The organism is Streptomyces tamarix (assembly GCF_032423885.1).
GTDB lineage: Bacteria > Actinomycetota > Actinomycetes > Streptomycetales > Streptomycetaceae > Streptomyces > Streptomyces tamarix.
The window spans coordinates 57,672-115,342 of record NZ_JAWCTQ010000013.1; the positions used below are offsets into that span (position 1 = coordinate 57,672).

Consider the following 57,671-nt stretch of genomic DNA (forward strand, 5'->3'; position numbering starts at 1 on the left):
TCCGGCATACGGGTTGTTCGGCGACGGGTACCAGGGGGTGACGACGGCCAGGTCGGAGGGGGCCACGGCGCGCCCGGCGCCGTGCGGCTCCAGCACCAGCGTGACACCGGGCCGGCGGCGCTTCACGATCCACGCGACGGGGAGCGCCTGGGCGTCGCCCGCGACGACGGTGTCCGCCTGGGCGAACGGGCCCGACTTGGCGGCGGCCAGCTTCTTGGCGGGACCCCAGGCCGTGCCGTCCTTGTCCGGGGTGAGGCTGACGACCTCGACGCCGTCCAGCCCGCCCAGCTCCTCCAGCGCCTCGCGCCACACGGGAGCGTCCAGCACGACCAGGGAGACCCGGGACCCCGAGGAGGCGAGCTCCTTCACCTGCTCGCGTGTCGCCCGTACTCGGTATGTGCCAAGCGCGAGATAGAGCACGTGGCTGTTCATCTGGATCCCTTCGCCCTTTCACCTGCACGCCGCGCACCCGTGCGGCGGAAGAGTCCCCACGGGGTTCGGTACGGAGATACAGCGCGGCGGCACCACCCTACCGAAGGCGGTACCCCCTCCCGGCACGCGGCCGGGGCCGCCGTCAGCCCTCGTCTTCGACGAGGACGCCGTCCTTCTCCCGGTACCGGGCACCGGTCTGCGGGCACTCCCACGCGCCCTCCTCGCCGGCCCGCTCGACCAGCCGGACGCCGGCCCTGCCGACCCAGCCGATCTGCCGCGCCGGGACCCCCACGACCAGCGCGAAGTCCGGCACGTCCCGCGTGACGACGGCACCCGCGGCGACCATCGCCCAGCGGCCGACGCGCACCGGCGCGACACACACGGAACGGGCACCCAGCGACGCGCCCTCGCCGACCTTGACGCCGACGGCCTCCCAGTCGCCGCCGCGCTTCAGCTTGCCCTCGGGGTCGACGGAGCGCGGGTTGTGGTCGTTGGTGAGCACGACGGCGGGGCCGACGAACACGCCGTCGCCCAGCTCGGCGGGCTCGTAGACGAGCGCGTAGTTCTGCAGCTTGACGTTGTCGCCGATCCTGACGCCCGTACCGACGTACGCGCCGCGCCCGATCACGCAGCCTTCCCCGAGCCGGGCGTTCTCACGGATCTGCGCGAGTTCCCAGACACTGCTCCCGGCCCCGATCTCGGCGGTCTCGTCGACCTGGGCGGTGGGCTGGACCCTGTAGTTCACTCTGCTGTCTCTTTCGGGGGACGGCGGAAGTCTTCGTCGCCAGAGCATACGCGGAGGGCCTTCCCGCCCCGCGCGCGGCGGGGTCAGGGGGAGTGCGGCCAGACGAGCATCAGGTACACGCCGTAGGCGGTGGACACACCGGCGGCCGTGCCGAGCAGCGTGTACATGGTGGACGGCCGCGCCGCCGCGAGGGCGCGCGCCGCGGGTATGAGCAGGGGGAACGCGGGCAGCAGGAAACGGGCCTTGGAGTGGAAGTACCCGGCGCCGCCCACGGCGATGAGCAGCAGCATCCCGGCGTAGACCAGCAGGACGGCGGGCTGCCGCTGCTGGACGCAGATGACGAACATCACCACGGCGGCCACGACGGTGGCGGCGCCGACCGCGGTGTTGAGGTTGAGCGGCAGCTTCAGGAAGACGTCCGCGAGGCGGTGCAGGGTGAAGACGCCGCCGTCGAAGGTGCTGCCCCACTTCTCCTGCACCTCGAAGTAGCCGCGCCAGTCGCCCGCGCGGTAGCCGACCCACCCGAACCAGGCGAACCACCCGAGCGGCGCGACGGCGACGGCGGTCAGCAGCGGCCCCGTACGGTCGGGGCGTTCCCCGTCCCCGGCGGAGGCGGAGGCGGAGCGGCGGCGGGAGGCGAACAGGGCCCACAGCGCGGCGAGGACGACCGCGGCGACGACGGCGGACCCGGAAGGCCGGGTGAGCCCGGCGAGCGACGCCAGCACCCCGGCGGAGACCCAGCGGTGGCGGAGGGCGGCGTACAGCGACCAGGCGCACAGGGCGGTGAAGAGGGGTTCGGTGTACGCCATGGACTCCACCATGGCGTGCGGGGCCACGCCCCACAGCACGGTGGCGACGACGGCCGCGCGACGGCCGGCCACGCGCTCCACGACAGCGTGGACGCCCCAGGCCGCGAGCAGCGCGGCGACGACGGCTATGCCCCAGGCCACGTGGGCGGCGGGCAGCGGCAGCAGCGCCGAGCCGCCGCGTATCAGCGCCGGGTAGAGCGGGAAGAACGCGTACTTGCACAAGGGGCCCTGGACGGTGCAGGAGTCCGTCATGGGCGCCGCGTAGCCGTGCTCCGCTATGTGGGTGTAGTACACGGCGTCGTACCTGCCGGTCAGCAGCAGGCCGAGGTCCGGGTCGTCGTCCCCGGCGCGCAGCGCCACGGCCGCCACGCCGAGGCAGCGTACGACCGCGTAGGCGAGAAGCGCCGGCCAGGCCCGGGCGGCGGCGGCCCGCAGCCGGCGCGGAAACGATTCGGTCGCCGGGGCGCGGCGCCTGCGGTGCGCCCGGCCGGTGTGCGGCGGGGGAGTCCGGGGCGGCTCGGTCTGCGCTGAGGGCATGGACGGCTTCTCCGCGTTCTGGCACTGGGAAGGCGGGCGCCGGCCGGCCTGGGGCCGTGCCCCGCCGGGGGTGGACGGTGGCGGCGCTCAGCACCGCGGGACGAGCCGGCCGAGACGGTGCCCGATGCCCCACGCGGTGACCCGCCACAGGGCCTCGACCACGATGGCGCGGCTCATCTTGCTGTCGCCGTGCTCGCGTTCGACGAACGTGATCGGCACCTCGGCGACCCGGAACCCGGCCCTCACGGTGCGCCACGCCAGGTCGACCTGGAAGCAGTACCCCTGCGACGCGACCCGCTCCATGCCGAGCCCTTCCAGCGTCCGCCGCCGGAACGCCCGGTAGCCGCCGGTGACGTCCTTGATCGGCACGCCGAGGAGGACGCGGGAGTACAGGCTGCCGCCGCGCGAGAGGAACTCGCGCGACCTGGGCCAGTTCACGACCTTGCCGCCGGGCACCCACCGCGAGCCGAGCACGAGGTCGGCGCCGTCGAGGGCGGCGAGCAGCCGGGGCAGTTCCTCGGGCTGGTGGGAACCGTCGGCGTCCATCTCGACGAGCACGTCGTAACCCCGCTCGATGCCCCACGCGAACCCCGCGAGGTAGGCGGCGCCGAGCCCCTCCTTGCCGGCCCGGTGCAGCACGTGCACGTGGTCGTCGGAGTCGGCGAGCTCGTCGGCGATCTTCCCGGTCCCGTCGGGGCTGTTGTCGTCGGCGACGAGGACGTGGGCCCCGGGTACGGAGGCCCGCACGCGGGAGATGATCGCCGCGACGTTGTCGGCCTCGTTGTAGGTCGGAATGATCACCAGGACCGCTTCCGAGTCCGTGTCCCGCCGCTCGTTGATGTTCACTGCACCTTCACCTCGGGGTCCCGCCGGCGGGTCGGACGGCCGCGCGGTTCCCCAGAGCATACGGCGTCGTGCCCCCGTCCAGTGGGGCCAGGTCGGGTTGTCCCGGTCGTGGTGAAGTGCAGGGATCTGTGAACTCGCTGTGATGAATCCGTAACTGTGAGGCGGGGTTCCTGTCGAGAAATCACCTTGCGTGCCTGATCCCTCACCGTGAAGATCTCGATGTTGACGTACGTGTATTCGATTAGGGGAATACACGCCCGGCACGGGAAGGCCCTGGCGGCGTCTGGCCGCAGGGGTCCTGACAGCGGCGTGTCTCGCACTGGGACTGGGGGCGGGGGCCGGGCAGCCGGCCGTCGCCGCCGAGACCTGTGCCGGAGGCGTGAGCAGTGACTTCAACGGGGACGGCGTGCGGGACAAGGTCTTCGCGGACCCGCAGGCCACGGTGGCGGGAATGGAGAAGGCCGGACAGCTCCACGTCCTCCTGGGCGACGGGAAGGGCACGGTCCAGGTCCACCAGTCCATGCCGAACGTCTCGGACGGCGCCGAACCGGGAGACCAGTTCGGCTTCTCCTTCGCCGTGTACGACGCGAACCAGGACGGCTGCAGCGACCTGGCGGTCGGCATCCCGTACGAGGACGTCGGCACGGCCGCCGACGCCGGCCTCGTCCACCTGATCTTCGGCTCGACGCTGGGCATCGGACAGGGCACGCCCGACAAGGGCTTCCGGCACGGCGCGGCCCTCGGCGAGACCTCCGAGGCCGAGGACTGGGTGGGGTACGCCGTCGCCACCACGCAGTCGGCCACCGGCATCCCGTACCTGATCATCGGCGCGCCCGGTGAGGACGTCTCCGGCAAGACCGACAGCGGCCTGGTCTCCGCCGTGTACGGCACCGCCTACACCGCCGTCTCGTTCGACCAGGACAGCCCGGGGGTGTGGGAGGACCGGGAGGCGTACGACCAGTTCGGCTCGGCCATCGTCGCGAGCGGCGACTACTTCGTCGTCGGCGTGCCCGGCGAGTCGGTCGACACCGACCTGTCGGCCGGGGTCGTCATGGCGTTCCGGGCCTCCATCAACACCGACGGCATCCCCGCGCCGAGCTTCGGCATGGGGCAGCTGCGGGCGGCCGGTTCGGAGAAGTCCGCGGAGACCGGCGACCGCTACGGCACGTCGATGGCCTTCCTGCCGTATCGGCTCTCTCCGACAGACTTCAAGAACCAGTTCCTGCTGGCAGTCGGCGTCCCCGGCGAGGACCTCGCCGACGTGATGGACGCGGGTGCCGTGCAGACGTACAGGATCTCGGGGACCGGCGAGGTCACCGAACTGAACTGGATCGACCAGAACACCGCCGACGTCGAGGGCGAGGCCGAGCCCGGCGACTTCTTCGGGCAGGCACTGACGGCCCTCGATATCGGCGGATCCGTCAGCACGGAGACCAACACGCGTCTCGCGGTGGGCGTTCCCGGCGAGGAGTCCACCGAGGAGCACCTCGACAAGGGCGGCGTCCACATCCTCCCCTTCCTCGGCGCCCCCGGCGCGAGCGACCGCTGGATCGAGCCGGGCGCCGGTATCCCGTCCCCGCCCGCCTCTCGGCAGCTCGTCGGCACCAGCCTCGGCACATCCGGCACCGTCCTGCTCGTCGGCATGCCCTACGGCCCGGCCGGGGAGCACGCCGTCCACGGCTTCCCGGGGGGCAGGACGTCCGACGCGGCGCAGATCTCGACCTGGAAGCCCGGCCAAGGCGGCATCCCCGCGGGCGACGGCGCGTTCGGCGCGGTGGTCCGGTGACCCCGCCCCGCACCCCGAGGAACGGCACCACCGACAAGGGAAGGAAGAACGTGTCCACGCGGATACGCCGCAGCGGCCTGCTGCGCGGCGCGGCGGTGGCCGCGACGGCGAGCGCCGTCCTCGCCGCCGGCCTCACCGGGCTCACCGAGCCCGACGGGACCGCCAACACCGGGACGGCCGCCGCCGCGCGGCCCGCGTCCGGACCGGCCGCCACCGAGGAGGCGGCCAAGGAGGCCGCGCGGGAGAGCGGGAAGCGCGTCGAGGTGCTCGGCCTGCGCGGCGAGCGCCGCGACGTCTTCGCCGAACCGGACGGCACCTTCACGGCACGCGAGTACACCGAACCCGTGCGCACGGTCCGGGACGGCGCGTGGGTCGGCATCGACGCCACCCTCGTCAGGCGCGCGGACGGCACCGTCGTACCGAAGGCGACCACCGTCGACCTGGCCTTCTCGTCCGGCGAGGCGGGCAAGCCGTTCGCGACGCTCCGCCGGGCGGGCCGCGAGTTCGCCCTGACCTGGCCGTACGGCAAGCTCCCCGCGCCGGTGCTGGAAGGCGACACGGCCACGTACGCCGACGCCCTGCCGGGGGTCGACCTGACCGTGCGCGCCGAGACCGACGGCTTCGCCCACCTCCTCGTCGTCAAGACGCCCGAGGCGGCGGCGGATCCCCGGCTCGCCCGGATCGACCTGGGCCTCAGGACCAAGGGCCTGAAGCTCACCAAGGACGCCTCCGGCGCGCTGAAGGCCGAGGACGCCGCCGTCGGCGGCACCGTCTTCCAGGCGGGCAGGCCGTCCATGTGGGACTCGGCGTCCGTCGAGGAGGCCGCCGCGAAGCCGCAGGGGGCCAAGGCCGTGGCCCGCGCCCTCACCGCCGACGGCGCCCCGGCGCCCGCACCCGCGCTGGAGGGCCCCGGCGGGGGCGGCCGCACGGCACCGCTCGGGATCGAGATCGGCAAGGGCAGGCTCGGGCTGGTCCCCGACCGCGCGCTCCTCACCGGCCCGGACACGGTCTTCCCGGTCGTCATCGACCCCATCCAGCGCACCACCTCGCGCAGCGCCTGGACCGGCGTCATGTCGGGCATGCCGACCGAACAGGACTGGAAGTACAGCGACAGCGCCGGCGTGGGCCGCTGCCCGACCGACTACAACCCCGTCTCCTGCAACGGCGTCGGCGTGCGGCGCGTGATGTTCACCGTGCCGATGTCCTTCTACAAGGGCAAGCAGATCCTCGGAGCGACGTTCTCGGCCCGCGTGGCGCACATCTACCAGGCCCAGCCGACCGCCGTGCCCATCCAGCTCCACCGGATCGGCGGCGCGAACCACACGATCACCTCGTCCAGCAACTGGTCCAACACCAGCACCCAGTGGACCGACCACCTGCAGACCGTCAGCAAGGCGATCTCGCCCACCAGCTGCTCCAGCCAGGCCAACCTGCACTTCGAGAGCGGCTCCACCGGCGGGCTGACCAACCAGGTCAGGACGGCCGCGAACGGCGGCTGGTCCTCGATGTCGCTCGGCCTGCGCGCCGAGGACGAGGGCACCTTCTCCCAGTGGAAGCGCGTCTGCGGCAACGCCTACCTGTCGGTCAGCTACAACACCCTGCCGTCGCAGATCACCGCCGCGATGATGTCCAGCAACCCCGGCGGCGGCTGCAAGACCGGAACGGCACGGCCGTACGCGGAGGAACCCCCGAAGCTCTACACCGAGGCCCGCGACCCCGACCACGCCAACGGCCTGACCGACAAGGTCAAGGTCCAGTTCAAGGTCGAGTGGGTGGACGGCGCGGGCGCCGCCCAGTCCTACACCGCCGACACCGCCTACCTGGCACCCGTGGCGGGGACGAAGTTCTGGCACCAGGTCAAGTCGACCATCCCGCAGAACAGGACGATCTCCTGGAGCGTCCGCGCCTTCGACGGCGACGGCTGGGGCCCCTGGTCGGCGGCCAAGTGCGAGTTCGTCTACGACGCCACCCTGCCCGGCAAGCCGAACGTGCTGTCCGAGCAGTACCCGGCCGGCACCGTCTACCACGACGGCGTCGGGACCTACGGCACCTTCACCTTCTCGCCGAACCGGAACGACTCCATCCCGGACACCGACGTGGTGAAGTACCGCTACGCCTTCGACTCCACCGCGTCCCCCGCCACCACCGTCGCCGCCTCCGCGCCCGGCGGCCCGGCCTCGGTCCGGTGGATGCCGACGCGCCCCGGCCCGCACTGGCTGGAGGTCGTCGCCGTCGACAAGGCCGAGAACCCCGGCACCGTGCACCGCTACGAGTTCAACGTCAGCGAGGGCAGGGCCGCCGCCGCCCAGTGGAGCCTCGCCGACGCGGCCGGCAGCACCGAGGCCCACGACGAGCAGGAGAAGTTCTCCGCGTCGGCGGGCGGCGGCGTGACCTTCGGCGTCGAGGGCCCGGGCGGCAAGGTGGACTCCGCCGCCCGTCTCGACGGCAGTGCAGACGCCTACCTGGACGCGGGCCAGACCGTCCTCGACACCGCCGGCGGCTTCAGCGTCAGCGCCTGGGTGCGCCCGACCGACCTCAGCCGCGACATGACGGTCGTCAGCCAGGACGGCACGGGCGAGCCCGGTTTCACGCTCGGCTACAACGCCGTCGCCAAGACGTGGGCGTTCTCCGTCCCGCGCACCGACGTGCAGACCATCGGCGAATGGCGGGCGGCCGCCACCGGCCTCGCGGTCGTGAAGGACCAGTGGGTCCTGCTGACCGGCGTCTACGACGCCCAGCAGGCGCAGTTGCAGCTGTACGTCAACCAGACGCTCAAGGGCTCCTCGCCCCGCCTCTCCCCGTGGAGGGCGTACGGCCCCCTGCAGATCGGCCGCTCCACGGCGAAGACCGGCTACCGGGACAACTTCGCCGGCGACCTCGCCGAGGTCCGCGTCTTCGACCGCGTCCTGCCGGCCGCGCAGGTGGCCGAGCTGATGACGGTCAAGCCGGCGCGGAAGGGCTACTGGCAGCTGGACACGGCCACGGACGGCGCGTCCCCGGAGACGGGCGGCGGCAGCCCGCTCCAGCTGAACGGCGACGCGCACGTGTACCGTCCGGCGGACCCGGTCTTCGACGAGGCGGCCCTCGTCGGCGACGGGCACCTGGTCCTCGACGGCGACGGCGACTACGCCGCGACGGCGACTCCGCCGGTCACCGGCGGGAGGAGTTTCACGGTGACCGCCCGGGCACAGCTCACGTCGATCGACTCCACGGCCGCGCAGACCGTGCTCTCGCTGCCCGGCGCCCACGCCAACCGCGTGGCGGTGCGGTACCGCCCCGGCACCGAAACCGAGCCTCCCGTCTGGGAACTGGCCGTGGCGAGATCCGACGCGGCCACGGCGGAGGTCCACGTCTTCAAGGACGCCGAGCACATCCCGGACAACGAAGGAGCGGGCCAGCATCTGGCCGTCGTCTACGACGCCTTCGCCAACGAGATCCGGCTGTACGTCAACGGCCAGCTGACCGGCGCCGCGGACCGCGCGGACGACACGCTGTGGCCGGCGACCCGCGGTCTCCAGGTGGGACGCTCCCTGGTCGGCGACAGCGAGTACTTCGCCGGCTCCATCGACGAGGTGCGCGTGTACGACGGCGCTGCCGACACGACGGCGATCCAGAAGATGGCCCTCCTGGCGCCGCTGACCGACATCTGATCCACAGCGGGTGCGCCGGCCTCGCCGTCGCGGCGGCGCACCCGCACCACCTGCTCCACACCATTCCGAATCCGACCCCCGGAGCCTTCTGATGCCCCTACGTGGCCACCTGTTGCGCCACCGATTGCCGAGACGCACGGTCGCCGCGACCGTCCTCGGACTGTCCCTGGCCCTCACCGCCTCCACCGTCCAGTCCGTCGCCCACGCCGAGGACAAGGGCCGGGGCAGGCCCGGCGTCCAGGACTTCGGCGACCCGGTCGAGGGCACCGACGCCAAGGCCGCGCCCCGCCCGTCCGACGCGACCCGCAAGGCCGCGGTCGGCCGGCTCGACCAGGCGTCCTGGCCGAAGCAGGGCAGCGCGGACATACCCGTGTCGGCACCCGGCGCGAAGAAGCCCGCGACGGCAGCGCCCGGCGGCCTCCCCGTCTCCGTCACGGCCCCGGGAACCCCGGGGGCCAAGACCGCCAAGGCGGCACCCTCCGCCAAGGCGGCCACCGCCCCCGGCAAGGTCAACGTCGAGGTCCTCGACCCGGCACGTGCCGCCGAACTCGGTGTGGGAACCGCCTTCCGGGTGGAGCGCGCCGACGGCGGCGACAAGGCCGCCGAGGTCCGCGTCACCGTGGGCTACTCGGCCTTCGCCGAGGGCTACGGCGGCAGCTACGGCTCCCGCCTCCACCTCGTCCAACTCCCGGCCTGCGCCGCGTACGCCCGGCCCGGCTCCGCGAAGTGCCCCGAAGCCCCCAAGCCGCTGGCGACGGTGAACGACGCGAAGAACCGCACCCTGGCCGCCGACGTGACGGCCGTGCCCGGCGACACGGGCCCGTCGACCATGGCGGTCGAGAGCGCCCCGCTCGTCGCCGTCGCGTCCGGCCCGTCCTCCGCGCAGGGCACGTACAAGGCCACGGCCCTCTCCCCGTCCGCCAGCTGGAACGTCTCCCCCTCGTCGGGCGGCTTCTCGTGGAACTACCCGCTGCGTACGGTCCCGACCCCCGGCGGGCAGGTCCCGAGCCTGGGCCTCGGCTACTCGTCCCAGTCCGCCGACGGCCGCACGTCGGCGACGAACAACCAGGGCTCCTGGATCGGTGAGGGCTTCTCGTACGACCCCGGCTACATCGAGCGCCGCTACAAGCCCTGCTCGGACGACGGCCACGCCGGCTCCGGCGAGCAGTGCTGGGCGTTCGACAACGCCACCATCCTCCTCAACGGCAGCGCCACCGAACTGGTCAAGGACGACAAGTCCGGCAAGTGGCACCTCGCCTCGGACGACGGCTCCAAGGTCGAGAAGCTGACGAACACCGTCAACGGCGACAACGACCACGAGTACTGGCGCGTCACCACGACGGACGGCACCGAGTACTACTTCGGCCTGAACCGCCTGCCCGGCTGGACCGCGGGCAACGAGGAGACCGGCTCGACCTGGACGGTCCCGGTCTTCGGCGACGACGCGGGCGAGCCCTGCTACAACGCCACCTTCGCCAGCGCCCACTGCAACCAGGCGTGGCGCTGGAACCTGGACTACGTCAAGGACACCCACGGCAACGTGATGTCCTACTACTACCAGCCCGAGACGAACCACTACGCCCTGGGCGGCAAGACCGACGTCAACGGCACCCCGTATCACCGCGGTGGCTACCTCAAGCGCATCGACTACGGCCAGCGCGACGGCCAGGTGTACGCGGCGAAGGCCCCGGCCCGCGTGGTCTTCACGACCGCCGAGCGCTGCCTGCCGACCGCCGACTTCGACTGCGCCGAGTCCAAGCGCACGAAGGCGAACGCGGCCCGCTGGCCGGATGTCCCCGTCGACCAGGAGTGCAAGCCCAACACGAAGTGCACCGTCGGACAGACGTTCTGGACGACCAAGCGCCTCACGGGCGTCACCACCCAGATGCGCAAGGACGCCACGACGTACCAGGACGTCGACGCCTGGACGTTCACCCACCTCTTCACCGACAACGGCGACGACTCCAAGACGCTGTGGCTGTCGAAGATCGACCACGAGGGCCGGGCCGGCACGACGCCGGTCAAGCTGCCCTCCGTGGAACTCGCCGGTGAGCAACTGGCCAACCGGGTCGACGCGGTCGGCGACAACATCGCGCCGTTCCACCGCTTCCGCCTCGCCACGGTCCTCAGCGAGACCGGCGCCCAGCTCGACGTCAACTACGCCCCGGCGGAGTGCGCCGCGGGCGCCCTGCCCGCACCGGGCTCGTCGACGAAGCGCTGCTACCCGGTGAAGTGGTCCCCGCCCGGCACGATCGAGCCGACCACGGACTGGTTCCACAAGTACGTGGTCGCCGAGATCATCGAGACCGACCGCACCGGCGGCGGCGACAGCCTCGTCACCCGCTACGACTACTCCAAGGGCAAGGGCGCCTGGCGCAAGGCCAAGCCCGACGGCATCACCGACGCGAAGTTCCTGACGTGGGGCGGCTGGCAGGGCTACGACAAGGTCACCGTCACCAGCGGCACCGCCGAACAGCAGAAGACCCGCATCGACTACACGTACATGCAGGGCATGGACGGCGACAAGGACGCCTCCGGCGGCACCCGGACCGTGAAGGTGGCCGACTCCACGGGCACCGAGTACACGGACTCCGAGGAGTTCACCGGCCACCAGTTGGAGGCCGCCACCTACGACCAGGGCAAGATCGTCGCGAAGACCATCAGCCAGCCCTGGAGGTACCACACCGCCACCCGGACCCAGCCGTGGGACACGACGCACGCCTCCCTCGTCCGGCCCCGGGTGATCCGCGGCTTCACCCTGCTGTCGAACGGCACCTGGCGCGAGACCAAGGGCACCACGACGTACGAGACGTCGAACGCCACCGGTCGCGTCACGCAGGTCGAGGAACTCGGTGACGTGTCGACGCCCCGTGACGACACCTGCACCAGGACCTGGTACGCGGACAACGCGGACGAGAACATCCTGTCCCTGCCCTCGCGCAGCGAGTCCGTCGCCGTCGACTGCGCCACCACCCCGGACCGGAGCAAGCAGGTCCTCGCGGACGAGCGCACCTCCTACGACGGCCTCGCCTTCGGCGCCGCACCCGTGAAGGGGGACGCCACCAGGACCGAGCGCCTCGCCTCGCACGACGGCACCACCGGCACCTACCAGGTGACCGGTACGACGACGTACGACGCGTTCGGCCGCCCGCTCACCCAGACCGACGCCTCCGGGGCGAAGAGCACCACGGCATACACCGAAGTGAACGGCCTCATCTCCCGGACGAAGCTCACCAACGCCCTCGGCCACGTCACCTCCACCGACCACGCCCCCGCGTGGGGGGCGTCGACCGGTCAGACCGACCCGAACGGCAACCGCACGCAGCTCGCCTACGACGCCCTCGGACGCCTCACCTCCGTGTGGCTGCCCGACCGTCTGGCGCAGCAGTCGCCGAGCATCAGGTACTCCTACAACGTCCGCCGGGACAAGGTCGTCGCGATCAAGACGGAGAAGGTCGAGAACGACGGTTCGTACGGCGCCGAGTACACGCTCTACGACAGCCTGCTGCGCCCGAGGCAGATGCAGACCGAGGGCCCGGACGGCACCCGCATGGTCGCCGACACCTTCTACGACGGTGTCGGCAAGGTGAAGAAGACCAACGCCACGTACAACGCGGCAGGCGTCCCGTCGGACGAACTGCTCCTCGTCCACAACGGCGAGGTGGGCGCCCAGACCCTCACGGAGTACGACGGGCTGGGCCGCCAGACGGCGCAGATCTTCGCGGTCTCCGGCGTGGAGCAGTGGCGCACGACCACGAGGCACACGGGCGAGCGCACGGACGTCGACCCGCCGAAGGGCGGTGTGGGCACCACCACGATCACGGACGCCCTCGGCCGCACCTCGGAGATCCGGCACTACCGGGGCGACGCCCCCAACGAGCTCCTGGGCTACGAGGCGACGAAGTACACGTACACGCCCAAGAGCCTCCTGGAGACCGTCACCGACAGCAAGGGCAACGTCTGGCGCTACGAGTACGACCAGCTGGGGCGCAAGACCAAGAGCGTCGACCCCGACGCCGGCACCTCGACGACGCGGTACGACGAGCTCGACCGCCCGGTCACGGTGACCGACGCCCGCGGCAAGCAGACGTCCACGGTCTACGACAAGCTCGGCCGCGTTACCTCGACCTGGCAGGGCGCACCGGACACCGGCACCCGGCTGTCGGAGACCCGGTACGACAAGGCGGGATGGCTGGGCCAGGCATGGGCCACCCTCACCTACACCTCCGAGACCGAGTACTTCGCCTCGGTCGTGCAGGAGATGGACCGGTTCTACCAGCCGCTCAAGACGATGCACGTCGTGCCGGCCTCGCAGGGCGATCTCGCCGGCAACTACCTCTACACCTCCAGCTACAACGCGGACGGCACCCTGCAGGGCAGCACCCTGCCCGCGGCGGGCGACCTGCCCGAAGAAGCGCTGGTGTACCGGTACGACGCGCTGCAGCGCCCGACGGGCATGTCGGGTTACGTCACCAACGCGGTCTACTCCCAGCAGAGCCATCTGCAGCAGCTCGAACTGTTCACGGGGTCCGGAAAGAAGGTCTGGAACACCTTCGCCTACGAGAAGGGAACCGACCGCCTCACGCGCTCCCTGGTGGATGTGTACGGCGCACCCGCGCGCGCCAAGGAGTCGACCTACTCCTACGACCAGGTGGGCAACGTCCTGTCGATAGCGGACACGGCGAACACCGGCACGCCGGACGTCCAGTGCTTCCGCTACGACAACCGGCAGAGGCTGGCTGCCGCGTGGACCCCGTCGTCCACGGCGGCGGACGCCTCCGGCTCGGGCACCGTCGGCTCCACCGCCCCGGTCGGCGGCGTCGGCCCGGCGGCGTGCCAGGCGGCCCCCGGTGCCGGTCCGCTCGGCGGCCCCGCCCCGTACTGGAAGTCGTACGTCACCGACGCCATCGGCAACCGCACCTCGGAGACCGTGCACGACACGTCCCTGGACGCGTCGAAGAACATCACCCGCACCTACACCTACGGCGCGGCGGGAACGGCCGGGGACGGTCCGCACCAGCTGACCGAGGTCGTCGAGAACACGCCGACGGGCGACCGCCGGTCGACGTACGAGTACGACGCCGCAGGCAACACCACCAAGCGGGTCATCGGCGGCGACGCCCAGGTCCTCGAGTGGAACGACCAGGGCAAGCTCGCCAAGGCCACGGAGGCAGGCGGCAGCGAGACGACGTACCTGTACGACGCGGGCGGCAACCGCATCCAGCGCAAGGACCCGACCGGCACCACCGTCTACCTGCCCGGCATGGAGCTGAAGCTCTCGGCCGACGGCACGAAGAAGGAAGCCACCCGGTACTACACCTTCGCCGGCCAGACGGTCGCGGTCCGCACCAACGACAACAAGGTCTCCTTCATCGCCTCGGACCACCACGGCACGGGCGAGGTGGCGATCGACTCGGCGACCGGAGCGGTCTCCCAGCGCCGCTTCGACCCGTACGGCGTCGAGCGCGGCGAGGCCACGGGCGCGTGGCCGGGTGAGAAGGGCTACGTCGGCGGCACGATCGACAAGTCCACCGGCCTGACCCACCTGGGCGCCCGCGAGTACGACCCGGTGATCGGCAAGTTCATCTCGGTCGACCCGATCATCGACTACCTGCAGCCGCAGCAGATGAACGGCTACGCCTACGCCAACAACAGCCCGGTCACCTACTCCGACCCGAGCGGCCTGATCGTCGCCGAGTGCTGGCTGGGCCAGATCCACTGCGAGGGCGGACGCCCCACCAGCAAAACCGATCCGGTCAGCAGCGCCTCACAGGACGTCACGGAAGCGAACGACATAGTCGCGGGCGCCGAGGAGCAGAAGTCCAACGCGACACAGCGCATCAAGCGCGTCGCCAAGGCACTGGTCCAGATCGTCAAGGACGAACTCGGCATCAACGCCGCCTTCGACTGCGTCTCCAGCGGCGACATGGCCGCATGCGGTGAAACCCTGCTCAACATCGCGGGGAGCTTCGCCGGAGGCATCGCCGGGAAACTCCTGGCGAAGTACATGATGCCCTGGAACGTGAAGAAGGGGTGGGCGCTCGGGAAGAGAGTCGTCGGCCTGGTCGGCGACCTCATCGACGGCGTCAAGGACTACTTCAAGGCCAGCGAGTCTCTGGACGGTGCCAGGAAGGTCCTGGCAAAGGCACAGGACAAACTGGCGGCGGCCAGAAAGAAGGCGGCGGAGGCGCGTGGAAAAGCAGGTGAATCCTGCGAAATAAACCACAGCTTCCTGCCGGGCACCCTGGTTCTCCTCGACGACGGCACGACCAAGCCGATCGAGGAGGTAGAGCCTGGCGACAAGCTCACCGTGACGGACCCCGAGACCGGGGAGACCACGGTCCGCGAGGTCGCCGGCACGATCGTCACCGAGGACGACAAGCACTTCGTCGACCTGACGATCGAGGGCGATTCCGGTACACCCGAGGCGCTGATCTCCACCACGACGCACCCCTTCTGGGTGGAGTCCGAGAACCGGTGGATCGACGCGGGCGACCTCAAGCCCGGCATGGAACTGCGCACGGCCGACGGCGACGTGGCCCAGGTGGAGGGCGTCCGCCAGTTCGACGAGCGCCAGCGCACCCACGACCTGACGCTCACGGAAATCCACACGTACTATGTGCTGGCGGGGGCCACCCCGGTCCTCGTGCACAACTGCAACCTGAGTGACTATGCCGACAGTGTCCGCAACGAACCTGGGGTGAAGTTTGCCTCCGAGTACACATCGCCTTCAGGTGCGAAGTACTACGGCCGCAATAAGCACGGCCAGCAGGCAGAAGGGTCGTTGGCGGATGCACTCGAACGGGCAGGTCACCATGGAGGATGCGCGGAGGTGCACTGTCTAATTCAGGCGCAGGCGGCGGAGGGGCCCGAGGCCATCAGGGGCGGAACCATGCAAACGGTAAGGACACGGAATAACTCCATGCCGACATCGAATACGGATGGACATGGTGAACCGGCTCACCCGTGCGGCCGTTGTGGCAGACTGCTGGAAGACCTGGAGATCAACTGATGTCCCTGATTCGCTTCGACTCGCTCAGCGAGAATCTTCTTGGGGCGCTTGTTGCGTCCGGATGGAGCTCAGGCAGGAAGGTTGACGCAGGTCAATGGGTGGAGTCGCTGGAGAGTGAAGGGTACCGGTCTCATCCATTGGCAGAGGAAATCCTCGCGGCGGTGGGAGGGCTCTCAATCGAGCCGGTCAATCGAGTTGGCCCGAACTTCAGTAATGACGAGCCTTACGCATTCGATCCCATCGCCGCTGGATCAGGGCAGCGTGATCTAGCAACAGAGGTGGAGAGTGTTCTCGGTGGAGATTATTTCCCCATCGGCGAATGGCTCAGTTATTCAAGCGTGTTCGTCGAAGCCGGGGGGAGGGTGGTTGCTGCTGGCATGGGTTGGATTTGGGAGCTTGGTTCCACCTTTGAAAACTCCCTGGAGTTGGCAGTCTGCGCGAATCGCCCACTGATCTGTCTGTACTCCGATCCGGGACTCGATCCTTGGCCGAGGCCTGATTCTCGTTAGTGAATTTCGGCCGTGTAGGGCTTCGTCTAACGGGGCTTCTGGCCGGGTTGACGGCAACGGCGGCGGACACCTGGGTGTCCGCCGCCGTTGCCGTACGTATGTCAGGGGCGGTCGAGGGCGAGGCCGAGGAGGTCGATGGCATCGCGCTGGAGACGTAGTCGGACGTGGGCGTAGATGGTGGCGGTGACGCCGATGTGGGCGTGGCCGAGGAGTTCCTTGATCACGACGGGTTCGACGCCCTGTTCCAGTAGCAGGGTCGCGGTCGAGTGCCTGGGGTCGTGGAAGCGGATGCGGCGGAGGAGCGCGGTGAAGACTCGGGCGAGGTTGGTCGGGTCGATCGCTCCGCCCTGCGCGCTGGTGGACACGTGCCCGCTGTGCTGCCATGCCGCGCCCGCGGCCTCACGCTCGCGCTTCTGCTGCCTGTGGCGGAGCTTCTGCGACTGGACGCAGCGGGTGGGGAGGGCGTGCGCCGCTCGGCGGCCCGCGTCTTGGTGGACGGCGTAGTGGGCCCGCCTGCGCTGGTGCTGCGCTGCACGGTTCGGCGGATGGCGGCGGTGCCCACGCCGAGGTCGAGGCCTTCCCGGCGCAGGCCGAGGAGGAGTTCTCCTCGGGGAGTCCAGGTGGAGGGAGGGCCAGCACAGCGTGTGCGACCGGTGCCTCCGCCCGCCCGCCCGCATCCCGCCCGCCGGGCGCGGCCCGGTTTGACCGGTCCGGCGGGGGGACCTAGTCTTGACCGTCGGCGTGTTTCCATGCGCGCCAGCTCCTGAGCACCTTCCCTCCCGGCCGAGGTCGGGGGAGGCCGTTCCGACCATCCGGTCCAGTCGCGGGCCCCGCCCGTGCGGGCGGCTGGCGTCAGGGGTTTCCGTTTCGAGCGAGGAGAGATCCGTGTACGCCATCGTGCGCAGCGGTGGCCGCCAGCACAAGGTTGCTGTCGGCGACATCGTTGAGGTTGACAAGATTTCCACTGCCAAGGTTGGCGACACGGTCGAGCTCTCGACCCTGCTCGTTGTCGACGGCGACTCCGTGACCAGCGACCCGTGGGTCCTGGCCGGGATCAAGGTCCAGGCCGAGGTCGTGGACCACCACAAGGGCGCCAAGATCGACATCCTGCGCTACAAGAACAAGACCGGCTACCGCCGTCGTCAGGGCCACCGCCAGCAGTACACGGCGATCAAGGTCACTGAGATCCCCACGGCTGCGAAGTAAGGGACTGAGGAGACATGGCACACAAGAAGGGCGCATCGTCCACCCGGAACGGTCGCGACTCCAACGCTCAGCGGCTCGGCGTGAAGCGCTTCGGCGGTCAGGTCGTCAACGCCGGTGAGATCCTGGTCCGCCAGCGCGGCACCCACTTCCACCCGGGCGCGGGCGTCGGCCGCGGCGGCGACGACACGCTGTTCGCGCTGCAGGCCGGTTCGGTGCAGTTCGGCACCTTCCGCGGTCGCAAGGTCGTGAACATCGTTCCGGTCGCCTGATCGGACGCTTCGCGAGGGCGGGCCTCTCCTCCCGTACGGTGTACGCCGTGCGGGAAGAGGGTCCGCCTTTCGCTTGTTACAGCTGTCGTAGCTGAGACACCTCGTACGTTTTCCTTTCTGCACCGCTGGAGGCACCCCACCATGACCACCTTCGTGGACCGCGTCGAGCTGCACGTCGCCGCGGGTAACGGAGGCCACGGCTGTGCCTCCGTCCACCGGGAGAAGTTCAAGCCGCTCGGCGGCCCCGACGGGGGCAACGGCGGGCGCGGCGGCGATGTGATCCTCGTCGTCGACCAGTCCGTGACCACGCTCCTCGACTACCACCACTCGCCGCACCGCAAGGCCACCAACGGCAAGCCCGGCGAGGGTGGCAACCGCTCCGGCAAGGACGGCCAGGACCTGGTCCTGCCGGTGCCGGACGGCACGGTCGTCCTCGACAAGAGGGGCGAGGTCCTCGCGGACCTGGTCGGGCACGGCACCCGGTACGTGGCGGCGCAGGGCGGTCGCGGCGGCCTGGGCAACGCCGCGCTGGCCTCGGCCCGCCGCAAGGCGCCCGGCTTCGCGCTGCTGGGCGAGCCCGGAGACGTACAGGACATCGTCCTGGAGCTGAAGACCGTCGCCGACGTGGCGCTGGTGGGGTACCCGAGCGCGGGCAAGTCCTCGCTGATCTCCGTGCTGTCCGCGGCGAAGCCGAAGATCGCGGACTACCCGTTCACCACCCTCGTGCCGAACCTCGGCGTCGTCACCGCCGGCTCCACCGTCTACACGATCGCCGACGTGCCCGGCCTCATCCCCGGCGCCAGCCAGGGCAAGGGCCTCGGCCTGGAGTTCCTGCGCCACGTCGAGCGGTGCAGCGTGCTCGTGCACGTCCTGGACACGGCGACGCTGGAGTCGCAGCGCGACCCGCTGTCCGACCTGGACGTCATCGAGGAGGAGCTGCGCCAGTACGGCGGGCTCGACGACCGGCCCCGCGTCGTCGTCCTCAACAAGACCGACATCCCGGACGGCAAGGACCTCGCCGACATGGTCCGCCCCGACCTGGAGGCCCGCGGCTACCGCGTCTTCGAGGTGTCGGCCGTCGCCCACCAGGGGCTGAAGGAGCTGTCGTACGCGCTGGCGGAGATCGTGGCCCGGGCGCGCGCCGCGAAGCCGAAGGAGGAGGCGACCCGGATCGTCATCCGCCCGAAGGCCGTCGACGACACCGGCTTCACCGTCACCCAGGAGGAGGACGGGCTGTACCGGGTGCGCGGCGAGAAGCCGGAGCGCTGGGTCCGCCAGACCGACTTCAACAACGACGAGGCCGTCGGCTACCTCGCCGACCGCCTCAACCGCCTCGGTGTCGAGGAGGAGCTGATGAAGGCCGGGGCCCGCGCGGGCGACGGCGTGGCCATCGGCCCCGAGGAGGACGCGGTCGTCTTCGACTGGGAGCCCACCATGATGGCGGGCGCCGAGATGCTCGGCCGCCGCGGCGAGGACCACCGCATGGAGGCCCCGCGCCCCGCCGCCCAGCGCCGCAGGGACCGCCAGGCGGAGCGGGACGAGGCGGAGCGCGCCTACGACGAGTTCGACCCCTTCTGAAAGCACCTGCCCCTGACGGCTCGTCAGGGGTGAGTTCCCGTCCCGGACTTCGGCGGGGCCGCTGTACGGCGGCCCCGCCGAAGTCGTGCGCCCCGCGCCGCGCACCCCGCCCGCCGTGCCCCGCCCCCGGGGGCGGAGAATGGTTTCCGGTCCGCACAACCTTTCGCATTCGGCCACCGTCCAGCTGTCCGGGCGACCGCGCGGCGGGCCTTCACGCACAGACATGGGGCACCGGTGAAGATCTCTTTCCTCATCCACACCGTCTACGGCATCGGCGGCACCATCCGCACCACGCTCAACCTCGCCGAGGAGCTCGCGGACCGGCACGAGGTCGAGATCGTCTCCGTCTTCCGCCACCGTGACACCCCCCTGTTCACGATCGACCCGCGCGTCACCGTCGTCCCCCTGGTCGACACCCGCCCGAAGTCCCCGACCTGCGAGAAGGAGCACCCCGACCTGCTGGCGCCGGCCGAGTGCTTCCCCCGCGCCGAAGCGCGCTACAAGGAGTACGGCAGGCTCACCGACGAACGGGTCCGCGCCCACTACGCGCGCTCCGACGCCGACGTGGTGATCGGCACCCGCCCCGGTCTGGTCGCGTACGTCGCGCGGTTCGCGCCGGACGGCGCCGTGCTCATCGGCCAGGAGCACATGACGTACCACCACCACAAGCCCGCCCTGCGCGAGGAGATGAGGCCGCACCTGGAGGCCCTCGACGCCTTCGTGACCGTCTCCGAGGGCGACGCGGCGGTGTGGCGGGAGCACATGGACCTGCCCGGCACCCGTGTGCTGTGCATACCGAACAGCGTCCCCGAACCCGTGGTCGCCCCCTCCGACCGGTCCGGCACGACCGTCGTCGCCGCCGGGCGGCTCTCCGCGGAGAAGCAGTACGACGTACTGATCCGGGCGTTCGCGAAGGTCGTCGCCGTACGTCCGGAGTGGACGCTGCGCATCTGCGGCTGGGGGACCGAACGGGAGAGGCTGCGGCGGCACATCGACGCCCTCGGCCTCCACAACCACGTCTTCCTCATGGGCCCGCGCTCGCCCATCGAGCCCGAGTGGGTCAAGGGCGCCATCGCCGCGTCCACCTCGCGGCACGAGTCGTTCGGCATGACCCTCGTCGAGTCGATGCGCTGCGGCGTCCCCATGGTCAGCACGGACTGCGACCACGGCCCCCGCGAGATCATCGAGGACGGCGAGGACGGCCTGCTCGTGCCGGTCGGGGACGCCGGTGCCGTGGCCGCCGCGCTGCTGCGGCTGATCGACGACGAGGCGCTGCGCCACCGGATGGGCGAGGCGGCCCTGCGCAACGCGCGCCGCTTCGACCCGTCGGCCGTCGCCGGGCGGTACGCGGACCTCTTCGCGGAGCTGGGCGCCGGCGCCCGGTCCGTCGATGGTGCCCATGTCGGCGCCCGGTCCGCCGACGGCGCTAGGTCCGCCGACGATGCCCATGCCGGCGCCGGGCCCGGCGGCGCCCGCACCGGTGTCCGGTCCGGCGGCGCCGTACGCGCGTCGGGGGACACCGCGCCCGGCGGGTGGGCCGGGGACGGCTTCGAGCCCGTCGCGGACTGCGTCGCCGAGCAGGACGGCTCGCTCACCGTCACCCTCGTGTCCCCGCCCGGCGCGGCCGCCCGGTACGAGGGCCTGCGCCTCGTCGCCGTACCGCAGGGCCGCGGGACGGCGGAGCGCGCGTACCCGTTCCGGCCCGGCGGCACCCTCACCCTCCCCGCCGGCGAGGACCTCCCGGAGGACAACTGGGTGTGCCACGCCGAGCAGCCCGCCACCGGACTGCGCGCCCCGCTCACCGCGCGCGCCGTCGACCAGCGCGGCTCGCTGCGCCCCGCCGACCGGATCGGCCCCGGCGACGGGGTGCGCCACCTCGTCCCGTACCGGCGCCCGCCGCACCACTCGCTGGAGCTGCGCTCCTGGGTGCGGGCGGTGCACGCGGAGGCGGGCGACGTCGAGCTCACCGACGACCACGCCACCGTCACCGGCCGGCTCATCGGCCCCGTCGACGAGCCGACCGCACCGCCCGAGCTGGTGCTGCGCCGTTACGACAGCCACGAGGAGGTCACCCTCGCCGGCACCTGGCTGCCCGGCCGCCGCTTCCGCGTCACCCTGCCGTGGGAGGAGCTGGCCGGACGGCGCCGCCGCGAGCAGGACACCTGGGCGCTGTGGCTGCGCCACACCCCCGGCCGGCCGCCCGTGAAGATCGCCCGGCTGCTCGACGACGTGGTCGCCAAGGCGGACGTCTTCGCCTACCGGCCCGTGCGGCGGCACAAACGGCGACCGCTGCTGCTGGTGCGGCGGGCGGTGCGCACGGTGCGGAGGCAGCCGCAGTTGATGACGGACCTCACGCTCCGCTACGACGGGCACAACGCCCTGTACGTCCGGGTCACCGGTGCGTGACCCAACGGCCTCGCCACGGAGCCGACGAGCAAGACGAGCAAGACGAGCAAGACGAGCAAGACGAGCAAGACGAGCAAGACGAGGAAGGAGGTGAGGGCGTGGTCGCGGAGTCCGCGGAGCCCGCACGCCGTGGACGCGGTGGGGACACGGCACCTCCCGGACCGGCGGATCGTGTGCGGTCCGTCACGACCGCGCCCCCTTCCGGCCCCGCCGACAGGACCGGCCACCCGGTGAACCACCGGTGTCCGGCAAGGTTCCACCCCCTTCGTCCCACCTTGCGAGACGGTCACGGAGGGTGCGACCATCAGCCCGTTCCCCGAGCCATAGCAAGGTAGGTCGTCCCTGTGTCTGCGCCTCCGTCCGCGCCTCGTGAAGCCAAGACCCGCACCACCGCCGTCGTCCTGGCGGGGGGCACCGGCCAGCGGGTAGGGCTCGCGATCCCGAAGCAGCTCCTGAAGATCGCGGGCAAGGCGGTCATCGAGCACACGCTCACGATCTTCGAGCGGGCCGACTGCGTCGACGACGTGATCGTGCTGATGGCGCCGGGGTTCGTGGCCGACGTCGAGAAGATCGTCGCCAAGGCGGGGCTGACCAAGGTCACGCGGATCATCGAGGGCGGTGCCACGCGCAACGAGACCACCGAGCGCGCCATCCGCGCCCTCGGCGAGGGACTCGCGGACGGCGAGGACCCCAACGTCCTCTTCCACGACGCCGTGCGCCCGCTGCTGTCACAGCGCGTGATCAAGGACTGTGTCGCCGCCCTCGACCGCTACCAGGCCGTGGACGTCGCCATCCCGTCCGCCGACACGATCATCGTGACCCGCACGCACGGGGAGGACGGCGAGTTCATCACGGACGTGCCGGACCGCTCCCGGCTGCGCCGCGGCCAGACCCCGCAGGCGTTCAAGCTGTCCACGATCCGCAGGGCGTACGAGATCGCGGCCGGCGACCCGAACTTCCAGGCCACCGACGACTGCTCGGTCGTGCTCAAGTACCTGCCGGACGTGCCGATCCACGTCGTGCCCGGCGACGAGTACAACATGAAGGTGACCCAGCCCGTCGACGTCTTCATCGCCGACAAGCTGTTCCAGCTCGCCTCCACCGCCGCCCCCGCCCAGGCCGACGAGGACGCGTACCGCGCGCTCCTCTCCGGCCGGACGCTCGTCGTCTTCGGCGGCTCGTACGGCATCGGCGCCGACATCGCCGCCCTCGCCGAGCGGTACGGCGCCCGCGTCTACGCGCTCGGCCGCTCGACGACCGGCACGCACGTCGAGAACCCGCAGCACGTCGAGGACGCGCTGGCCACGGCGTACGGCGAGACGGGCCGCGTCGACTACGTCATCAACACGGCCGGAGTCCTGCGCATCGGCAAGCTCGCGGAAACCGACAACGCCACCATTCAGGAAGCCCTGAACGTCAATTACCTGGCACCTGTGCAGATTGCGCGTGCATCGTACAAGTACCTGGTGGAGACCAAGGGGCAACTTCTCCTCTACACCTCCTCCAGCTATACCCGAGGCCGCGCCGAGTACAGCCTCTATTCGTCGACCAAGGCGGCCATGGTGAATCTCACCCAGGCCCTCGCCGACGAATGGGCGGCCGATGGAATCCGCGTGAATTGCGTCAACCCGGAGCGCACCGCCACCCCGATGCGGACCAAGGCGTTCGGCCAGGAGCCCGCCGGGTCGCTGCTCTCCTCCGAGGCCGTCGCCCGCACCTCCCTGGACGTCCTCCTCTCCGAACTGACCGGCCACGTCATCGACGTACGGCAGCAGGACCCGACCCGCGCGGCGGGCGAGGCGTCCGGCTTCGAGCAGGCCCTGGCGGCCGTCCTGGACCGCCAGGAAGATGTGTAATACTCGCAGGACGTGAATTTCCGGGCCCCTGCATCAGCGAGAGATTCGCGAATGCGGGGGCCCGCTCAGTGAAGTCGTACCTTCACGGATACAAAAGCCTTGTAAAACAACCGGCATCCCCGTCTGGAGCAGGTTCTACGTGATTTCGACCGTCATTCGACTGGCCCGGGTGGGCAGTGGGTCGGAGCTGGCCGCGGCAGTCCTCCTGGGACTCGGATATCCGTGCGTCATGCTCGCCGCGCTGATCCCGGACATCTGGCTGTTCGCGGGAGCCGGCGCCGTCACCTACGTCGCCGACTGGTACCTGCACCAGAAGAAGAGCTATCTGGTCGACCGCCTCAACAGCGTCCGCGCCGGGCTGCCGATCCGCTTCCTGCTGCGCCAGCTCCTGCTGGTCCTGCTCCTCGCCCGCGAGGGCCTCGCGGAACAGCCGGTGTTCTACGCCACGGTCGCCTGCTTCCTCCTCTTCTACGGGCTCCAGGCCCCGCACGGCGCTCTCACCACGCTCATCAGGCTCCGCCGCACCATGCCGGTGGTCACCCGCAACGTCGACCTGCACGGCGTGCGCATCCCGGACGCCCCGCCGCGCGCCCTGCTGCACCGCGCCGGCGAGAAGATGCTGCACCTCGACCTCCCCGCCGTCGTCGGCGTCGTCGTCGCCGTCGTCACCGGCCGGCACGCCTTCGCGTACGCGGGCGCGGCCGCCACCCTGGGCCTCGGCGTGCTCTCCGTCCTGCTGCTCGTCCCGTACGTGCGCCGCAAGCGCCGCGTCCCGGGCGCCGGCGCCGTCCTCAGGGCCGTCGACACCTGGCTGCGCGAGTACCAGCCGACCGTCGCGCTGTACTTCTCCGGCTCCGACGAGGCGGCCTACCAGGTCAACATGTGGCTGGACACCATGGAGGGGGTCGACGGCCGGCCGATCGTCGTCATGCGTGAGCCGGAACTCGTCCCGAAGCTGAGCGACACGGCCGTACCCGTCCTGTGCATCCCGGGCGGCCAGCACACGATGGCCCGCGACTGGTCGACGCTCCGCGTCACGCTGTACCCGGCCAACGTCGGCAAGAACATCCACATGCTGCGCGTGCCGACCTCGAAGCACGCCTTCATCGGGCACGGCGACAGCGACAAGCTCGCCAGCGTCAACCCGTTCTCCAAGGTGTACGACGAGGTGTGGACCGCCGGCCCGGCCGGCCGCGACCGGTACGCCCTCGCCGACGTCGGCGTCCGCGACGAGGACATCGTCGAGGTCGGCCGCCCCCAGCTCGCCCCCATCGAGCGCTGGACGGGCACGCCGAAGAACCCCGTCCCGACCATTCTGTACGCCCCCACCTGGGAGGGCTGGGACGGCGACCCCGGCAACACCTCGCTGCTCCGCGCCGGCGAGAACATCGTCAGGCGGTTGCTGGACGCGCCGGACCCGGTTCGCGTCGTCTACAAGCCGCACCCCTTCACCGGTCTCGTCGACAAGAAGGCCAAGGCCGTCGACGAGCGGATCCGCGCGATGATCGCCGAGGCCGCCGCGCGGCGCGCCGCCGACCCGCGCTGGGCGCGCGAGGCCGCCGCGGCGCAGGCCGGGCAGGCCGCCGCCCGCGCCGAACTGGCCCGGATCGAGGCCCGTCTCGCCGCCCTCTCCGGTCCGGGCCGCAAGGGCACCGACGAGGCCGAGACGTCCCGGGTCTCCCTCGCCGACCCGCACCGCCTCGCCGAGGTCAAGCGGCTGCGCGCCGAGTGGAACGACGCCTACTGGCGCTCGTTCGGCTGGTGGGAGCACCGCGTCGTCACCGGCACCCGGCCCCACCTGTACGACTGCTTCAACGAGTCGGACGGCATGGTCTCCGACATCTCCAGCGTCGTCTCCGACTACATCGCCAGCGGCAAGCCGTACGCGGTGACGGACTCCGCCGAGCTCGGCGCCGACGAGTTCCGCCGGCAGAACACCGCCGTACGGGCCGCGGTCGTCCTCTCCAACAGCGCCGTCGAACTCGACGAGCTGCTCGCCGCCGTGGCGGACCCGGCCGCCGATCGGATGGCGGAGGAGCGGCGCGCCCTGAAGCGGTACCTGCTCGGCCCCGACGAGCCCACCTCCACGGAGCGCTTCAACGCCGCGGTGCGCGCGCTGGCCGCCGAGGCGGAGGCGCGCAACGCGCGCGTCGCGCAGCGGCTCGCCGGGCGGACCATCGGCGAGCTGGACCGCGAGGACGGCGCGGCCCCTCCGGGCGTCGGGGACGACAGCCCGGAGGCCGTGGCGGAGGGGAAGGGCGCCGCCGCGCCGACGGCGGTCGGCTGACCCCGCGACGCACGCGCCCGAGGGCCCGGCCCGGCGTGGCGCCGCACGGCCCGTACGGGACCTCTCGGGGACGCGTGCGGGCCGTCCGCCGCATCCGGGTTCGGGGGCGGCGGACCGTGTCCGGAAACCTGTCCATCGGGTGGAACACGCGCGCGCCGACCCGTCCGCCTGGCATAGATTCGCCACGTGACAACGGCTAGGCAGCACGTGACGGAAGCCCGCAGGATCGTCGTCAAGGTCGGCTCGTCCTCCCTGACCACCGCCGCGGGCGGCCTCGACGCGGACCGCGTCGACGCGCTCGTCGACGTACTCGCCAAGGTCCGCGGAGAGGGCGAGCGGGAGATCGTCCTCGTGTCGTCCGGCGCCATCGCCGCCGGCCTCGCGCCGCTCGGCCTCGACCGGCGCCCCAGGGACCTCGCCCGGCAGCAGGCCGCCGCCAGCGTCGGCCAGGGCCTCCTCGTGGCGCGCTACACCGCCTCCTTCGCCCGCTACGGCGTACGCGTCGGCCAGATCCTGCTCACCGGCGACGACACGAGCCGCCGCGCCCACTACCGCAACGCGTACCGGACGCTGGAGCAGCTCCTCGCGATGGGCGCCCTGCCGGTCGTCAACGAGAACGACACGGTCGCCACGGACGAGATCCGCTTCGGCGACAACGACCGGCTCGCCGCGCTCGTCGCCCACCTCGTCCGCGCCGACCTGCTGGTGCTGCTGTCGGACGTCGACGGCCTGTACGACGGCGACCCGAGCCGGCCCGGCACGTCCCGGATCGAGGAGGTCCGCGGCCCGGAGGACCTGGCGGGCATCGAGATCGGCTCCGCCGGGAAGGCCGGCGTCGGCACGGGCGGCATGGTCACCAAGGTCGAGGCGGCCCGGATCGCGGCGGCGGCCGGGATCCCCGTGGTCCTCACGTCGGCCAGCCGCGCCGCCGACGCCCTCGCCGGCCGGGACACCGGCACATACTTCCACCGCACCGGGCGCCGCTCCGCCGGACGGCTGCTGTGGCTCGCGCATGCCTCCGCCCCGCAGGGCGCCCTGACTCTCGACGAGGGGGCCGTACGGGCCGTCGTGCACGGGAAGAAGTCGCTGCTGCCCGCCGGGATCGCCGCCGTGGAGGGCGAGTTCGGCGCCGGGGACCCCGTCGAGCTGCGCGACACGGAGGGCCGTCCGGTCGCACGCGGCCTCGTCAACTTCGACGCCAAGGAGATCCCCCAGCTCCTGGGGCGCTCCACCAAGGAGCTGGCGAGGGAGCTCGGACCGGCGTACGAGCGGGAAGTCGTACACAGGGACGATCTGGTCGTCCTGCACCCCTGGAACGGCTGAAACTCGGGTCAACCCCCGGGCACCTTCACCAAAACCGCCCCACGTCCCGCTCGGGACTGGTCAACTTTGTCTGGGGGGTAAGCGGGGTGACAGCACGACAACGCATCAACAGGAGGCCGCCGGTGAGACGAGCGCGCCCAGGGGCTGTGCCCCGCGGGACGACCGAACGTGCCTTGACCAGTGTCGAGGCCGGGGCCGATTTCGACGACGCCGCGTTCCGGTCCGGGACCGGTGCGGGCGCCACTGCGGGGACGGGCACGGGGAAGGGCCCGGGGGCGGCCGACCGCACCCCGGACCGGCCGGTGTCCAAGCTGTGGCACATCACGCTCAGCGTGTCGGGCCGGGAAGCCCCGCTGCAGGAGGTCCGGCGGGCGCTCGAACAGCTCGCCCACGACCATCCGTTCCTGCTGACCAGCAGATACGCCAACGATCACGCCGAGATCCGGTACTGGGAGGAGGCCCGCGACCTGCACGACGCGGCCGCCGTCGCCCTGCGTCTGTGGGGCGAGCACCGGCAGAGCGCCAAGCTGCCGCCGTGGGAGATCGTCGGCCTGGAGGTCATCGACCGGGAGACGTACCACCAGCGCATCGCCGAGGGGTACGGGCCGCCGCCCGCCGCTCCCGTCGGCGTGCACCCGTACTGATCCGGCCACACTCCGGTCGGGCCGGTCCCGGCAGGAGCGGCCCGGGCGGGGCCCGCGTGGGGCCTGCGCGGTGTCCCGGGAGGGACGTGTTTCGGCCAGGCGCTCCGGTCGGCCGCCCCGGCGGGGTGGCTGGGAGTGCCGCCCCGGCGGAGTGGCTGGGCGTCGCCTCGGGGAGGTGTCCCGGCGGGTGTCTCGGCGGGGTGTCTCGCGGAGCGGGACGGAGTGGGACAAACGAGGGACGCCCACGGGAGAGCGCATTACCCTGCGGGCATGACCTCGCAATCCGCCTCCCCGTCCATGAACCCGTACGACGACATGTCGCCGGTGGCGCAGGCCGGCTACCGGGCCCGTGCGGCCGCCGCCGAGATCGCACCACTGCCGCGCGCGGCGAAGGACGACGCGCTGCTGGCCATGGCCGACGCCCTCGAAGTCCGCACGGCCGAGATCGTCCAGGCGAACGCCGAGGACGTGGCCCGGGCCCGGGAGGCCGGCACCAGCGAGTCCGTCGTCGACCGGCTGACCCTCACCCCCGAGCGGGTGCGGGCCATCGCCGCCGACGTCCGGCACGTCGCCGCGCTGCCCGACCCGGTCGGCGAGGTCGTGCGCGGCTCGACCCTCCCCAACGGCCTGGACCTGCGGCAGGTGCGCGTCCCGCTCGGCGTGGTCGGCATCGTCTACGAGGCCCGGCCCAACGTCACCGTCGACGCCGCCGCCCTCTGCCTGAAGGCGGGCAACGCCGTCCTGCTGCGCGGCTCGTCCTCGGCGTACGCGTCCAACACCGCCCTGGTCCGGGTCCTGCGCGACGCCGTCGGCGGCGCGGGCCTCCCGGCGGACGCCGTACAGCTCGTGCCGGGCGAGTCGCGGGACTCGGCGCGCGAGCTGATGCGGGCGCGCGGCCTCGTCGACGTCCTCATCCCGCGCGGCGGCGCGTCGCTGATCCGCACGGTCGTCGAGGAGTCCACCGTCCCCGTCATCGAGACGGGCACCGGCAACTGTCACGTGTACGTCGACGCCCAGGCGGACCTCGACATGGCCGTCGACATCCTGATCAACTCCAAGGCGCACCGCGTCAGCGTGTGCAACGCCGCCGAGACCCTCCTCGTCCACCAGGACATCGCCCCGAGTTTCCTGCCGCGCGCCCTGGACGCCCTCGCCGAGGCGGGCGTCACCGTCCATGGCGACGAGCGGGTCCTGTCATACGCGGAGGGTTCCAAGGCCACCGTCGTCCCGGCCACCCCGGAGGACTGGGAGACCGAGTACCTGTCGTACGACATCGCCGTGGCCGTCGTCGACTCGCTGGACGCCGCCGTCGCCCACATCCGCCTGTGGACCTCCGGGCACACCGAGGCGATCGTCACCACGTCGCAGGCGGCCGCCCGCCGCTTCACCCAGTTGGTGGACTCCACGACGGTCGCCGTGAACGCCTCGACGCGGTTCACGGACGGCGGCCAGTTCGGCTTCGGCGCCGAGATCGGCATCTCCACGCAGAAGCTCCACGCCCGCGGCCCGATGGGCCTGCCGGAGCTCACGTCGACGAAGTACATCGTCACCGGCGACGGCCACATCCGGTAACCGCCGCCGCCCGGCCCCCGCGTCGCGGCAGGAGGAGGTTGTGCACTCTCCCTGCCGAACGGCACCGTCCCGGTCTACTCTGAGACACGTGCCGGACGACGTGGGGGGCAGGCCGTTCCCGGACGGCTGGGAGCCCGACGACGACCGCGGAGGCGCCGACGAGGAATTCGCCTCCGTGGTGTTCGACGAGGACTTCGTACGAGCAGCCGAGGTCCACGAGCCGACCGCCGTCGAGCGTCTGCTCGCCGCGGCCCAGGCCCGGGCCGACGCGGACGCTGCCGGGGCACGCGGTGGCCCGCCGCCCGACGACGACCCCTACGGACCGGGCGCCCCCGCCCCGCGGGACGGCCACGACGACGACCCGTACGACCCGTACGGCTCCCACGACCCGTACGGGCCCTACGGCGGCGCCCTCCGCCCGTACCGCCCCGGCACGCACTGGTACCGCCCCGTCGCCTGGCTCGTCGCCCTCCTGATGGGCCTCGGCATGGTCGCCCTCGCCTTCACCGCCGTGTACCGCAGCTCCTCCGGTGAGCGCGACGAGCAGATCCCCGCCCCGGCCAGCAGCGACGTCGGCCCGGACAGCGCCCCGCCCACCGCCGGCCGCTCCGCCCCACCGGTCCCGGCCACCCCCGGCGCCCCCTGACTCCGGCGGACCCCACCACCGCGCCCCACGCCGGTTCCCGACCCGTGGCGACCCGCCCGACTCGACGTCCGGCAGGGCGTTTACCCCGCCCCTCGCCGACCCACCCTGAAGGTATGGCAGGGAGTGTCGACCCGCCCGACGGGACGCCCGACGGCACACCGGAAGGGCTCCCCGGCAGGGGCGAGGACGAGTACCGGCCCGTCGTCTTCGACGAGTCCTTCATCCGCGCTGCCCGCCTCCAGGAACTGTCCGCCCGAGAACGCATGGGCAACGACATTCCCGCCGTCCGCGACCGCCCCGGCGCCGACCACGACGGCCCCGGCCCGGACCGGGACGCGGAGTACGAGTACGCCTACGACCTCGACCGCCGCCACCACTGGCGCACCCCCCGCCGACGCACCCGCAGGCGGCGCAGCGGCCACGGGCGCACGACGGGCGCGCGCGTGGGATCCCTCATCCTCGTGCTGCTCGTCGCGGCGGTCTTCGCCGCCGCCACCCACCTCGGATCCCGTTACCCGTACCAGCCGCCTCCCGGGCCGCGCGCCGAGCCCCTGCGCGTCACCCTCGTCGCCCTGACCCCCACCGGCCCCGTGCCGGGCGGACGCCCCGGCGACCTGTACGCTCGCAGCCCCGCCGCGCAGTACCGCCCCGGCGCCGCCGGTATCGCCCTGCCGCCCGCGCGGCGCACCACGCACTTCTCGGCCGGCCAGGTCATGACCGCCCTCACCGTCACCAAGGACTTCCTCATCCGGTCCTCCCTCGCCCCCGACGTCCTCACCGGCGGCACCACCCGCTCCGTGCGGCTGCTCCTTGACCCGGACCAGCACGCCCAGTTCGACCGGAGCGTCGACTCCCCGGCCGCGGACGGACGCCACGCCACCGGCGGCTGGCTGATCCGGTTCGACCCGGCCCGGGTGGCCCTCGCCGACCCCGGCGTCCGGGTCCACGGCACCTTCCACGTGACCGAGGCGTCCGCCGACGTCCTGGAGATCACGTCGGACCACACCTTCACCTACGCGCTGCGCCCCGCGGGCCCCGCCGCCGGACCCGACGACGCCTCGCTGTTCGCCGTCCGTCGCGAACTGCGCTTCCGCCTCGACCGCGACGACCTGCGCATGCACCGCGCCGAACTGGTCACCAGCCACCTCCAGGCCGGCCCCATGGACTGCTCCGCCGACCTGTCCGGCGCCCTGCGGCCACTCCTCGCCGGTCACCGCCCCACGACGGCCACCCCACCGGCCGCCGACCCCTACGCCTCCGTCCCGGCCGCGGCCACCCGCCTCTGCGCCGCCCTGTCACCCGACAGCCGGCCCTCCCCGCCCTGACCCCAGCACCGAGCGGGCTCACCGCGGGCCGCCCGCCCCGGCACTCCACCGCCGGGGCGGGCGCGGCACGCGGGGACCGGGTGGAACGGCGCCCCACCGCACCGTGAGACGGACGGGACGGACCCGCGGAACCGGCCCCCGGGCGCCGCCGCACGGGAAGGGATCAGGCCGTGCCCGGACCGTCGCCCCGGTCGCCGTCGCCGGTGTCCGAGCGGCTCCCCGTGGCGCCGGTGAACTTCTCGAAGAGCCTGCCGCCCAGGTCGCCGGCGCCACCGGCTATGTCACCGACCAGCTTCATCAGCGGATCCTTGCTCCCGCGCACCGTGTCCGCGTAGTGGCTCGCGGACTCGCGGAAGGAGTCCGTGACCGACGTGTCCCCGTCCTCCGACCGGCGCGGGTAGTGGCCGTCCATGAGCCGCTGGTAGTCGCGGCTCTCCGACCACTTCTTCAGCTCGGCCGCCCGCACCGTCGTGAACGGGTGGGAACGCGGCAGCACGTTCAGGATCTTCAGTACCGAGTCGCGCAGGTCACCGCCCGCCTCGTACTCCTCCGCCTGCGCGAGGAACGCGTCCACGTTCATCTCGTGCAGATGGTGTCCGCCCGCCAGCTTCATCAGGCCGCGCATCGACGCCTGGAGGTCCTGGCCGACCAGCAGGCCGGCCCGGTCCGCCGACAGCTCCGACTTGCGGAACCACTCCCGCAGCGCCGTGACGATCGCCATGACCGCCACGTTGCCGAGCGGGATCCACGCCACCTTCAGCGCCAGGTTGGTGAGGAACAGCAGCACCGTCCGGTACACGGAGTGCCCCGAGAGGGCATGGCCCACCTCGTGGCCGACGACGGCGCGCATCTCCTCCTCGTCCAGCAGCTCCACCAGGCCCGTGGTGACCACGATGATCGGCTCGTCCAGGCCGATGCACATCGCGTTGGGCTTCGGGTCCTGCGTGACGTACATCGGCGGGACCTTCTCCAGGTCGAGGATGTAGCAGGCGTCCCGCAGCATGTCGTGGAGATGGGCGAACTGCGCGTCGCCCACCCGCACGGAGTCCGAGAGGTACAGCAGCCTCAGGCTGCGCTCGGGCAGCAGCCCGCTCAGTGCCTTGAACACGGTGTCGAAGCCGCTGAGCCGGCGCAGGGCGACGAGCGCGGAACGGTCCGCGGGATGCTCGTAGGCGCGGGAGGAGATGCCGGGGAAGCGCCGGCGCGTACGGCTCGGCACGTTCTCATGGCCGTTCTCTGTCATGGTTGCCCCCATTTTCATGCGAGATCCGACTCGTCCCCCTGACAGACCTCAGCGTAGGCGGTGCTCCGGAAGACCGCCGAGGCTGTGGATAACGGCCTGTGGACAACGGCCCGCGCCACGACAACGCCTGAGTCGGCGTGAGGGTGCCCGCACCGCCCGCATACGATGTGCGCGAAGTCTCCGCTCCGACTCCGATGGATTGGTCCCGCAGAAGATGAGCAGCCTCCACACCGCCGCCGCCCACCTGGTCACGCTCGCCGAGGGCGGCGAGCACGGCGGCAACCACGAAAGCCTCAACCCCTACCTCACCGGTGGTGGCGCCCTCCTCGCGCTGCTGCTCCTGCTCTGGGTCACCACCCGCTTCAACCGCGACCGCTGAGCCGGCGCCCGCCGGGACCAGGCCGCACCGCCGTGCCGTTAGGCTCTGCACGCATGGGAGAGCAGGAAGTGCCGAGAAGTCCCGGCAAGCGCCGCCTGGGCGTGATGGGTGGGACGTTCGACCCGATCCACCACGGACACCTGGTGGCCGCCAGCGAGGTGGCCGCCCTGTTCCACCTCGACGAGGTGGTGTTCGTACCGACCGGGCAGCCCTGGCAGAAGAGCCACAGGACGGTGTCCCCGGCCGAGGACCGCTACCTCATGACGGTCATCGCCACGGCGTCGAACCCGCAGTTCTCGGTCAGTCGCATCGACATCGACCGGGCGGGCCCCACGTACACCATCGACACCCTGCGGGACCTGCGCTCCCTCAACCCGGACACGGACCTGTTCTTCATCACCGGCGCCGACGCGCTGTCGCAGATCATGCCCGGTTGGCGCAACGCCGAGGAACTCTTCTCGCTCGCGCACTTCATCGGGGTGACCCGCCCCGGCCACGACCTGTCGGACGACGGCCTGCCCAAGGGCGGCGTCTCCCTCGTCGAGGTGCCCGCGCTCGCCATCTCGTCGTCGGACTGCCGGGAGAGGGTCGCACAGGGCGATCCCGTCTGGTACCTGGTGCCGGACGGCGTGGTGCGCTACATCGACAAGCGCCAGTTGTACCGGGGCCAGTGAGCTACGGAGAGGGGCACCGGTGAACGACCAGAACAGCCACTACGACCCGTACTACCCGCCGCAGCCGCAGATCGTCGGCTACGACGAGTACGGGCAGCCGGTGTACCAGCAGGCCCAGCAGCCGCCCCAGCCCGAGCAGCAGAACTACGCGTACGGCTACGACCCGTACGCGCAGGCGACCCAGCCCTATCCCGAGCCCCAGCCGTACCCCCAGGACCAGCAATATCAGGGGTACCCGGGGTACGAGGAGCAGGGGCAGCCGGGCCACGGCGGCTACGACCCGTACGGCACCCCGCAGTGGCAGGTCCCCCAGGCCCCCCAGGCCCCCCAGGCCCCCCAGGTCCCCGCCGTCCAGCCGCCGCAGCCCGCCCCACCGGTGCCCGGCCAGGTGGCCGCGCCCGCGGGCGTGCCCGAGCAGCGCCGCCCCGCCCCCGAACCCCAGGACTTCACCACCCCCGAGCCGCCCGCGGAGAACCCGCCCGGCGGCGGCCCGCGCACCGACGGGGACGTCCGCGGACCCCACGGCCGGCGCGACTCCCGGGAGCAGGGGAGCGCCGGTGACGGCGGGGACTACCGCACCGAGCAGTTCGCCTTCGTCGACGAGCCCGACGAGGAGTCCGAGGACGCCATCGACTGGCTCAAGTTCACCGAGAGCCGCTCGGAGCGCCGCGAGGAGGCCAAGCGGCGCGGCCGCAACCGGGTCGTCGCGCTCTGCGTCGCCCTCGCCCTGGCCCTCGTCGGCGGCGTCGGCTACCTCTGGTACGAGGGGATGCTCCCGGGCCTGTCCGAGAAGGGCGCCCAGCAGGGCGGCACCACCGCGACCGGTCCCCAGAAACGCGACGTGATCGTCCTCCACCTGCACAACACGAAGGACGAGGCCACCTCGACGGCCCTCCTGGTCGACAACGCCACCACCAAGCAGGGCACCACCGTCCTGCTGCCGAACGCCCTCGCCGTGGCCAACGACGACGGGACGACCACCACCCTCGGCAAGTCCGTCGAGGACGACGGCTCCTCCGGCACCCGCGAGGCCATCGGCTCCCTCCTCGGCACCAGGATCACCGGTACGTGGCGACTCGACACGCCCTACCTGGAGAACCTCGTCGAACTCGTCGGCGGCGTCGACCTCACCACCGACACGGAGGTGCCCGCCGCCAAGGAGGGCGGGACCCCGGTCGTGCGGAAGGGCGAGAACCAGACGCTCGACGGGCGCATGGCCGTCGCCTACGCCACGTACCGAGGCCCGGGCGAGTCCGAGACGGCGCAGCTCCAGCGGTTCGGCCAGATCGTGCACGGGGTGCTCCGCAAGATGTCGGACGACCCCGAGAGCGCCACCATGACGATCCAGTCCCTGGCGCAGATCCTGGACCCGTCGCTCCCCGACAAGGACCTGGGCGCGTCACTGGCCAAACTTGCCGAGCGCGCCAAGACGGGGGCCTACAAGACCGAGCTGCTGCCCGTGCAGGGCGACGGGCGGCTCACCGAGGAGGCCACGCGCGGTGTGGTCGAGGACGTCCTCGGCGGATCCGTCAGCGCCCCCGAGCCGGGCTCCGTGGTCAGGGTCGGCGTCCGCAACGCCAGCGGTGACGGCGACGCCGCCGAGGCCGCGCGGATCGTCCTGGTCAACGGCGGCTACGCGGTCATCGACGGCGGCGCCGCGGACGGCACGGAGAGCACCTCGGAGGTCCTCTACGGCGACGCGGCGCAGAAGGCCAAGGCGGACGAGGTCGCCAAGACGCTCGGGCTCCCCGCCCGCGCCGTCCGCAAGGGCGAAGCGCCCGCGAACGCCGACGTCACCGTCGTCCTCGGCAAGGACTACGAGGCCAAGTAACGGTTTGCCGGGCTGTCGGCGGCACGTGAGACCCTTGAGGTGTCCTTTGACCGCCGACGAAAGCCTGCTTGTGACCGCCACCGACCGATCCATCGCGCTCGTCAACGCCGCCGCCCAGGCGGCCGCCGACCGGCTCGCGCACGACATCATCGCGTACGACGTCAGCGACGTGCTGTCGATCACCGACGCCTTCCTGCTCGCCTCCGCGCCCAACGACCGCCAGGTCAAGTCGATCGTCGACGAGATCGAGGAGCGGCTGAACAAGGAACTGGGCGCCAAGCCGGTGCGCCGCGAGGGCGACCGCGAGGCCCGCTGGGTCCTCCTCGACTACGTCGACATCGTCGTCCACGTCCAGCACAGCGAGGAGCGGGTCTTCTACGCTCTGGAGCGGCTCTGGAAGGACTGCCCCGAGCTGCCGCTGCCCGAGGACGCCGTGAAGACCCGCGGCAAGGCGGCGGAGCACGCCCGGCTCAGCGGTGCCGACGGCTCCGGCCCCGACGGCCTCCCCGGCGACGGAGCGGACGGTGAGCTGCGCTGAGCGCCACCAAGGGCGGCAGGGGCCGCCGCATCGTCCTCTGGCGCCACGGCCAGACCTCCTGGAACCTGGAGCGCCGCTTCCAGGGCAGCACCGACATCGAGCTGACCGAGACGGGCCTCGCCCAGGCGCGCCGGGCCGCCCGGCTGCTCGCCGCCCTCAAGCCGGACGCGATCATCGCGTCCGACCTCAAGCGGGCCGCGGCCACCGCCGCCGAGCTCGCCGCGATCACGGGGCACCCGGTCAGCCACGACGCCGCGCTCCGCGAGACGTACGCCGGGGTCTGGCAGGGGCTGACCCACGAGGAGATCCTCGCCCGCCACGGTGACGAGTACCGCGCGTGGAAGCGCGGCGAGCCCGTGCGGCGCGGCGGCGGCGAGCTGGAGACCGAGGTCGCCGACCGGGCCGCCCCCGTCGTGCTGGAGCACGTCGGGAAGCTGCCCGAGGACGGCACCCTCGTCGTGGTCAGCCACGGCGGCACGATCCGCACCACGATCGGCCGGCTCCTGGGCCTCCCCTCGCACAACTGGGAGAGCCTCGGCGGTCTCTCCAACTGCTGCTGGTCCGTCCTGGGGGAGGGCGCGCGGGGCTGGCGACTGCTGGAGCACAACGCCGGCACGCTCCCCGAGCCGGTCCTCGGCGACGACGACTGACCTGGATTTCACTTTCGGGCAGGTGACAGGCTAAAGTTCTTCTTGTTCGCAGCGCGGAGCGCCGAGAACACGAGGGGCTATAGCTCAGTTGGTAGAGCGCTTGCATGGCATGCAAGAGGTCAGGAGTTCAATTCTCCTTAGCTCCACAGCCCAGGATCCCGTCCCCAGTAGGGGGCGGGATTTCTGCGTACGAACCCCTGTCGCCCGTCCTCCGGGCCCTTCCCGGGGCCCATTCCGGTGGGAGGCCCGGACCGGCCGTCGGACGTCGCTGCCGCCCCACCGGGGCCGTGGCAGAATCGGACGGCCGGAGGGGCTACGGACCGGACGGGAGGAAGCGTGCGCGAGGCCGCCAGCAGATTCGAGGAACCCGCCGCACGGCTCGCCACCACACAGGCGCGCACCGACCTCACCTGCCCCGCCTGCGGTTCCTCGGACGTCGCCCAGATGCTCGGTGACAACGGCGGCGTGTCCTACGTCTGCACGTCCTGCGGCCACAGCTGGAGCTGATCGATGGGTGCACACAGGCGGAAGTGCGACTGGTGCGGCAGTGGCACGCCGATCGTCCGCGACATGGATCCGGTCAACCCGGACTACCAGTACTGGTGCGAGGAGTGCGCGCGGGCGCTGATCATAAAAGGCGACCCCATCGAGACGTACCGCGAACTCGAAGGGGAGCCGATCTACGGGCGCCTGCTCGACGAGCACTGCGCCCTGAAACGCTTCTACTCGTTCGCGACGGCCTGAGCCCGCCCGGGGGCGGACCGCCCGGTGCCGAGCGGTCCGCCCCCGGACCACCCGCCCCCGGCCCGCGTCCGCGCGACCCAGACGGCGAACACGCCCAGCAGCGCGAGCCCCAGCAGCGTGTAGAGGCCGGACAGCAGCATCTGCCAGCCGTTCTGGTGCAGTTCGAGCCGTATCGGCGCGGGGGCGTGCGGCACCCACCACAGTGCGAACGACCCGAACACCAGGGCCGCCCCGGCCGTCCACACCGGGCGGACGCGCGTGGCGAGCAGGACCAGCGCCGGCACGCACCACACCCAGTGGTGCGACCACGAGATCGGGCTCACCAGCAGCGCCGTCACGGCACACGCCACCACCGCCACCGGCCGGTCCCCGCGCAGCGCCGCGAGCACCGCCACGGCCAGCCCGGCGACGCCCACCACGGCCGCCGCGACCACCCACCACACACCCGGGTCGGTCGTGTGCAGCAGCCGCGCCAGTACCCCGCTCAGCGACTGGTTGGCCGTCTCCTCGGTACGGCCGACCCGGCTCGTCTTGAAGATCATCTCGGTCCAGAAGCGGCGCGAGTCGTACGGCAGGACCAGCGCCGACGCGATCGTCACCACCAGGAACGCCACCGTCGCCCGCACCCCGCGGCGCAGCCACTCGTTCCGCCGCGGCGCCCAGCCTTCGCTCCGCGCGCGTGCCACCCCCACGGCGAACAGCAGGACGACGAAGAGGCCCGGTGTGAGCTTCACCGCAGTGGCGAGCCCGATGCCCACCCCGGCCCAGCGGCTGTCCGCCCGACGTGTCAGATCCCACATCACCGCGACCGTGATCAGCAGGTTGATCTGGCCGTACCGGAACGTCTGCCACACCGGCTCGCACCACACCAGGGCCGCCGCCAGCCACAGGGCCGCCCCCGGCTGCGTCCAGAACGCCCCGCCCCGCCGGCGCGCGGCCGGACCGCACGACGTCACCAGCCGCAGCGACAGGTGCGCCAGCGCCACCAGCAGCAGCAGGTTCCCGAGCGTGGCCAGCGCCCGCATCTCCGGTACGCCGATCAGGGGCAGCGGCGTGAACACCAGCGCGGCGAACGGCGGATACGTCATCGGCAGGTTCGCCGACGTGGCCCGCATCGCGTACAGGTCCCCGCCCGCCAGGACCGTCGCCCCCTCGGCCCGGTAGACCGACAGGTCGAGCATCGACACGTGGGAGGCGTGCTGCGCGGCCCAGAAGGCCGCGAAGGACAACAGGCAGGTCCCCAGGGCGGCAAGCGGCAGGCTCCGGAGGCGGGTCTGAGCGGTCACGGTCGCGGTCACGTGCGCCGACGCTACCCGTCCCGCCGACCCTCCGGCCGGGGCGGGGGACAAACGATTTGGTGCTTCACCGGGGGGACCGTGTAATGTTCTCTGTGTCGCCGCGAGGGAAGCCCGCAAGGGAAACCGAGCAGGGCGGCGCACCGCAAGGGGCTATAGCTCAGTTGGTAGAGCGCTTGCATGGCATGCAAGAGGTCAGGAGTTCAATTCTCCTTAGCTCCACAGCCCGAGAAGGCGGGCCATCCGGTCGGATGGCCCGCCTTCTTCGTGTCCGGCCCCAACCCCGGCCGCTGCTCCGCGCCTTGCGTTCGACGAGGCGGAGCGGAACGCTCCCGCCACGCCTCCTGCTCCGGGCGCGGTGTCCGGTCCGCGGCCGGCCGCCACCCGCGCGGCTGCCGGCGCGCCGGGTCGTGCCGGGTCGCGCCGTCCGAGAGATCCCGCTCGGCGACCGCGCACCGCCCCAGTCCATCGGTTTCGAGCCGGCCGGGCCCCGGCTCGGCGCCGGGGCGGAGAGCGCAGAAGAGGTCCACCGCGACCGGCCCGGGCGGCGGACGCCGTCAGCGGCGCCGGGGACGGAACGCCGGTGCCGACATCCGGGAACCCGCGGAATCCGTCCCTTCCACCGACGGCCGGAAAGGACGAGGAGAACGAGGGCGGCCACGGACAAGCCTCTCCGTACCGGACGGCGCAGGCCCCGCCTCACCGACGGAGAAGAAGGGATCTCGCGGCAAGGGGTCCGGGAGGCTGCGAATGACGCGGACGGGATCCTGGCGGCGCTCGCCGCAGCCGCCCCCACCGGTGAGTGAGGGTGGTGCGGATCCGCCGGCTCGACGGCCCGTGACCGACCCGGGACTGCCCGGAAACGCGCCGATGCGCCGTGCGGTCCGGTACGCGCGCGTAGTGCCACGGTGACGCCACTGCCCGTGTCCGAGTGGCGGGACGGTGCGATGCGGCCCGTGGGGCCGCTGCTGTACCCTGGCGCCATGCGTGCCGTACGCCTTCTGCTTAGCGAGCCGCGCTGATCAGTGCCGGCGGGTGAGAAATCCGCTCGGAATCGGCGCGGCGTCCCCTCCTGTGTGAGGGGATTTTTCATTTCGCCGCGCCGACGGAATCGGGCGCGGCGGCAGCGAAGCAGAGACGATCGATGGAGCTTCAGAGGATCATGACCGAGACGAATTCGGCTGCCGAGACGGCGGCCCCGCATCGTTATACGGCGGCCATGGCGGCCGACATCGAGGCACGCTGGCAGGACTTCTGGGACGCCGAGGGAACCTACGCCGCGCCCAACCCGAGCGGTGACCTGGCGGGCGATCCGGAGCTGGTCGCCCGGCCCAAGAAGTTCATCATGGACATGTTCCCCTACCCGTCCGGTGCCGGCCTGCACGTCGGCCACCCGCTGGGGTACATCGCCACCGACGTGTACGCCCGGTACCAGCGGATGACCGGCCACAACGTCCTCCACACGCTGGGCTTCGACGCCTTCGGCCTGCCCGCCGAGCAGTACGCCGTGCAGACCGGTACGCACCCGCGCGTGTCGACCGAGGCGAACATGGAGAACATGAAGGCCCAGCTGCGTCGGCTGGGCCTGGGCCACGACAAGCGCCGGTCGTTCGCCACGATCGACCCGGACTACTACAAGTGGACCCAGTGGATCTTCCTGCAGATCTTCAACTCCTGGTACGACGAGGACGCGAAGAAGGCCCGGCCGATCGCCGACCTGGTCGCCGGGTTCGAGAGCGGTGAGCGTGCCGTACCGGGCACCACGCGCGCGTGGAGCGAGCTGAGCGCCACCGAACGCGCCGACGTGCTGAGCGAGTACCGCCTGGCGTACGCCTCCGACGCGCCGGTCAACTGGTGCCCCGGCCTGGGCACCGTCCTGGCCAACGAGGAGGTCACCGCCGACGGCCGCTCCGAGCGGGGCAACTTCCCCGTCTTCAAGGCGAAGCTGCGCCAGTGGAACATGCGCATCACCGCCTACGCGGACCGTCTGCTGGAGGACCTGGACGCGCTGGACTGGCCCGAGGCCATCAAGCTGCAGCAGCGCAACTGGATCGGCCGCTCCGAGGGCGCCCGCGTCGACTTCCCCGTAGGCGACGACGCGATCACCGTCTTCACCACGCGCCCGGACACGCTGTTCGGCGCGACCTACATGGTGCTGGCCCCCGAGCACGACCTGGTCGACCGGATCGTCCCGGAGGCCTGGCCGGCCGGCACGCCCGCGCTGTGGACGGGCGGGCACGCCACCCCGGCGCTGGCCGTCGACGCGTACCGCAAGCAGGCCGCCGCCAAGTCCGACGTGGAGCGGCAGGCCGAGGCGAAGGAGAAGACCGGCGTCTTCACCGGCGCCCACGCCGTCAACCCGGTCAGCGGCGAGCGGGTCCCGGTCTTCATCGCCGACTACGTGCTGATGGGCTACGGCACGGGCGCCATCATGGCCGTCCCGGCGCACGACACCCGCGACTTCGCCTTCGCCCGAGCCTTCGACCTGCCCATGCGCTGCGTCGTCGAGCCGAACGACGGCCGTGGTACGGACCCGGCCACGTGGGACGACGCCTTCGACTCGTACGACGCGAAGATCGTCGCGTCGGCCAACGACGACGTGTCCCTGGACGGCCTGGGCGTCGTCGAGGCCAAGGCGGAGATCACCCGCTGGTTGGAGTCCCGCGGCATCGGCGAGGGCACCGTCAACTACCGGCTGCGTGACTGGCTGTTCAGCCGCCAGCGGTACTGGGGCGAGCCCTTCCCGATCGTCTACGACGAGGACGGTGTCGCCCACGCGCTGCCCGAGTCGATGCTGCCGCTGGAACTGCCCGAGGTCGACGACTACGCGCCGCGCACCTTCGACCCCGACGACGCCGACACGCAGCCGGAGACCCCGCTGTCCCGCAACGAGGACTGGGTCAACGTCACCCTGGACCTGGGCGACGGTCCCAAGCGGTACCGCCGCGAGACCAACACCATGCCCAACTGGGCCGGTTCCTGCTGGTACGAGCTGCGCTACCTGGACCCGCACAACGACGACCGGCTGGTCGACCCGGACATCGAGCGGTACTGGATGGGCCCGCGGGAGGGCATGCCGCACGGCGGCGTCGACCTGTACGTGGGCGGCGCCGAACACGCCGTCCTGCACCTGCTGTACGCCCGGTTCTGGTCGAAGGTCCTGTACGACCTGGGCCACGTCTCGTCCGCCGAGCCGTTCCACCGGCTGTTCAACCAGGGCATGATCCAGGCGTACGTGTACCGCGACGCGCGCGGGATCGCCGTCCCGGCCGCCGAGGTCGAGGAGCGCGACGGCGCGTTCTGGTACCAGGGCGAGAAGGTCGGCCGCGTCCTGGGCAAGATGGGCAAGTCCCTGAAGAACGCGGTCACCCCGGACGAGATCTGCGCCGAGTACGGCGCGGACACGCTGCGGCTGTACGAGATGGCCATGGGCCCCCTGGACGTGTCCCGCCCGTGGGACACGCGCGCGGTGGTGGGCCAGTACCGGCTGCTGCAGCGGCTGTGGCGCAACATCGTCGACGAGTCGACCGGTGAGGTCACCGTCGTCGACACCGAGCCGGACGAGGACACGCTGCGCGCCCTGCACAAGGCCATCGACGGGGTCTCCCAGGACATGGCCGCGATGCGGTTCAACACGGCCATCGCCAAGATCACCGAGCTGAACAACCACCTGACCAAGGCGGGCGGCGCCGTGTCCCGGTCGGTCGCCGAGCGGCTGGTCCTGCTGGTCGCGCCGCTGGCCCCGCACATCGCCGAGGAACTGTGGCGCAAGCTGGGCCACAGCGGTTCCGTCGTCCACCAGGACTTCCCGGTCGCCGACCCGGCGTACGTCGTCGACGAGACCGTGACGTGCGTCGTGCAGATCAAGGGCAAGGTCAAGGCACGGCTGGAGGTCTCCCCGTCCATCACGGACGCGGAGCTGGAGGCGCTGGCCCTGGCCGATCCGGCGGTGGTGGCCGCCCTGGGCGGCGCGGACATCCGCAAGGTCATCGCCCGCGCGCCGAAGCTGGTGAACATCGTCCCGGCGTGACCGGCCGCCGGGTCCCGTCGTGTGACGCCGCCCCGGATTCGGCCCCTAGGGGCAGGTTGGGGGTTTCCGGAACCCCCGACCTGCCCTTCGGCGTTTACCGTGGAGGGAACACACGACGACGAGGGGACTCCATGACAGAGGCGATCGTGATCCTGGCGCTGCTTTTCGTCGCCTTCGTCGCGCTCGGTGTGTACGTGAGCGTGAAGGCGGTCAAGGCCGCCAAGCGCGGCGTCGACCGCACTCTCACGCAGGCCCGGCGTACGGTCGAGGACACCACCCTCCGTGCCAAGAGCTACGGGCAGGGCGGCGTCGCGAGGGAGCTGGCGCAGCTGCGGCTCTCCCTGCGCACCTCCATGCGGGCCACGCAGGACGCCCTGGAGGCCGGTGCGCCGGAGGACGCCTCGCTCCGGGAGTCGCTGGACCTGTTCCAGCGGCTCAGCGCTCACGGGCACGAGCTGGACGAGGAGCTCAAGCGGCTGGAGCGGGACCCCGACAGGGCCACGGTCGCCGAACGGCTGGAGGAGCTGCGGGAGCGCACACGGCGGATCACGGACTCCGCCGACTCCCTGCGCTGGGCGGCCAGGGACCGGGCGCAGAGGTTCGCCCAGGACGACCTGGACCTGCTCAGCGCCCAGATCGACGTGGAGGCCGGCGCGCTGCGCCACTGGTCGGAGCCGGAGACCTCCGCGCCGGTGGACCGCGGTGGGACGAAGGCCGCGGCGGCGCCCGAGCAGGGGCGTCCGGCGGCGGACACGGACGAGGAGACGGGGGCGGAGGCGCGCAGGGCCGCCGGGAACGGCCCGGCCGACGGAGCCCGGCCGGCCATCACCGCGCGCGACCCGCGCCTCGGCACCGGCTACCCCTGGCAGAAGTCGGCACGTCCCGAGACCACCAACTGACCACGTCGACCGGGGAGAACGGGCCCGGGCTGCTCTCCGGCGCCGCCTGCGGGTAACCTCCCGGTCATGTCCCGCCATGTCGCGATCGTCACCGATTCCACGGCCTACCTGCCGCCGCAGACGATGGAGCGGCACGGTATCACCGCAGTACCGCTGACCGTCGTCCTGGGCGACCAGGCCCTGGAAGAGGGCACGGAGATCTCGGCCCGTTCCCTCGCCCAGGCCCTGCAGAAGCGACGCTCCGTCACCACCTCCCGCCCCAGCCCGGAGGTGTTCGCCGCCCACTACCGCGAGGTCGCCGCGGAGGGCGCCACCGGGATCGTCTCGCTGCACCTGTCGGCCGAGCTGTCCGGCACGTACGAGGCGGCGCTGCTCGCGGCCCGGGAGGCGCCGGTGCCGGTGCGGGTCGTCGACACGGGGATGATCGCCATGGCGCTGGGCTTCTGCGCCGTCGCGGCTGCCGAGGCCGCGCGGGCGGACTGCGGCCTGGACGAGGTCGTGGCCGCTGCGGAGAAGCGGGCCTCCGGTACCTCCGCGTACTTCTACGTCGACACCCTCGACTACCTCCGGCGCGGCGGGCGCATCGGGGCCGCCCGGGCCCTGCTCGGCTCGGCACTGGCCGTGAAACCCCTGCTGGAGCTGAGCGGCGGACGCATCGAGCCGAGGGAGAAGGTGCGGACCGCGTCGAAGGCCATCGCCCGGCTCGAGGAGATCGCCGCCGAACGGGCGGGACGGGCCGTCGTCGACATCGCCGTGCACCACCTCGCCGCCGCCGAGAGGGCCGACACGCTCGCCGGTCACCTGCGCGGCCGTGTTCCGGGCCTGGCCGACCTGCACGTCAGCGAGGTCGGCGCGGTGATCGGCGCGCACACCGGTCCGGGGTTGCTGGGAGTGGTCGTCTCCCAGAGGTGAAGCCTTCCGTTTCACCCTTCAGGGTGGCGGAGTTTTCCCCAACTGCTAGGTTTTCCACGGAAATCGGCACGGCTCGGCAGAATCGCACGAATGTGTCTACCGTGCTGTGACATGACGACACGAACACGTTCCGTAATCAGGGTTGCGTCGGTTTCCTCCCGCGCCTCCCACGCTCCCCTCGTTTCCCGCCGGCTCGCGGTGACGAGCGGACCGGGCCGGGCCCGCGGCTCCGACAGCCGGACGCGCGGCCGTACGGGCGGAAGGGTCCGGGGACGGCACCGGGCCGGAGACCCCGAGGACCACACCGCCGTGCCGTCCGCGCCGGCCCCCAGGACCAGGGCGGACGCGCTGATGGCGGGCACCGACCCGCCGTCGCACCGGGACCCCGCCGGACCCCCGACGCCCGGCGGGGCTCCGGTGCCCGGCGGGGATCCGACGCCTCCGCACGCGCCGTCCGCGCCCTCGCCGGTCGGGGCGGTCCCGAGGTGGAGGTTCGCGCTGCGCGAGCGGTTACCCGTGTGGGTACAGACGAGGTGCGGGCTCGAACGCCGCACGCTGGGCGCACTGGCCGTCATCCTGGTCGTGGGGGCGGTGCTCGCCGGGTGCTACTTCTGGGCGGGCCGTCCCGAGACCGTGCGTGCGCCCGAGGTGGTCGGGCGCGCCGCGACCGCGGTGACCGTGCCGGCGGAACCGCCCCGGTTCCCGACCGGCCCGCAGGCCGCCGCTGTCGCTGCCGCCGTACCGCCGGGGTCGCCGTCGGCGGCGGGGTCGCCCTCGGCCGTGGTCGTCGTCGACGTGAGCGGCAAGGTACGGCGGCCCGGCGTGCTGCGGCTCCCGATGGGAGCCCGTGTCGTCGACGCGCTCCGCGCCGCCGGCGGCGTCCCGCCGGGCACGGACACCACCGGGCTCAACCGGGCACGTGTCCTGGTGGACGGTGAGCACGTCCTGGTCGGCGTCCCGGCCGCCGGACCGCCCGGCACCCTGCCGGTGGCGGCCCCGGAAGCCGCCGGAACCGGGGCGGCGGAAGGTCCGGTCAGCCTCAACACCGCCACCGTCGAACAGCTCGACACGCTGCCCGGGGTGGGACCGGTCCTCGCACGCCACATCGTCGAGCACCGTGCCCAGCACGGCGGCTTCCGGTCGGTCGAGGAACTGCGCCAGGTCCGCGGCATCGGCGCCCGCCGCTTCGCCGACCTCCGTCCCCGCGTACGGCTGTGACGCCCGGTCAGGCACCACCGGCAGCACCCGGCACGGCAAACGGCCCCACGACCAGTCCCGGGCCGCGCCCGGGGCCCCGTGCCGAGGTTCACAGCGCGTCGGGCAACCTGCCGGGAGCCGCCAGCCCCCGGCAGGAGGGGCCGGCCGATCTGCGGCTGGTGGCGCCCGCCCTGGCGGCATGGGCGGCGGCGGCACTCGCCCTGGGCCTCCCCGGCTGGTGGACGGTGACCGGTGTCGTCCTGTGCGGTGCCGTGGCGGCAGCCCTCCTCCTGGGCGGACGGCCGAAGTACGTGCCGGGCCCCGGCGGGCGGCGGAGGAGGAACGCCACCGCGTGCGCCGCCGTGTTGCTGTGCGCCGCGGCCGGCGCGACCTCGGCGGGGTTGCACGGAGCGGACCTGCGCCGCGGACCGGTCCCCGCGCTGGCGGGGGAGCACGCGACGGTCACGGCCGACGTGACGGTCCGTTCCGACCCGAGGCCCGTCGTCCCCCGGGTGCGCGGCAACCGGCCGATGCCCGCCTCCGTCGTCCTGAACGCGGAGGTGACGCGGGTGACGGCGCCGGACGGGGCGGCGACACGGGTCCGCACGCCGATCCTCGTGATGGCACGGCCCGGGGAGGGGGGACGGCACGGCGATGCCTGGCTGCGGCTACTGCCGTCGACCAGACTGCACGTGACCGGGCGGCTCGCACCGCCACGCCGCTCCGGCGACCCGTTCGCCGCCGTGCTGTACGCCGGTACGGGACCACCCCGCGTCACCGGCCCGCCGAGCACCCCGCACCGCACGGCCGGGCAACTGCGTGCCGGGCTGCGCGAAGCGACCGACGGACTGCCCGCGGACGCGCGGGCGCTGCTGCCCGGCCTGGTCGTCGGCGATACCTCACGGATCCCCGAGGACCTGCGGAGGGCGTTCGAGGCGACGGACCTGACCCACCTGCTCGCCGTTTCCGGCAGCAACTTGACGATCGTGCTGCTGCTGCTCATCGGGCCCGCCGGCAGAGCGACGAGCGCCGAGCGGGGAGGGCTCGCGCCCCGGCTGGGTGTCTCCCTGCGGGGGACGGCCCTGCTGGGCGGGGCGCTGACGTTGGCGTTCGTGGTGGTGTGCCGGCCCGAACCGAGTGTGTTGCGCGCAGCCGCGTGCGGGTTGATCACCCTGCTCGCCATCGGCACCGGCCGCCGCCGGTCGCTGATCCCCGCCCTCGCCGGGGCCGTCCTGCTGCTGGTGCTGTACGACCCGTGGCTGGCCCGCGGGTACGGGTTCCTGCTGTCCGTTCTGGCGACCGGCGCGCTCCTCACGATCGCCCCGCGCTGGAGTGCCGCCCTCCAGGGGCGCGGGGTCCCGCCGCGTGTCGCGGAGGCACTGGCCGCGGCGGCGGCCGCGCAGGCGGTGTGCGCGCCGGTGGTGGCCGTTTTCGCGGCGCGGGTGAGTCTGGTGGCGATCCCCTGCAACCTGTCGGCCGAACTGGCGGTGGCGCCGGCGACGGTGCTCGGGTTCGCCGCGCTGGGGATCGCTCCGCTGGCCATGCCGGTGGCCCGGCTGCTCGCCGAGTGTGCCGCCTGGCCCGCCGGATGGGTGGCATCCGTCGCTCGGACCGGGGCCTCCCTGCCCGGAGCGGAGACGGACTGGCCGGGTGGCTGGCGGGGCGGGTTGCTGCTGGCCGCCGTGACCGCGGCGCTACTGCTCGCGGTGCGCCGGCTGCCGTACCGGCCGTGGGTGGCCGCCGGGTGCGCCGGGGCGCTGCTGCTCGCCGTCGTGCGGCCCGTGCCGATCACCCGGGTCGTCACCGGGTGGCCGCCGCCCGGTTGGGTGTTCGCGATGTGCGACGTGGGCCAGGGCGATGCCACCGCCCTGGCGGTGGGGGACGGCACGGCCGTCGTGGTCGACGCGGGACCGGACCCCGAGCCGGTGGACCGGTGCCTGCGGGACCTGGGCGTCAGCCGCGTGCCGCTCGTGCTGCTCACCCACTTCCACGCCGATCACGTGTCCGGGCTGCCGGGCGTGCTGCGCGGCCGGTCCGTGGGGGTGATCCAGACGACAGGGTTCCTCGACCCGCCCGGACAGGCCGCGTTCGTCCGCCGGACGGCCGCCGCGGCACACGTCCCCGTGGTCCACGCGGTGCCCGGGGAGCGGCGCAGGGCCGGGCCGCTCGACTGGGAGGTGCTGTGGCCCGCGCCCGTCGCCGGATTCGCCCCGGAGGGGCCCAACGACGCCAGCGTCACCCTGCTCGTCCGCACCCGGGGAGGGGTGACCCTGCTGCTCCTCGGTGACCTGGAGCCGCCGTCCCAGCGGGGCCTCTGGCGGGTTCATCCCGCGCTGCCGAGGGTCGACGTCCTCAAGGTCGCGCACCACGGCTCGGCACACCAGGATCCCGAACTGCTCGGCAGGGCGCGGCCCCGGCTCGCCCTGGTGTCGGTCGGGCGCGACAACCCGTACGGGCATCCGTCGTCCCGTACGCTCGACGCCCTCCGCAAGGCGGGCGCGGCCGTGCTGCGGACAGACCGGGACGGCGCCATCGTGGTGACTGGTTCCGGCCGGGACCTGCGGGCGGTCACCCGGCACCCTCCGTAGGCTCCGGGCGGGCGCCGGCGCGGGACCGGCGGGCCCGCCGGCTCACACCAGCCAGGTGCCGTCGCGCATCAGGAGCCGGCCGGGCAGTTCGTCCTCCTCGCGCCAGGCCTTCACGGACCGGGGAGTCACCCGCAGGTAGACCCACGGCTCGCGGTCGCGGGGGTCCCAGCCCAGCTTGGCGGCGAACGCGTCGGCCGAGGCCCGCAGCAGGTCACGGCCCTCGACCACCTCCGCGAGGCCGTCCACCAGCACCACGTCACGGGTGTGTCCGAGGCTGAGCCGGACGCGGCCGCGCGGGGTGAGGTTCCGGGCGGTGGGGTTGGTCCGCCGCGTCGACATCAGGAGGGTCCCGTCGTCCCAGACGAACGACAGCGGTACGAGGAGGGGCTCGCCCGCGGCCGAGGCGGTCGCCACCCACAGGTCGTGGTCCTCCTCCAGCCGTCTGAGGACATCGCGCTTGCGCTGCTGCCGGTCGCGGACCGGCTCACGGATGATCATGGAGGCACGCTACGGGCCGGCCCGGCGTCGCACCTCGGGCATCGGACGGAGGGCCGGCGTACTAGGCCGTACCTGGAGGTCCACCGAAGGGGAGGAGGTTGAAGAATGGTGCCGTGAACGCAGTGAACGAAGAGAACCGCACCGACGAGGTCAGGCACGTGCTGGTCCTGCCCGACCGGGACGCGGCCGAGGAAGCCGCCGAGGCGCTCGCCGACCGCTACGAGCTGGACGAGGAGCCCCAACTGGTACGGGACGCCCTCGCCGGGGAGGACGACGCCGAGGACGCCCAGTGGCTCCTGGTGGTCGAGGACCCGGACGGTCGGCTGTCCCCGGTGGAGCTGGACGACTTCGCCGCCGAGTGGGACGGCTGGCGCGAGGAGCCGTAGGCGGACCGGTGGTGCGCGGCCGGGCCGGTGGTGCGGGGCGCGCGGCCGGGCCGGTGGGGCGGGGCGTGGGCGAGCTGGTGGGGCGGGCGGTGGCCGGGACGGGGTGTCGGTGGGCCGTGGGATGCTGGTCGTGATGGCTGCCAAGAAATCGACCGACGACCCGCTCGCCCCCGTCACCCTCGCCGTGGGCCAGGAGGATCTGCTGCTGGACCGCGCCGTCCAGCAGGTGGTGGCGGCCGCACGGGCCGCCGACGCCGACACGGACGTCCGCGACCTCACCGCCGACCAGCTCCAGCCCGGCGGCCTTGCCGAGCTGACGAGCCCGTCGCTGTTCGCCGAACGCAAGGTCCTGATCGTGCGCAACGCGCAGGACCTGTCGGCGGACACGGTCAAGGACGTCAAGGCGTACATCGCCGCGCCCGTGGAGGAGATCAGCCTCGTCCTCCTCCATCCGGGCGGCGCCAAGGGCAAGGGCCTGCTGGACGCGGCCCGCAAGGCGGGCGCGCGCGAGGTGGCGTGCCCCAAGACCACGAAGCCGGCGGAGCGGCTGACGTTCGTGCGGCAGGAGTTCCGGACGCTGGGGCGGTCGGCCACGCCGGAGGCGTGCCAGGCGCTCGTCGACGCGATCGGCAGCGACCTGCGGGAGCTCGCCAGCGCGGTCTCCCAGCTCACCGCGGATGTCGAGGGCACGATCGACGAGTCCGTCGTCGGCCGCTACTACACGGGTCGGGCCGAGGCGTCCAGCTTCAACGTCGCCGACCGCGCCGTGGAGGGGCGGGCGGCCGAGGCGCTGGAGGCGCTGCGCTGGTCCCTCTCGACGGGGGTGGCGCCCGTACTGATCACCAGCGCACTGGCGCAGGGTGTGCGGGCCATCGGCAAGCTGTCCTCCGCGCGGGGCGGGCGGCCCGCCGACCTCGCCCGTGAGCTGGGCATGCCGCCCTGGAAGATCGACCGCGTGCGGCAGCAGATGCGCGGCTGGACGCCTGACGGCGTGGCCATGGCCCTGCGGGCCGTCGCCGAGGCCGACGCGGGCGTCAAGGGCGGCGGCGACGACCCCGAGTACGCCTTGGAGAAGGCGGTGGTCGCCATCGCCCGGGCCGCCCGCTCCCGCCGCTGACGCCAGGACCGGCAGGCTGCGGCGACCGGCAGGCCTCGGCGACCGACAGGCCTCGGGGATCGCCGGGCCCTTACGTCCGGTGGGCCCTGCGTCCGCCGGGCCCCGCCCTGGGCGGCCCGGGCCCGGCCCCTCCCACAGCCGGTCTCCGGGGCTGTCCCCTCCTGCGGCCGGGCCCCGCGGCTGGACTCCGGGGTCGGGCTTCCGCGGTCAGTCCTTCCCCCTGCGGCTGGGCTTCCGCGGTCGGCCCCCGCAGTTGGGCCCCGTGGTCGGTCCCCTTCCGCAGTTGGGCTCCGGGGCCGGTTCTCTCCCGTGGCTGGGCCCTGCGGTCGGGCTTTCGGGGTCGCTCCCTCTCGCGGCTGGGCCCCTGCGTCCGCCGGGCCCCGCCCCGGGCGGCCCGGGTCCGGCCCCTCCCGCAGTCGGCCCCCGCAGTTGCGTCCCGGGGCCGTCCCCCTTCCGCAGCCGGACCCCGGGGCGGTCCTCTCCCGCAGCCGGACTCCGGGACTGTCCTCTCCCGCGGTCGGGCTCCGCAGCCGGGCACCGGGGGTGGCCTCTTCCGGAGCCGGGCCTCTCGCGGTTGGGCCTTTTGCGGTCGGGTGGGTCCTGGCATGCCGAAGGCCCCGGGCGCCCGTTCTGGGGAAAGAGCGGGGGCCGGGGCCTTCGGGATGTTCCAGGTGAGCCCGTACCCGCGTGGCGAACGCAGGCCGCGTACGGGCTCGGGGTGCCGGGCGGGAGCGTGGTTGAGAGGGCCCGCTTGGATCCCTTCCGGCGATCAAGTCGTCCGGTCCGTCACCCCGGGGCGCATGCCCGTGGGGATCCGGCCGGTTCCGGGGACGACGTCCCCGGGACTACAGGAGCTCAGCCCTGCAGGGCAGCCAGCTTGGACGCCAGCGCCGACTTCTTGTTGGCGGCGGCGTTCTTGTGGATGACGCCCTTGGAGACGGCCTTGTCCAGCTTGCGGGACGCCTCGCGAGTGGCCACGGTGGCCTTCTCGACGTCGCCGGAGGCGGCGGCCTCACGGGCCTTGCGGATCGCGGTCTTGAGCGACGACTTGACGGCCTTGTTGCGCAGGCGCGCCTTCTCGTTCGTCTTGTTCCGCTTGATCTGGGACTTGATGTTCGCCACGAAAGAGCCTTTTCAGGTTCGTAAGGATTCCTCGATGTGTGCCACGCTGCTGAGAGGGCCACGAGACACAGCTGCCCAGGCTACCAGCAGCGCTTCGAGCGGCCCAAACCGAGCGCCCGTCCCCGTCCGTGGGACCATGGAACCTACGTATCGATCCGACGTCGACCCGAGCAGAGACACCGGCGTACGCCCGGGCGTCTCGAGAATCAGGACCCTGCGTGCCCGCGACCCCTACCCACGTGCCCGAGCCGAGCCGTACCGACCCGGCACTGATCCGCAACTTCTGCATCATCGCGCACATCGACCACGGCAAGTCGACCCTTGCCGACCGGATGCTCCAGCTGACCGGTGTGGTCGAGCAGCGGCAGATGCGCGCTCAGTATCTCGACCGCATGGACATCGAGCGCGAGCGCGGCATCACCATCAAGTCCCAGGCCGTTCGGCTGCCCTGGGCACCCACCGAGGGTGAGCTGCAGGGCAGGACCCACATCCTCAACATGATCGACACCCCGGGCCACGTGGACTTCACGTACGAGGTGTCGCGCTCCCTCGCCGCCTGCGAGGGCACGATCCTCCTCGTCGACGCGGCCCAGGGCATCGAGGCGCAGACCCTCGCCAACCTGTACCTGGCGATGGAGAACGACCTCGCCATCGTCCCGGTCCTCAACAAGATCGACCTTCCGGCCGCCCAGCCGGAGAAGTTCGCCGAGGAGCTGGCGAACCTGGTCGGCTGCGAGCCCGACGACGTGATGCGCGTCTCGGCGAAGACGGGCCTGGGCGTCGAGGCGCTCCTCGACCGCGTCGTCAGGGACATCCCGGCCCCGGTCGGCGTCGCCGACGCCCCCGCCCGCGCGATGATCTTCGACTCGGTCTACGACTCGTACCGCGGCGTCGTCACCTACGTCCGGGTCATCGACGGCCAGCTCAACAAGCGCGAGCGCATCCGCATGATGTCGACCGGCGCCGCCCACGAGCTGCTGGAGATCGGCACCAACTCGCCGGAGATGCTCGCCGCCGACGGCCTCGGCGTGGGCGAGGTGGGCTACCTGATCACCGGCGTGAAGGACGTCCGCCAGTCCAAGGTGGGCGACACGATCACCAGCCACTCCAAGGGCGCCCAGGAGGCCCTCGGCGGCTACAAGGACCCCAAGCCGATGGTGTTCTCCGGCCTCTACCCGCTGGACGGCTCGGACTACCCGGAGCTGCGCGACGCCCTCGACAAGCTCCAGCTCAACGACGCCGCCCTGGTGTACGAGCCGGAGACCTCCGCGGCCCTCGGCTTCGGCTTCCGCGTGGGCTTCCTCGGGCTGCTCCACCTCGACGTGATCCGCGAGCGCCTGGAACGCGAGTTCGGCCTCGACCTGATCGCCACGGCACCGAACGTGGTCTACCGGGTCGTCATGGAGGACGGCGGCGAGCACGTCGTCACCAACCCGAGCGAGTTCCCCGAGGGCAAGATCAGCGAGGTGTACGAGCCGGTCGTCCGCGCCACGATCCTCGCGCCGTCCGAGTTCATCGGCTCGATCATGGAGCTGTGCCAGAACCGCCGCGGCACCCTCCTCGGCATGGACTACCTCTCCGAGGACCGCGTCGAGATCCGCTACACGCTGCCCCTCGCCGAGATCGTCTTCGACTTCTTCGACCAGCTGAAGTCCAAGACCCGCGGCTACGCGTCCCTCGACTACGAGCCCACCGGCGAGCAGAACAGCTCCCTGGTCAAGGTCGACATCCTGCTCCACGGCGACAAGGTCGACGCCTTCTCCGCCATCACGCACAAGGACCAGGCGTACGCGTACGGCGTGCGGCTCGTCGCCAAGCTGAAGGAGCTCATCCCGCGGCAGGCGTTCGAGGTGCCCGTCCAGGCCGCGATCGGCTCCCGCGTCATCGCCCGCGAGACGATCCGCGCCATCCGCAAGGACGTCCTCGCCAAGTGCTACGGCGGTGACATCTCCCGCAAGCGGAAGCTGCTGGAGAAGCAGAAGGAGGGCAAGAAGCGGATGAAGATGGTCGGCTCCGTGGAGGTCCCGCAGGAGGCCTTCATCGCGGTGCTGTCCAGCGACGAGTCCGGGGGCAAGGGCAAGAAGTAGCCCGGTGCCCCGGCCGCTCGACGCGCCGCCCGGCACGCCGCTCGTCGAGCCCCCGGTGAGCCGCTCACCTCGGCGTTCCGCCGCGCGGAGGCGCCCGTCCGGATGACGGACGGGCGCCTCCGCCTTTTCACGAAAGGCCCGCAGTCGTTATGAACCGGGTATGAATCGCGCGTCCGCAGCCCCTTACGCAGCGGACGGCGGCGTTCTAACCTGATCCCGCTCGGTGGTTACTCGCGAGTTAAACAGCCAGCCGTCGACCCGCTTTTCCCGCAGCAGCGAAGCGCCCGCGCGCCGTGCGCGCGGCACCTGCCAGGCCCGCCGGAGGACGCCCGTGAGCGACACACAGACCCTGATCGAGAACCGTCCGCCCTCGGTGGCGAGCCTCTTCCTCGAGCGGGTGGCGAAGACCCCGGACGCCGAGGCGTACCGCTACCCGGTGCCGTCCCCCGCCGGCCAGGGACCCGACGGCTGGAAGTCGCTCAGTTGGGCCCAGGCCGCGGACCGGGTGTACGCGATCGCCGCCGGGCTCGTCGACCTCGGCGTCCGGCCCGAGGAGCGCGTCGCCCTCGCCTCCGCCACACGCGTCGAGTGGATCCTGTGCGACCTCGGCGTCATGTGCGCCGGGGCGGCCACGACCACCGTCTACCCGCAGACCAACGCCGAGGAGTCCGCGTACATCCTCGCCGACTCCGAGAGCCGCGTCCTGATCGCCGAGGACGCCGCCCAGCTCGCGAAGGCCCGGGAGCGCCGCGCCGACCTGCCGGAACTCCACCACGTCGTGGTGATCGACGCGGCGGCGGCGGTGCCCGCCGACGGCGACCCGGACGGCTGGGTGCTGTCCCTCGCGGACCTGGAGGAGCGCGGCAGGGCGTACCTGGAGAAGCACCCCGAGGCGGTCCGGGAGCGGGTCGAGGCGATCACCGCCGACCAGCTCGCCACCCTCATCTACACCTCCGGCACCACGGGCCGTCCCAAGGGCGTGCGCCTTCCGCACGACAACTGGTCGTACATGGCGAAGGCCATCGCCGCGACCGGGCTGGTCCGCGACGACGACGTGCAGTACCTGTGGCTGCCGCTCGCCCACGTCTTCGGCAAGGTGCTGACCTCCGGGCAGATCGAGGTCGGCCACGTCACCGCCGTCGACGGCCGCATCGACAAGATCATCGAGAACCTGCCGGTCGTCCAGCCGACGTACATGGCGGCCGTGCCGCGCATCTTCGAGAAGGTCTACAACGGCGTCGCCGCGAAGGCCCGGGACGGCGGCCCCGCCAAGTACAAGATCTTCCAGTGGGCGGCCGGCGTCGCCCGCGACTACGCCAGGGCCACCCAGGACTCCTTCCGCCGCACCGGCCAGGCGAAGGCGCCCCTGGGCCTCGCCGCGAAGCACCGGGTCGCGGACGCGCTCGTGTACTCCAAGCTGCGCACGGCGTTCGGCGGGCGGCTGCGCGCCGCCGTGTCCGGCTCCGTCGCGCTCGCCCCGGAGATCGGCTACTTCTTCTCCGGCGCCGGCATCCACATCCTGGAGGGGTACGGACTGACGGAGTCGTCCGCCGCCTCCTTCGTGAACCCGGGCGAGGCGTACCGCACCGGCACGGTCGGCAAGCCGCTGCCCGGCTGCGAGGTGCGCATCGCGGACGACGGCGAGATCCTGCTGCGCGGCCCCGGCATCATGCAGGGCTACCACAAGCTCCCCGAGAAGACCGCCGAGGTGCTGGAGCCGGACGGCTGGTTCCACACGGGGGACATCGGCGAGCTGTCCGCCGACGGCTACCTGAAGATCACCGACCGGAAGAAGGACCTGTTCAAGACGTCCGGCGGCAAGTACATCGCGCCGACGGAGATCGAGGGCCACTTCAAGGCGCTGTGCCCGTTCGTCTCCAACATCGTCGTCCTCGGAGCCGACCGGAACTACTGCAGCGCCCTCATCGCGCTCGACGAGGCGGCGCTCCGGGGCTGGGCGCGGGAGCACGGCCTCGGTGACCGCCCGTACGCCGAGCTGGTCGCGACGCGGCAGGTCGAGGAGATGGTCCAGGGGTACGTGGACCGTCTCAACGAGGGCCTGCAGCGCTGGCAGACGGTCAAGAAGTTCCGGCTGCTCCCGCGCGACCTCGACGTGGAGCACGGCGAGCTGACGCCGAGCCTCAAGCTGAAGCGGCCCGTGGTGGAGCGCGAGTACAAGGACCTCATCGAGGAGATGTACGAGGGAGCCCGCGAGGCCTGACCGCCCCCGGCCCCGCCCGCCGCGTTCCCGCCCGCTGATCCCGTCCGCCGGCCCCGCCCACCTGCCGGTCCCGTCCGCCGACCCCACCCGCCGGTCCCGCCCGCGCCGACCGGCGGCCGGCGGGACCGGTGGCCGATGTGGGCGGGACCGGCGGGCCCCGTCCGCCGCCGCGCCGCGCACCGCGGCGGTGACGGACAATGGACCCCATGCCTTCCGTACTGCCCGATGGTGAGCCCGTGCCCGAGGACGGGGCCCTGCCCCCGTCCGCCCTCGACGGGCGCGCGGAGCGGCCGCTCGGGTTCTACCTGCACGTGCCGTACTGCGCGACCCGCTGCGGCTACTGCGACTTCAACACCTACACCGCCACCGAACTGCGCGGCTCCGGCGGCGTCCTCGCCTCCCGCGACAACTACGCGGCGACCCTCGTCGACGAGGTCCGGCTCGCCCGCAAGGTCCTCGGCGACGACCCCCGCCCCGTGCGGACGGTCTTCGTCGGCGGCGGCACGCCCACGTTGCTCGCCGCCGAGGACCTCGTCCGCATGCTCGGCGCCGTCCGGGACGAGTTCGGCCTCGCGGACGACGCCGAGATCACCACGGAGGCCAACCCGGACTCGGTCGACCCGGCGTACCTGGCCGCGCTCCGCGAGGGCGGCTTCAACCGCGTCTCCTTCGGCATGCAGAGCGCCCGGCGGCACGTCCTGGAGGTCCTCGACCGCACCCACACCCCCGGCCGCCCCGAGGCGTGCGTCGCCGAGGCCCGCGCCGCCGGCTTCGACCACGTCAACCTCGACCTGATCTACGGCACCCCCGGCGAGAGCGACGACGACTGGCGGGCCTCCCTCGACGCCGCGATCGGCGCCGGACCCGACCACGTCTCCGCGTACGCCCTGATCGTCGAGGAGGGCACCCGGCTCGCCCACCGCATTCGGCGCGGCGAGGTCCCGATGACCGACGACGACGTGCACGCCGACCGGTACCTGATCGCGGACTCCGTCCTCGCGGAGGCCGGGTTCCACTGGTACGAGGTGTCGAACTGGGCCGCCTCCGAGGCGGGCCGCTGCCTCCACAACGAGCTGTACTGGCGCGGCGCCGACTGGTGGGGCGCCGGGCCCGGCGCGCACAGCCACGTCGGCGGCGTCCGCTGGTGGAACGTGAAGCACCCCGGCGCCTACGCCGCCGCCCTCGCCGGGGGCCGCTCGCCGGGCGCCGGGCGGGAGGTCCTGACGGAGGAGGACCGCCGCGTCGAGCGCGTCCTGCTGGAGCTGCGGCTCCGGGAGGGCATCCCCCTGTCGCTGCTGCGCCCGGCGGGCCTGGCCGCCGCCGCGCGCGCCGTGCGCGACGGGCTGCTCGACCCCGCCCCGTACGGGGAGGGGCGCGCCGTCCTGACCCTGCGCGGGCGGCTCCTCGCGGACGCGGTGGTGCGGGACCTGGTGGACTGAGGGGACTGAGGAGACCTAGCGGACTGGGTGGACCGAGCGGGCTGAGGGGCGCCGCGCGGGCGGGCGCTACGGCGCCGTCACGAAGTCGATCAGTTCCTCCACCCGGCCCAGCAGCGCCGGCTCCAGGTCCTTGTACGACCGGACCCGGCCCAGGATGCGGCGCCAGGCCGCGCCGGTGTCCTCGGGCCAGCCCAGGGCCCGGCACACGCCCGTCTTCCAGTCCTGGCCGCGCGGCACGGCCGGCCAGGCCGGGATGCCCAGCGACGACGGCTTCACGGCCTGCCACACGTCGACGTACGGGTGCCCCGCCACCAGGACGTGCGGATCCGTGACCGACGCGGCGATCCGCGACTCCTTCGACCCCGGCACCAGGTGGTCCACCA

General features: G+C 72.4%; 41 protein-coding genes, 2 tRNA genes and 1 pseudogene (2 of these 44 cut by a window edge). 34 read left to right on the top strand and 10 right to left on the bottom strand.

Features of this window, described 5'->3' with window-relative positions; all coding sequences use genetic code 11:
- The 4 genes from RND61_RS12930 to RND61_RS12945 form a co-directional block, all read right to left on the bottom strand.
- On the bottom strand, positions 1-369 hold the beginning of the coding sequence (locus RND61_RS12930; RefSeq protein WP_315878046.1) for a glycosyltransferase family 4 protein. The gene continues 1,818 nt to the left of window position 1, outside the view; the window shows 369 of its 2,187 coding nt (coding positions 1-369); its start codon is at positions 367-369; its stop codon lies off the left edge, out of view.
- A 205-nt stretch (positions 370-574) separates the two neighbouring features.
- Positions 575-1,177 carry an acyltransferase gene (locus tag RND61_RS12935; RefSeq protein ID WP_315878047.1) on the bottom strand — a complete coding sequence of 201 codons (603 nt, stop codon included), beginning with the start codon at positions 1,175-1,177 and terminating at the stop codon, positions 575-577.
- Positions 1,178-1,260: 83 nt separating this feature from the next.
- Positions 1,261-2,523: a glycosyltransferase family 39 protein gene (locus tag RND61_RS12940; RefSeq protein ID WP_315878048.1), complete on the bottom strand. Its 1,263-nt coding sequence runs from the start codon at positions 2,521-2,523 to the stop codon at positions 1,261-1,263.
- Between the two features lie 87 nt (positions 2,524-2,610).
- Entirely contained in the window at positions 2,611-3,429 is an 819-nt protein-coding gene (locus RND61_RS12945) for a polyprenol monophosphomannose synthase (RefSeq protein WP_391653371.1), read from the bottom strand.
- 319 nt (positions 3,430-3,748) lie between these two features.
- Between RND61_RS12945 and RND61_RS12950 the strand changes: the two genes are divergently transcribed.
- From RND61_RS12950 to RND61_RS12965, 4 genes are all read left to right on the top strand, one after another.
- A complete protein-coding gene (locus RND61_RS12950) occupies positions 3,749-5,155 on the top strand; it encodes an FG-GAP repeat domain-containing protein (RefSeq protein ID WP_315878050.1) in 1,407 nt (468 codons plus the stop codon).
- A 50-nt stretch (positions 5,156-5,205) separates the two neighbouring features.
- A complete protein-coding gene (locus RND61_RS12955) occupies positions 5,206-8,805 on the top strand; it encodes a LamG domain-containing protein (RefSeq protein ID WP_315878051.1) in 3,600 nt (1,199 codons plus the stop codon).
- A 124-nt stretch (positions 8,806-8,929) separates the two neighbouring features.
- Positions 8,930-15,817, top strand: coding sequence for a polymorphic toxin-type HINT domain-containing protein (locus RND61_RS12960; RefSeq protein ID WP_315878052.1), 6,888 nt, complete (start codon positions 8,930-8,932; stop codon positions 15,815-15,817).
- Positions 15,817-16,326 (top strand): SUKH-3 domain-containing protein, encoded by a 510-nt coding sequence (locus RND61_RS12965; RefSeq protein WP_315878053.1) that lies wholly within the window; start codon positions 15,817-15,819, stop codon positions 16,324-16,326. The genes RND61_RS12960 and RND61_RS12965 overlap by 1 nt, the downstream gene beginning before the upstream one ends.
- Before the next feature lie 101 nt (positions 16,327-16,427).
- On the opposite strand, the pseudogene RND61_RS12970 reads toward RND61_RS12965, so the two are convergent.
- Positions 16,428-16,924 (bottom strand): annotated as a pseudogene (locus tag RND61_RS12970) (tyrosine-type recombinase/integrase); the annotation flags it as partial.
- Between the two features lie 287 nt (positions 16,925-17,211).
- On the opposite strand from RND61_RS12970, the gene rplU reads away from it, so the two are divergent.
- From rplU to RND61_RS13025, 11 genes are all read left to right on the top strand, one after another.
- Complete coding sequence (rplU, locus tag RND61_RS12975; RefSeq protein WP_315878054.1) at positions 17,212-17,532, top strand: 50S ribosomal protein L21; 321 nt, start codon at positions 17,212-17,214, stop codon at positions 17,530-17,532.
- A gap of 14 nt (positions 17,533-17,546) precedes the next feature.
- A complete protein-coding gene (gene rpmA, locus RND61_RS12980; protein ID WP_010476314.1) occupies positions 17,547-17,801 on the top strand; it encodes a 50S ribosomal protein L27 in 255 nt (84 codons plus the stop codon).
- Between the two features lie 141 nt (positions 17,802-17,942).
- Positions 17,943-19,379, top strand: coding sequence for a GTPase ObgE (gene obgE, locus RND61_RS12985; protein ID WP_315878055.1), 1,437 nt, complete (start codon positions 17,943-17,945; stop codon positions 19,377-19,379).
- A 234-nt stretch (positions 19,380-19,613) separates the two neighbouring features.
- On the top strand, positions 19,614-21,785 hold the full coding sequence (locus RND61_RS12990; RefSeq protein WP_315878056.1) for a glycosyltransferase family 4 protein: 2,172 nt from the start codon (positions 19,614-19,616) through the stop codon (positions 21,783-21,785).
- Positions 21,786-22,129: 344 nt separating this feature from the next.
- On the top strand, positions 22,130-23,641 hold the full coding sequence (locus RND61_RS12995) for a bifunctional cytidylyltransferase/SDR family oxidoreductase (RefSeq protein ID WP_315878057.1): 1,512 nt from the start codon (positions 22,130-22,132) through the stop codon (positions 23,639-23,641).
- A gap of 139 nt (positions 23,642-23,780) precedes the next feature.
- Positions 23,781-25,928, top strand: a complete 2,148-nt coding sequence (locus tag RND61_RS13000) for a hypothetical protein (protein WP_315878058.1) — start codon at positions 23,781-23,783, stop codon at positions 25,926-25,928.
- A 207-nt stretch (positions 25,929-26,135) separates the two neighbouring features.
- Positions 26,136-27,251 (top strand): glutamate 5-kinase, encoded by a 1,116-nt coding sequence (proB, locus tag RND61_RS13005; protein WP_315878123.1) that lies wholly within the window; start codon positions 26,136-26,138, stop codon positions 27,249-27,251.
- A 122-nt stretch (positions 27,252-27,373) separates the two neighbouring features.
- Positions 27,374-27,895, top strand: coding sequence for a hypothetical protein (locus RND61_RS13010; RefSeq protein ID WP_315878059.1), 522 nt, complete (start codon positions 27,374-27,376; stop codon positions 27,893-27,895).
- Between the two features lie 270 nt (positions 27,896-28,165).
- Complete coding sequence (locus tag RND61_RS13015) at positions 28,166-29,467, top strand: glutamate-5-semialdehyde dehydrogenase (RefSeq protein ID WP_315878060.1); 1,302 nt, start codon at positions 28,166-28,168, stop codon at positions 29,465-29,467.
- A gap of 88 nt (positions 29,468-29,555) precedes the next feature.
- On the top strand, positions 29,556-30,113 hold the full coding sequence (locus tag RND61_RS13020) for an SCO2584 family spore wall biosynthesis protein (RefSeq protein WP_315878061.1): 558 nt from the start codon (positions 29,556-29,558) through the stop codon (positions 30,111-30,113).
- Positions 30,114-30,226: 113 nt separating this feature from the next.
- A complete protein-coding gene (locus RND61_RS13025) occupies positions 30,227-31,438 on the top strand; it encodes an SCO2583 family membrane protein (RefSeq protein WP_315878062.1) in 1,212 nt (403 codons plus the stop codon).
- A 163-nt stretch (positions 31,439-31,601) separates the two neighbouring features.
- On the opposite strand, the gene RND61_RS13030 is transcribed toward RND61_RS13025, so the two are convergent.
- Positions 31,602-32,681: a M48 family metallopeptidase gene (locus RND61_RS13030; protein WP_315878063.1), complete on the bottom strand. Its 1,080-nt coding sequence runs from the start codon at positions 32,679-32,681 to the stop codon at positions 31,602-31,604.
- A gap of 214 nt (positions 32,682-32,895) precedes the next feature.
- Between RND61_RS13030 and RND61_RS13035 the strand changes: the two genes are divergently transcribed.
- The 8 genes from RND61_RS13035 to RND61_RS13070 all read left to right on the top strand — a co-directional run bounded on the left by RND61_RS13035 (position 32,896) and on the right by RND61_RS13070 (position 37,497).
- On the top strand, positions 32,896-33,060 hold the full coding sequence (locus tag RND61_RS13035; protein WP_315878064.1) for a hypothetical protein: 165 nt from the start codon (positions 32,896-32,898) through the stop codon (positions 33,058-33,060).
- Positions 33,061-33,113: 53 nt separating this feature from the next.
- Complete coding sequence (nadD, locus tag RND61_RS13040; RefSeq protein WP_315878065.1) at positions 33,114-33,734, top strand: nicotinate-nucleotide adenylyltransferase; 621 nt, start codon at positions 33,114-33,116, stop codon at positions 33,732-33,734.
- A 19-nt stretch (positions 33,735-33,753) separates the two neighbouring features.
- Positions 33,754-35,565: an LCP family protein gene (locus RND61_RS13045; RefSeq protein ID WP_315878066.1), complete on the top strand. Its 1,812-nt coding sequence runs from the start codon at positions 33,754-33,756 to the stop codon at positions 35,563-35,565.
- A gap of 70 nt (positions 35,566-35,635) precedes the next feature.
- A complete protein-coding gene (rsfS, locus tag RND61_RS13050) occupies positions 35,636-36,103 on the top strand; it encodes a ribosome silencing factor (protein ID WP_315878124.1) in 468 nt (155 codons plus the stop codon).
- Positions 36,100-36,753, top strand: coding sequence for a histidine phosphatase family protein (locus RND61_RS13055; RefSeq protein ID WP_315878125.1), 654 nt, complete (start codon positions 36,100-36,102; stop codon positions 36,751-36,753). Before rsfS ends, RND61_RS13055 begins: the two co-directional genes overlap by 4 nt.
- Before the next feature lie 73 nt (positions 36,754-36,826).
- Positions 36,827-36,899: transfer RNA gene (locus RND61_RS13060), tRNA-Ala, on the top strand.
- Positions 36,900-37,089: 190 nt separating this feature from the next.
- Positions 37,090-37,260 carry a hypothetical protein gene (locus tag RND61_RS13065; RefSeq protein ID WP_315878067.1) on the top strand — a complete coding sequence of 57 codons (171 nt, stop codon included), beginning with the start codon at positions 37,090-37,092 and terminating at the stop codon, positions 37,258-37,260.
- A 3-nt stretch (positions 37,261-37,263) separates the two neighbouring features.
- A complete protein-coding gene (locus tag RND61_RS13070; protein ID WP_315878068.1) occupies positions 37,264-37,497 on the top strand; it encodes a hypothetical protein in 234 nt (77 codons plus the stop codon).
- Here RND61_RS13070 and RND61_RS13075 read toward each other — a convergent pair.
- Positions 37,476-38,795 (bottom strand): glycosyltransferase 87 family protein, encoded by a 1,320-nt coding sequence (locus RND61_RS13075; RefSeq protein WP_315878069.1) that lies wholly within the window; start codon positions 38,793-38,795, stop codon positions 37,476-37,478. The genes RND61_RS13070 and RND61_RS13075 overlap by 22 nt on opposite strands.
- A 146-nt stretch (positions 38,796-38,941) precedes the next feature.
- On the opposite strand from RND61_RS13075, the gene RND61_RS13080 reads away from it, so the two are divergent.
- The 6 genes from RND61_RS13080 (at position 38,942) to RND61_RS13105 (ending at position 48,418) form a co-directional block, all read left to right on the top strand.
- Positions 38,942-39,014, top strand: a tRNA-Ala gene (locus RND61_RS13080).
- Between the two features lie 940 nt (positions 39,015-39,954).
- Positions 39,955-42,822 carry a leucine--tRNA ligase gene (leuS, locus tag RND61_RS13085; protein ID WP_315878070.1) on the top strand — a complete coding sequence of 956 codons (2,868 nt, stop codon included), beginning with the start codon at positions 39,955-39,957 and terminating at the stop codon, positions 42,820-42,822.
- Between the two features lie 131 nt (positions 42,823-42,953).
- Complete coding sequence (locus tag RND61_RS13090; protein ID WP_315878071.1) at positions 42,954-43,721, top strand: hypothetical protein; 768 nt, start codon at positions 42,954-42,956, stop codon at positions 43,719-43,721.
- A 66-nt stretch (positions 43,722-43,787) separates the two neighbouring features.
- Positions 43,788-44,633 (top strand): DegV family protein, encoded by an 846-nt coding sequence (locus RND61_RS13095; RefSeq protein ID WP_315878072.1) that lies wholly within the window; start codon positions 43,788-43,790, stop codon positions 44,631-44,633.
- Between the two features lie 516 nt (positions 44,634-45,149).
- Positions 45,150-45,851, top strand: a complete 702-nt coding sequence (locus tag RND61_RS13100; protein WP_315878073.1) for a ComEA family DNA-binding protein — start codon at positions 45,150-45,152, stop codon at positions 45,849-45,851.
- Positions 45,852-45,958: 107 nt separating this feature from the next.
- Entirely contained in the window at positions 45,959-48,418 is a 2,460-nt protein-coding gene (locus RND61_RS13105) for a ComEC/Rec2 family competence protein (protein ID WP_315878126.1), read from the top strand.
- Between the two features lie 42 nt (positions 48,419-48,460).
- Here the strand turns inward: RND61_RS13105 and RND61_RS13110 are convergent, their stop codons facing one another.
- Positions 48,461-48,916, bottom strand: coding sequence for a pyridoxamine 5'-phosphate oxidase family protein (locus RND61_RS13110; RefSeq protein ID WP_315878074.1), 456 nt, complete (start codon positions 48,914-48,916; stop codon positions 48,461-48,463).
- A 158-nt stretch (positions 48,917-49,074) separates the two neighbouring features.
- On the opposite strand from RND61_RS13110, the gene RND61_RS13115 reads away from it, so the two are divergent.
- Both RND61_RS13115 and holA read left to right on the top strand, forming a co-directional pair.
- On the top strand, positions 49,075-49,302 hold the full coding sequence (locus tag RND61_RS13115) for a hypothetical protein (RefSeq protein WP_315878127.1): 228 nt from the start codon (positions 49,075-49,077) through the stop codon (positions 49,300-49,302).
- A gap of 133 nt (positions 49,303-49,435) precedes the next feature.
- Entirely contained in the window at positions 49,436-50,419 is a 984-nt protein-coding gene (gene holA, locus RND61_RS13120; RefSeq protein ID WP_315878075.1) for a DNA polymerase III subunit delta, read from the top strand.
- An 855-nt stretch (positions 50,420-51,274) separates the two neighbouring features.
- Here holA and rpsT read toward each other — a convergent pair.
- Positions 51,275-51,541 carry a 30S ribosomal protein S20 gene (gene rpsT, locus RND61_RS13125; protein WP_315878076.1) on the bottom strand — a complete coding sequence of 89 codons (267 nt, stop codon included), beginning with the start codon at positions 51,539-51,541 and terminating at the stop codon, positions 51,275-51,277.
- A 218-nt stretch (positions 51,542-51,759) separates the two neighbouring features.
- Here rpsT and lepA point away from each other — a divergent pair, with 218 nt between their 5' ends.
- From lepA to hemW, 3 genes are all read left to right on the top strand, one after another.
- Positions 51,760-53,628, top strand: coding sequence for a translation elongation factor 4 (gene lepA / locus RND61_RS13130; RefSeq protein WP_315878077.1), 1,869 nt, complete (start codon positions 51,760-51,762; stop codon positions 53,626-53,628).
- A gap of 331 nt (positions 53,629-53,959) precedes the next feature.
- Entirely contained in the window at positions 53,960-55,849 is a 1,890-nt protein-coding gene (locus tag RND61_RS13135; protein WP_315878078.1) for an AMP-dependent synthetase/ligase, read from the top strand.
- A gap of 197 nt (positions 55,850-56,046) precedes the next feature.
- Positions 56,047-57,288 carry a radical SAM family heme chaperone HemW gene (gene hemW, locus RND61_RS13140; RefSeq protein ID WP_315878079.1) on the top strand — a complete coding sequence of 414 codons (1,242 nt, stop codon included), beginning with the start codon at positions 56,047-56,049 and terminating at the stop codon, positions 57,286-57,288.
- A 66-nt stretch (positions 57,289-57,354) separates the two neighbouring features.
- On the opposite strand, the gene RND61_RS13145 is transcribed toward hemW, so the two are convergent.
- On the bottom strand, positions 57,355-57,671 hold the 3' end of the coding sequence (locus RND61_RS13145; protein ID WP_315878080.1) for a DUF3097 domain-containing protein. It continues 487 nt past the right edge of the window; the window shows 317 of its 804 coding nt (coding positions 488-804); the start codon falls outside the window, past its right edge; it ends in the stop codon at positions 57,355-57,357.

Bases quoted from the DNA above. Each gene is read 5' to 3' on its own strand.
- RND61_RS12940 (WP_315878048.1), bottom strand. From the start codon at position 2,523: ATGCCCTCAGCGCAGACCGAGCCGCCCCGGACTCCCCCGCCGCACACC.
- RND61_RS12945 (WP_391653371.1), bottom strand. From the start codon at position 3,429: ATGCTCTGGGGAACCGCGCGGCCGTCCGACCCGCCGGCGGGACCCCGA.
- RND61_RS12965 (WP_315878053.1), top strand. From the start codon at position 15,817: ATGTCCCTGATTCGCTTCGACTCGCTCAGCGAGAATCTTCTTGGGGCG.
- rpmA (WP_010476314.1), top strand. From the start codon at position 17,547: ATGGCACACAAGAAGGGCGCATCGTCCACCCGGAACGGTCGCGACTCC.
- obgE (WP_315878055.1), top strand. From the start codon at position 17,943: ATGACCACCTTCGTGGACCGCGTCGAGCTGCACGTCGCCGCGGGTAAC.
- RND61_RS13015 (WP_315878060.1), top strand. From the start codon at position 28,166: ATGACCTCGCAATCCGCCTCCCCGTCCATGAACCCGTACGACGACATG.
- RND61_RS13025 (WP_315878062.1), top strand. From the start codon at position 30,227: ATGGCAGGGAGTGTCGACCCGCCCGACGGGACGCCCGACGGCACACCG.
- RND61_RS13030 (WP_315878063.1), bottom strand. From the start codon at position 32,681: ATGACAGAGAACGGCCATGAGAACGTGCCGAGCCGTACGCGCCGGCGC.
- RND61_RS13035 (WP_315878064.1), top strand. From the start codon at position 32,896: ATGAGCAGCCTCCACACCGCCGCCGCCCACCTGGTCACGCTCGCCGAG.
- nadD (WP_315878065.1), top strand. From the start codon at position 33,114: ATGGGAGAGCAGGAAGTGCCGAGAAGTCCCGGCAAGCGCCGCCTGGGC.
- RND61_RS13070 (WP_315878068.1), top strand. From the start codon at position 37,264: ATGGGTGCACACAGGCGGAAGTGCGACTGGTGCGGCAGTGGCACGCCG.
- leuS (WP_315878070.1), top strand. From the start codon at position 39,955: ATGACCGAGACGAATTCGGCTGCCGAGACGGCGGCCCCGCATCGTTAT.
- RND61_RS13090 (WP_315878071.1), top strand. From the start codon at position 42,954: ATGACAGAGGCGATCGTGATCCTGGCGCTGCTTTTCGTCGCCTTCGTC.
- RND61_RS13095 (WP_315878072.1), top strand. From the start codon at position 43,788: ATGTCCCGCCATGTCGCGATCGTCACCGATTCCACGGCCTACCTGCCG.
- RND61_RS13110 (WP_315878074.1), bottom strand. From the start codon at position 48,916: ATGATCATCCGTGAGCCGGTCCGCGACCGGCAGCAGCGCAAGCGCGAT.
- holA (WP_315878075.1), top strand. From the start codon at position 49,436: ATGGCTGCCAAGAAATCGACCGACGACCCGCTCGCCCCCGTCACCCTC.
- hemW (WP_315878079.1), top strand. From the start codon at position 56,047: ATGGACCCCATGCCTTCCGTACTGCCCGATGGTGAGCCCGTGCCCGAG.